Annotated in this window: 52 protein-coding genes, 3 tRNA genes and 1 pseudogene (1 of these 56 running past the window's edge); 36 read left to right on the top strand and 20 right to left on the bottom strand. The window is 43.6% G+C overall.

The window, feature by feature from the left end; genetic code table 11:
• From Xedl_RS13735 to aspA, 8 genes are all read right to left on the bottom strand, one after another.
• Positions 1-745, bottom strand: a 745-nt coding sequence (locus Xedl_RS13735) for a primase-helicase zinc-binding domain-containing protein (protein ID WP_279625361.1), incomplete at its 3' end; no start/stop codon positions are given.
• Positions 746-853: 108 nt separating this feature from the next.
• Positions 854-1060 carry a helix-turn-helix transcriptional regulator gene (locus Xedl_RS13740; protein WP_074024401.1) on the bottom strand — a complete coding sequence of 69 codons (207 nt, stop codon included), beginning with the start codon at positions 1058-1060 and terminating at the stop codon, positions 854-856.
• A gap of 139 nt (positions 1061-1199) precedes the next feature.
• Positions 1200-2471: a tyrosine-type recombinase/integrase gene (locus Xedl_RS13745; protein WP_074024402.1), complete on the bottom strand. Its 1272-nt coding sequence runs from the start codon at positions 2469-2471 to the stop codon at positions 1200-1202.
• Positions 2472-2636: 165 nt separating this feature from the next.
• Positions 2637-2712: transfer RNA gene (locus Xedl_RS13750), tRNA-Phe, on the bottom strand.
• 129 nt (positions 2713-2841) lie between these two features.
• A complete protein-coding gene (dicD, locus tag Xedl_RS13755) occupies positions 2842-3414 on the bottom strand; it encodes a division control transcriptional repressor DicD (protein ID WP_074024403.1) in 573 nt (190 codons plus the stop codon).
• A gap of 24 nt (positions 3415-3438) precedes the next feature.
• Positions 3439-5145, bottom strand: coding sequence for a protein-disulfide reductase DsbD (locus tag Xedl_RS13760; protein WP_074024404.1), 1707 nt, complete (start codon positions 5143-5145; stop codon positions 3439-3441).
• Between the two features lie 208 nt (positions 5146-5353).
• The gene (locus tag Xedl_RS13765) at positions 5354-6655 is read right to left on the bottom strand and encodes an anaerobic C4-dicarboxylate transporter (RefSeq protein WP_074024405.1); all 1302 of its coding nucleotides are present in this window, start codon (positions 6653-6655) and stop codon (positions 5354-5356) included.
• Positions 6656-6794: 139 nt separating this feature from the next.
• The gene (aspA, locus tag Xedl_RS13770) at positions 6795-8219 is read right to left on the bottom strand and encodes an aspartate ammonia-lyase (RefSeq protein ID WP_074024406.1); all 1425 of its coding nucleotides are present in this window, start codon (positions 8217-8219) and stop codon (positions 6795-6797) included.
• A 332-nt stretch (positions 8220-8551) separates the two neighbouring features.
• On the opposite strand from aspA, the gene Xedl_RS13775 reads away from it, so the two are divergent.
• The 4 genes from Xedl_RS13775 (at position 8552) to Xedl_RS13790 (ending at position 11711) form a co-directional block, all read left to right on the top strand.
• A complete protein-coding gene (locus tag Xedl_RS13775; protein WP_074024407.1) occupies positions 8552-9085 on the top strand; it encodes an FxsA family protein in 534 nt (177 codons plus the stop codon).
• 173 nt (positions 9086-9258) lie between these two features.
• Complete coding sequence (locus Xedl_RS13780; protein ID WP_074024408.1) at positions 9259-9552, top strand: co-chaperone GroES; 294 nt, start codon at positions 9259-9261, stop codon at positions 9550-9552.
• 59 nt (positions 9553-9611) lie between these two features.
• The gene (gene groL, locus Xedl_RS13785; protein WP_074024409.1) at positions 9612-11258 is read left to right on the top strand and encodes a chaperonin GroEL; all 1647 of its coding nucleotides are present in this window, start codon (positions 9612-9614) and stop codon (positions 11256-11258) included.
• Positions 11259-11369: 111 nt separating this feature from the next.
• Positions 11370-11711 carry a DUF4156 domain-containing protein gene (locus Xedl_RS13790; protein WP_074024410.1) on the top strand — a complete coding sequence of 114 codons (342 nt, stop codon included), beginning with the start codon at positions 11370-11372 and terminating at the stop codon, positions 11709-11711.
• A gap of 156 nt (positions 11712-11867) precedes the next feature.
• On the opposite strand, the gene epmB is transcribed toward Xedl_RS13790, so the two are convergent.
• Positions 11868-12896 carry an EF-P beta-lysylation protein EpmB gene (gene epmB / locus Xedl_RS13795; RefSeq protein ID WP_074024411.1) on the bottom strand — a complete coding sequence of 343 codons (1029 nt, stop codon included), beginning with the start codon at positions 12894-12896 and terminating at the stop codon, positions 11868-11870.
• 40 nt (positions 12897-12936) lie between these two features.
• Here epmB and efp point away from each other — a divergent pair, with 40 nt between their 5' ends.
• Positions 12937-13503 (top strand): elongation factor P, encoded by a 567-nt coding sequence (efp, locus tag Xedl_RS13800; protein WP_074024412.1) that lies wholly within the window; start codon positions 12937-12939, stop codon positions 13501-13503.
• Between the two features lie 203 nt (positions 13504-13706).
• A complete protein-coding gene (gene sugE / locus Xedl_RS13805) occupies positions 13707-14021 on the top strand; it encodes a quaternary ammonium compound efflux SMR transporter SugE (RefSeq protein ID WP_074024413.1) in 315 nt (104 codons plus the stop codon).
• Positions 14022-14061: 40 nt separating this feature from the next.
• Here sugE and Xedl_RS13810 read toward each other — a convergent pair whose 3' ends face one another.
• Positions 14062-14274, bottom strand: a complete 213-nt coding sequence (locus tag Xedl_RS13810) for a helix-turn-helix domain-containing protein (RefSeq protein ID WP_074024414.1) — start codon at positions 14272-14274, stop codon at positions 14062-14064.
• Between the two features lie 218 nt (positions 14275-14492).
• Between Xedl_RS13810 and Xedl_RS13815 the strand changes: the two genes are divergently transcribed.
• Positions 14493-14663: a helix-turn-helix domain-containing protein gene (locus Xedl_RS13815; RefSeq protein ID WP_339373742.1), complete on the top strand. Its 171-nt coding sequence runs from the start codon at positions 14493-14495 to the stop codon at positions 14661-14663.
• A 217-nt stretch (positions 14664-14880) separates the two neighbouring features.
• On the opposite strand, the gene uriH is transcribed toward Xedl_RS13815, so the two are convergent.
• Positions 14881-15831: a uridine-preferring nucleoside hydrolase UriH gene (uriH, locus tag Xedl_RS13820; RefSeq protein WP_074024416.1), complete on the bottom strand. Its 951-nt coding sequence runs from the start codon at positions 15829-15831 to the stop codon at positions 14881-14883.
• A gap of 452 nt (positions 15832-16283) precedes the next feature.
• Here uriH and Xedl_RS13825 point away from each other — a divergent pair, with 452 nt between their 5' ends.
• From Xedl_RS13825 to Xedl_RS13845, 5 genes are all read left to right on the top strand, one after another.
• A complete protein-coding gene (locus tag Xedl_RS13825; RefSeq protein ID WP_074024453.1) occupies positions 16284-17585 on the top strand; it encodes an NAD(P)/FAD-dependent oxidoreductase in 1302 nt (433 codons plus the stop codon).
• Positions 17586-17631: 46 nt separating this feature from the next.
• Entirely contained in the window at positions 17632-18012 is a 381-nt protein-coding gene (locus tag Xedl_RS13830; protein WP_074024417.1) for a cupin domain-containing protein, read from the top strand.
• A gap of 15 nt (positions 18013-18027) precedes the next feature.
• The gene (locus Xedl_RS13835; RefSeq protein WP_074024418.1) at positions 18028-19521 is read left to right on the top strand and encodes an aldehyde dehydrogenase family protein; all 1494 of its coding nucleotides are present in this window, start codon (positions 18028-18030) and stop codon (positions 19519-19521) included.
• A gap of 224 nt (positions 19522-19745) precedes the next feature.
• Complete coding sequence (phoA, locus tag Xedl_RS13840) at positions 19746-21182, top strand: alkaline phosphatase (protein ID WP_074024419.1); 1437 nt, start codon at positions 19746-19748, stop codon at positions 21180-21182.
• Between the two features lie 161 nt (positions 21183-21343).
• A complete protein-coding gene (locus tag Xedl_RS13845) occupies positions 21344-21577 on the top strand; it encodes a DUF1435 family protein (protein WP_074024420.1) in 234 nt (77 codons plus the stop codon).
• 44 nt (positions 21578-21621) lie between these two features.
• Here the strand turns inward: Xedl_RS13845 and Xedl_RS13850 are convergent.
• The 3 genes from Xedl_RS13850 to rsmC form a co-directional block, all read right to left on the bottom strand.
• Positions 21622-21708: transfer RNA gene (locus Xedl_RS13850), tRNA-Leu, on the bottom strand.
• A 46-nt stretch (positions 21709-21754) separates the two neighbouring features.
• Positions 21755-21841: transfer RNA gene (locus Xedl_RS13855), tRNA-Leu, on the bottom strand.
• Positions 21842-22043: 202 nt separating this feature from the next.
• Positions 22044-23057, bottom strand: coding sequence for a 16S rRNA (guanine(1207)-N(2))-methyltransferase RsmC (rsmC, locus tag Xedl_RS13860; RefSeq protein ID WP_074024421.1), 1014 nt, complete (start codon positions 23055-23057; stop codon positions 22044-22046).
• A gap of 130 nt (positions 23058-23187) precedes the next feature.
• On the opposite strand from rsmC, the gene Xedl_RS13865 reads away from it, so the two are divergent.
• The 17 genes from Xedl_RS13865 to Xedl_RS13945 all read left to right on the top strand — a co-directional run bounded on the left by Xedl_RS13865 (position 23188) and on the right by Xedl_RS13945 (position 41625).
• Positions 23188-23598: a DNA polymerase III subunit psi gene (locus Xedl_RS13865; RefSeq protein ID WP_074024422.1), complete on the top strand. Its 411-nt coding sequence runs from the start codon at positions 23188-23190 to the stop codon at positions 23596-23598.
• Positions 23567-24013 carry a ribosomal protein S18-alanine N-acetyltransferase gene (gene rimI / locus Xedl_RS13870; RefSeq protein WP_074024423.1) on the top strand — a complete coding sequence of 149 codons (447 nt, stop codon included), beginning with the start codon at positions 23567-23569 and terminating at the stop codon, positions 24011-24013. Before Xedl_RS13865 ends, rimI begins: the two co-directional genes overlap by 32 nt.
• A gap of 165 nt (positions 24014-24178) precedes the next feature.
• Complete coding sequence (prfC, locus tag Xedl_RS13875; RefSeq protein ID WP_074024424.1) at positions 24179-25768, top strand: peptide chain release factor 3; 1590 nt, start codon at positions 24179-24181, stop codon at positions 25766-25768.
• A 195-nt stretch (positions 25769-25963) separates the two neighbouring features.
• On the top strand, positions 25964-26326 hold the full coding sequence (locus Xedl_RS13880; RefSeq protein ID WP_074024425.1) for a BON domain-containing protein: 363 nt from the start codon (positions 25964-25966) through the stop codon (positions 26324-26326).
• Positions 26327-26638: 312 nt separating this feature from the next.
• On the top strand, positions 26639-27757 hold the full coding sequence (locus Xedl_RS13885; protein ID WP_074024426.1) for a patatin-like phospholipase family protein: 1119 nt from the start codon (positions 26639-26641) through the stop codon (positions 27755-27757).
• Between the two features lies 1 nt (position 27758).
• Positions 27759-28529: a TatD family hydrolase gene (locus tag Xedl_RS13890; protein ID WP_074024427.1), complete on the top strand. Its 771-nt coding sequence runs from the start codon at positions 27759-27761 to the stop codon at positions 28527-28529.
• Positions 28530-28826: 297 nt separating this feature from the next.
• Entirely contained in the window at positions 28827-30092 is a 1266-nt protein-coding gene (locus tag Xedl_RS13895) for a NupC/NupG family nucleoside CNT transporter (protein WP_208605062.1), read from the top strand.
• Between the two features lie 107 nt (positions 30093-30199).
• A complete protein-coding gene (deoC, locus tag Xedl_RS13900; RefSeq protein ID WP_074024429.1) occupies positions 30200-30979 on the top strand; it encodes a deoxyribose-phosphate aldolase in 780 nt (259 codons plus the stop codon).
• Positions 30980-31063: 84 nt separating this feature from the next.
• On the top strand, positions 31064-32419 hold the full coding sequence (deoA, locus tag Xedl_RS13905) for a thymidine phosphorylase (RefSeq protein ID WP_074024430.1): 1356 nt from the start codon (positions 31064-31066) through the stop codon (positions 32417-32419).
• 77 nt (positions 32420-32496) lie between these two features.
• The gene (gene deoB / locus Xedl_RS13910) at positions 32497-33720 is read left to right on the top strand and encodes a phosphopentomutase (RefSeq protein ID WP_074024431.1); all 1224 of its coding nucleotides are present in this window, start codon (positions 32497-32499) and stop codon (positions 33718-33720) included.
• A gap of 73 nt (positions 33721-33793) precedes the next feature.
• Positions 33794-34510 carry a purine-nucleoside phosphorylase gene (gene deoD, locus Xedl_RS13915; RefSeq protein ID WP_074024432.1) on the top strand — a complete coding sequence of 239 codons (717 nt, stop codon included), beginning with the start codon at positions 33794-33796 and terminating at the stop codon, positions 34508-34510.
• A gap of 727 nt (positions 34511-35237) precedes the next feature.
• Positions 35238-35777 (top strand): fimbrial protein, encoded by a 540-nt coding sequence (locus tag Xedl_RS13920; protein WP_074024433.1) that lies wholly within the window; start codon positions 35238-35240, stop codon positions 35775-35777.
• Positions 35778-36210: 433 nt separating this feature from the next.
• On the top strand, positions 36211-38853 hold the full coding sequence (locus tag Xedl_RS13925) for an outer membrane usher protein (RefSeq protein ID WP_083600341.1): 2643 nt from the start codon (positions 36211-36213) through the stop codon (positions 38851-38853).
• A 129-nt stretch (positions 38854-38982) separates the two neighbouring features.
• A complete protein-coding gene (locus tag Xedl_RS13930) occupies positions 38983-39741 on the top strand; it encodes a fimbria/pilus periplasmic chaperone (RefSeq protein ID WP_074024435.1) in 759 nt (252 codons plus the stop codon).
• Between the two features lie 119 nt (positions 39742-39860).
• Complete coding sequence (locus tag Xedl_RS13935) at positions 39861-40424, top strand: fimbrial protein (RefSeq protein ID WP_074024436.1); 564 nt, start codon at positions 39861-39863, stop codon at positions 40422-40424.
• Positions 40425-40575: 151 nt separating this feature from the next.
• Entirely contained in the window at positions 40576-41331 is a 756-nt protein-coding gene (locus tag Xedl_RS13940) for an MrpH family fimbial adhesin (RefSeq protein ID WP_244149721.1), read from the top strand.
• Positions 41332-41361: 30 nt separating this feature from the next.
• Positions 41362-41625 (top strand): helix-turn-helix domain-containing protein, encoded by a 264-nt coding sequence (locus tag Xedl_RS13945; protein WP_339373744.1) that lies wholly within the window; start codon positions 41362-41364, stop codon positions 41623-41625.
• 104 nt (positions 41626-41729) lie between these two features.
• On the opposite strand, the gene carB is transcribed toward Xedl_RS13945, so the two are convergent.
• The 3 genes from carB to dapB form a co-directional block, all read right to left on the bottom strand.
• Entirely contained in the window at positions 41730-44954 is a 3225-nt protein-coding gene (gene carB / locus Xedl_RS13950; protein ID WP_074024439.1) for a carbamoyl-phosphate synthase large subunit, read from the bottom strand.
• 16 nt (positions 44955-44970) lie between these two features.
• Complete coding sequence (carA, locus tag Xedl_RS13955) at positions 44971-46131, bottom strand: glutamine-hydrolyzing carbamoyl-phosphate synthase small subunit (RefSeq protein ID WP_074024440.1); 1161 nt, start codon at positions 46129-46131, stop codon at positions 44971-44973.
• A 436-nt stretch (positions 46132-46567) separates the two neighbouring features.
• Positions 46568-47389, bottom strand: a complete 822-nt coding sequence (gene dapB, locus Xedl_RS13960; protein ID WP_074024441.1) for a 4-hydroxy-tetrahydrodipicolinate reductase — start codon at positions 47387-47389, stop codon at positions 46568-46570.
• Positions 47390-47825: 436 nt separating this feature from the next.
• Here dapB and Xedl_RS13965 point away from each other — a divergent pair, with 436 nt between their 5' ends.
• On the top strand, positions 47826-48563 hold the full coding sequence (locus Xedl_RS13965; protein WP_074024442.1) for a class I SAM-dependent methyltransferase: 738 nt from the start codon (positions 47826-47828) through the stop codon (positions 48561-48563).
• A gap of 145 nt (positions 48564-48708) precedes the next feature.
• On the opposite strand, the gene Xedl_RS13970 is transcribed toward Xedl_RS13965, so the two are convergent.
• Together Xedl_RS13970 and Xedl_RS33650 are read right to left on the bottom strand one after the other, a co-directional pair.
• Positions 48709-49857 (bottom strand): PfkB family carbohydrate kinase, encoded by a 1149-nt coding sequence (locus tag Xedl_RS13970; RefSeq protein ID WP_074024443.1) that lies wholly within the window; start codon positions 49855-49857, stop codon positions 48709-48711.
• 613 nt (positions 49858-50470) lie between these two features.
• Positions 50471-50815: a transposase gene (locus Xedl_RS33650; protein WP_339373743.1), complete on the bottom strand. Its 345-nt coding sequence runs from the start codon at positions 50813-50815 to the stop codon at positions 50471-50473.
• A gap of 52 nt (positions 50816-50867) precedes the next feature.
• On the opposite strand from Xedl_RS33650, the pseudogene Xedl_RS13980 reads away from it, so the two are divergent.
• The 5 genes and pseudogenes from Xedl_RS13980 to potD all read left to right on the top strand — a co-directional run.
• A pseudogene (locus tag Xedl_RS13980) lies at positions 50868-51482 on the top strand (type I restriction endonuclease subunit R, EcoR124 family); the annotation flags it as partial.
• A 443-nt stretch (positions 51483-51925) separates the two neighbouring features.
• Positions 51926-53041 (top strand): spermidine/putrescine ABC transporter ATP-binding protein PotA, encoded by a 1116-nt coding sequence (gene potA, locus Xedl_RS13985; protein ID WP_074024444.1) that lies wholly within the window; start codon positions 51926-51928, stop codon positions 53039-53041.
• Positions 53025-53885, top strand: a complete 861-nt coding sequence (gene potB, locus Xedl_RS13990) for a spermidine/putrescine ABC transporter permease PotB (RefSeq protein WP_074024445.1) — start codon at positions 53025-53027, stop codon at positions 53883-53885. Before potA ends, potB begins: the two co-directional genes overlap by 17 nt.
• Positions 53882-54661, top strand: a complete 780-nt coding sequence (gene potC / locus Xedl_RS13995) for a spermidine/putrescine ABC transporter permease PotC (protein WP_074024446.1) — start codon at positions 53882-53884, stop codon at positions 54659-54661. The genes potB and potC overlap by 4 nt, the downstream gene beginning before the upstream one ends.
• Before the next feature lie 140 nt (positions 54662-54801).
• On the top strand, positions 54802-55851 hold the full coding sequence (potD, locus tag Xedl_RS14000) for a spermidine/putrescine ABC transporter substrate-binding protein PotD (RefSeq protein ID WP_074024447.1): 1050 nt from the start codon (positions 54802-54804) through the stop codon (positions 55849-55851).
• A 62-nt stretch (positions 55852-55913) separates the two neighbouring features.
• Here the strand turns inward: potD and Xedl_RS14005 are convergent, their stop codons facing one another.
• The gene (locus tag Xedl_RS14005) at positions 55914-56786 is read right to left on the bottom strand and encodes a phosphorothioated DNA-binding restriction endonuclease (RefSeq protein WP_074024448.1); all 873 of its coding nucleotides are present in this window, start codon (positions 56784-56786) and stop codon (positions 55914-55916) included.
• A gap of 612 nt (positions 56787-57398) precedes the next feature.
• On the opposite strand from Xedl_RS14005, the gene Xedl_RS14010 reads away from it, so the two are divergent.
• Positions 57399-57671, top strand: partial view of a 3-oxoacyl-[acyl-carrier-protein] synthase III C-terminal domain-containing protein gene (locus Xedl_RS14010; RefSeq protein WP_074024449.1) — the 5' end (the start) only. Its footprint extends 726 nt past the window's final position; only the first 273 of its 999 coding nucleotides appear in the window; the start codon lies at positions 57399-57401; its stop codon lies off the right edge, out of view.

Here is a 57671-nt window from a genome sequence, read left to right on the forward strand (position 1 = left end):
AATTGCCCTCATCCAGCGCCGCCAGAACAGTGCCTTTATAGAGCTGGTTAACCGTGAGTGCTGTGGCGTAACCTTCGGTGATAATTACCGTCTCCGGATACTCTTCCAGCGCTGACACGGGAATAAACGCCCCTTTTTTCTGGCTGCCGGGGAAGAATTTTTTCTCGCCATTGGGTTTGATGATTTGAGCGCCGGTGACTTTTTTATCCAGAGTTGTCAGTACCAGTACTGTCGAATTATCAAACAGTAGCCGCTGATCAAGATGTTGCAGACCCTTTGCAGCCAGATAAGGCGATTGCCCCACGACAGTTTGTGCCATCAGTGCCGCCACTCTTTCAGCAATCGGTAGTGTTGGATAATGGGTTTCTTTGGCTGGCTTGGGGGCTGGCAAAGGTAGCGCCAGTACATTAGCGACAACTTTTGCCGCCCCAATAACAGAGATCCCTTTGATTCTTGCCACTAAATCCAGTCCATCACCATAGTTTGGGGCGTCACACTGACGGCAATGCCAGTTGCCATGATGGTGATCATCGATAAAGTGAAAACGGTCAGTACCACCGCAGATGGGACAAGCGCCATGTTTACCTTTTGCGGGAATATCAATACCACAGGCAGGTAGCAGATTTTGCCAGGAATACATAGCCGAGGTTTTGACGGTTTGGATCAGATCAAGCGGTTTTTGGCTGCCTGATGTTTTTTGAACTGTAAATTTGGGACGAGTTTGGGTATGCTGTGTATCAGCCATAATTTTTTACCTTACGAATGGTTATTGGTGAAACGCCTCGCAGTGTTGGTAGCACTTCGGGGCGTTGTATTTTTATGTTACGTGTCTTATGTCATCTTCTTTTCTGTGTTATGCCGCTCGCGATTCAGCAATACGCTGGGTAATCCAGTCATCAATCTCTGCTTCAATAAAAGCAACGGAACGTGGGCCAATCTTGACCTGCTGCGGGAATGCACCGTCACTAATTAGTTTGTAGATCCACGCCTTGCTGTAACCCGTCCTGCGCTGTACTTCTGGCAAACGAATCAGGCTTGTTTTCAATGCTGCCACTGTCATGTCACTTCTCCTGTTACCCAGTCCCTGAAATATCATCGTGGACGTTGTTTGATGACAGGCGGATTATTTAAAAAGCAAGATTAAATGAACAGCGTTAATTGTTTTTCTCCCGATGAAAATTAACGGGTTGCAAATTGTATTAGCGGTTTTTCCTGTCACGCAGCGGTTTGGCGAAGTCATACGGTGTAATGGCTTTTTCCCGGTTCGCATCCAGATAATCCGCCCACCACTGCACCATCAGCCGCCGTTCATCCAGATGTTTAGAGGTGTGAATATACGCCGCCCGCACGTTGTTTCGTTCGATATGGCTGAGCTGGCGTTCGATGGCATCATCGCTCCACAGACCGGATTCACCCATTGCACCGCGCGCCATTGTGCGGAAGCCATGCCCGCAGACATCGGTTTGAGTGTCGTAGCCCATCGCCCGTAATGCCTTGTTAACCGTGTTTTCGCTCATAACTTTCGCAGCATCATGATCACTGGGGAATACCACTTCGCAGTTGCCGCTCAGTACGTGCAACTCTTTGAATAACGAGACAGCTTGACGGCTCAGCGGTACGATGTGATCCGTTTTCATTTTCATGCCGCGTTCAGAAAAGCGAACGCCTTTAATGGGTTGCCTTGTGGCGGGAATTTTCCATACCGCGTTTTCAAGGTCGATTTCCTGCCAGCGGGCGAATCTCAACTCACTGGAACGCACAAACGTCAGCAGTGCCAGCTCTACCGCAATCTTGGTCAGCAGGCGACCGCGATAGGCCGATAAACGGCTCAGGAAATCAGGTAAATATTCATGGGGCAGGGCGGGATGGTGGCGAGATTTTGCAGTGGTAAGTGCGCCGGTCATATCATTGGCCGGATTGGTTTCCAAAATATCATTCTGGACGGCATAGCGCATGATGGCAGTGATACGCTGACGCAGCCGCTGGGCGATATCGTGTTTGCCCTGTTCATCAATGGCTTTGACGGGGGCTAAAAGCTGGCTGGTGCGTAACGTGGTAATATCGCGTGTGCCGATATGCGGGAAAATAGACTGCTCAAGGCTGCGCAGCACTTTTTGACGGTGGCTGTCGCTCCAGCGTTTGTTACTGGCGTGCCATGCACGGGCGACTTCTTCAAACGAATTGACTTTGGCGGGCGTTGGGGTGCCTTTCTTTTCGGCTTTGGGATCGATGCCTTGTGCCATCAGCTTTTTGGCTTCATCCCGTCTGGCGCGTGCATCGGCTAATGATACGGCGGGATAGACACCAAATGCCAGACGGTCTTCTTTCTTATCGGTCGGGCGGTAATACTTCATCCGCCAGTATTTTGAGCCGCGTGACGAGACTTCTAAATAAAGACCGCCGCCATCGGCGAGTTTGTAGGTTTTTTCTTTGGGCTTTGCAGTGTCGATTTGCCGGGCGTTTAGTTTCATTATTAAGGGCATCCTTGTAATCGAACGGTAAGTGCCCCGAATTATGCCCTTCGCTGCATCTTGATTGCAACAGACGAAACTAGACCTAAAAATAAGAATTGATGTTGATTTTGCTGGATTTAGCAGGAATTGTTTGACTGGGCTGGACTTCACTGAAATTTGAAGTGGTGCCCGGAGGCGGAATCGAACCACCGACACGGGGATTTTCAATCCCCTGCTCTACCGACTGAGCTATCCGGGCTAACGGGGCGCATTAAACCGTATTCAGCCTAATCCGTCAAACACTTTCTGCAAAAAAAACATAAAAATTGATTGCTTGCTGCATTTTTACGCCATCTTGGTGTAATTATTCAGCTAAGGACACTTTTTATTAACTTAACGCACCATTTTTTCGGCATTTTGCGATGGTTAGAATATCTTGAGCCAGCAGTTTCGCGGTAATCACATCTTCAAGCTTTCGTTTCACCAATAGCTTACTGAGACACCCCTCAAGGATAAGTTCCATCTGTTGGGCGACTTGCTGACTGTCGTCAATATCAAGTTGTTGTAATAATTTTTCCGTGTAATGGAAAGAGTTTTGTTTTTGCAATTCGGCTAATTGGTGAATTGGATGGTCAACGTCAGGAAAAGCGCTGCAAGCAGCAATAAACAGGCAGCCTGGATAATGCTGTTCCTGGACTTTTTTCTGGAGCGCATCGTAGCGTGCCAGTAATTTTTGCTCAGGGCTTAAGGCTTCATCTAACAAGGTTTGGCGCTGCCAGATTTCAATTTGCTGGCCGTGGTAGCGTAGGCAGTCGTAGAGTAGGGCTTCACGATCAGGCCAAAAATGTTTTATATGGTCGGTCTCAATGTCAAAAGGAGTTAAAAGTGTCTCTAGTGTTGCTGACAGGCCATGTTGCTCCAATAAGTTCAGGACATGGCTAAGCATATATTCACGTTGCACGGTGGATCTCCTTCCGGATTGTTTTTATTGTAGATGTTGTAATTGTTGTACATGCTGGTTAAAACGCTGGGCGTTCATAAATCCATTGACTCGCGAACCAGTTAGCTCTTTTCCCTTATCGAAAAACAAGATAGTGGGGAGTCCCAGCACTCGCAGTTTTTGCAATAATTCTTTTTGTTTTGGCGTGTTATTCGTGATATTTGCCTGCAACAAGAGAAATTGATTTAATTGTGCCTGTACTTGTGGATCACTGAAAGTATATTTTTCAAACTCTTTGCAGGCTACACACCAATCAGCATACAGATCTAACATAATCGGTCGATGGTGATTTTCAGCCAGAATTTGACTTAATTCTTGCCAATCAGAGATTTGTTGAAATTGTAAAGTGGCTTTTTGTTGTTCTGATACAGAGTTTCCCCATACCCAATCTTGCAAAGGACGTGAAGCGATGAGTGCTAAAGCCAGCAAGATGACTTGTAAAGTCCGCACCCAGCCGTTTTTACTGTTTAAGGTTAATGCGAACGCCCAACTAAGGAAAGAAACTGCCAATAAACTCCACAATATTATGCCCCATGTGTCACCAAGTACACGTTCTAGCAGGAAGGCTGGCAAGGCCAATATAATAAATCCAAAAGCCTCTTTAACGTATTGCATCCACGGGCCGCTGCGTGGCAGGAGTTTGTGACCAAATAGTGTGACGGCGATAAGCGGTAAGCCCATTCCCAAGGCATAGAGGTACAAGGTCAAGCCGCCGACCAATGTATTACCGCTTTGAGCGATATAAAGCAAAATAGCACTGAGCGGTGCGGTCGTGCAGGGAGAAGCAATTAACCCTGCCAAGGCTCCCATCACAAATACACCAATATAAGAGCCGCTTTGCTGTTGGTTGCTCCAATCCACGAGGCGAGTCTGGAGCGAGGAAGGAAGTTGTAATGTATATAGACCAAACATTGATAAGGCGAGCAAGATAAACAGCGCTGACAGCCCTACGAGAATGTAAGGATTTTGCAGAGCAGCCTGAAATTGTAAGCCAGCCGCCGCGACGACTAAACCAAGTACGGTGTAAGTGAGCGCCATTCCCTGAACGTAACTCATAGCGAGCCAAAAGATCCTTTTTAGGCTTTCAGGACGTTTTTGACCCAAAATAATGCTGGAAATCAGCGGATACATGGGCAGTATGCAGGGAGTGAACGCAATGCCAATGCCAATTAATAACGCCCAGAGTGGCGAAAATGGCACATCATGGGATTCGGATGGTATCGCAGTTTCATTACCTGATAGGGCGGAGGTAGTAACGGCTTGCAATGGTACGTTTAGGGTCTCAGGTGGATAACAATAACCCGCTTCTGCACATCCTTGATATGTGACCTGGAGAGCGCCGTTATTGGTAGCTGACAGAATGGGAATATCAATCCGTGCGGATTGAAAATAGACTTCTGTCTTACCAAAAAACTCATCTTCATGGCCTGCACCTTTAGCGTATGTAATTTTCCCCAATGACACTTCTTGATTGGGAATAATGTTGAATTGTTTTCGATAAAGGTAATAACCAGGTTTGATATCCCAGTTCAGTGTGAGTTTATTTTCTTGTTGCTGAAAATCAAACACGAATGCTTGATCAGCAGGAAGGTAGAGACTTTTCCCCGCTTGCTCAAACAGTGCGCTAGCTTTGTCAGGAGACAGCGCGATGCCACTGAACAATAGAAACAACATAAGAATACGTTTCATCATAAGATAATCTTTGACCTGCCTGTATCGTAAGTTTGATTTGGGAAATTTATTAGAATCTGCACTATAACTGATGACGCTTATAGCAGAAAGTCACTTGTTCAATATTAAGACAATAGTGTTTTTTGACAGGAAAAGATAGGCAAGGAAGGAAGTTTCAGGGGCTGGCATGCCCCTGAAATAATGATGATAAACAATCGAAATTGTAAAGCTACAAGATAATACCACCAAACAGGAAACCGAATGTGACCGCCAATACAACGGCAAGAGTACCTGGAATAAAGAATGGATGATTGAAGACAAAACGCCCGATACGAGTGGTGCCGGTATCATCCATCTGTACAGCGGCAACCAGTGTTGGATAAGTTGGCAGAATAAACAGACCAGACACCGCAGAGAACGAAGCAATCGCTGTTAATGGAGTCACACTCAGTGCCAGAGCCATTGGCATCAATGCCTTAGCTGTTGCTGCTTGTGAATAGAGCAAAGCTGAACAGAAGAAGAAAATGATTGCCAGTAGCCACGGTTGAGCATGAATCAAACTGCCTGCGGTTTCTTTGATCCAATCGAGATTAGCCTGTACAAAAGTATCCCCCAGCCATGCAACCCCTAAAATACAGATACATGCGCTCATGCCGGCTTTGAAAGTGCTTGAGTTCAGGATGGCATCGGTATCGACGGAGCAAATAATAGTGGTGAGGGTAGCGATACTGAGCATGATGATCAAAATCGCATTTGTGGTGTTCATCAGGGGTTTTTCAACCAGGCCGACGCTTGGGCTATTGATAATGGCATAAATGACAACACTCACAACACCTAACAGGAACAACAGAACAGAGCATTTTGCTTTGGGTTTGATTTGAATTTGGCTGGCACCCCGCATTTCTATCAAACCATCTTCAAGGCGTTTTTGGTAAACAGGATCATTCGCCAGTTTGGCATCAAAAAGCCATGAAATAATGAATGACATGAGGATGATGGCGCAAAATGTTGAAGGTAGTAATACCATTAATAGGTGGATATAGCTGATGCCTTGCCCTTCCATAATCGATGCCATATAAACCACCGCCGCAAAAATCGGCGAAGCCGTGATCCCAATCTGGGCAGCAACAACGGCAGTAGAGAGTGGACGGCATGGTTTTATGCCTTGCTCTTTGGCAACCTCTGTAATAACAGGCAATGTTGCCAGTGAGATGTTTCCCGTACCGGCAAATAGCGTCAGAAAATAAGTGACGATCGGCGCAAGGATTGTGATGTATTTGGGATTCTTACGCAGTAATTTTTCAGTTTGCTGAACGAGATAATCTAGTCCCCCAGCCACTTGCATGGCTGATATCGCAGCAATGACGGCCATGATAATTGAAATAACATCAAATGGAATACTGCCTGGTTTAACACCGATGGCGGCGAGGACGAGAACACCGATTCCACCAGCAAAACCAATCCCAATTCCCCCTAGTCGTGCTCCCAAAAAAATGGCCAGCAGAACGATAGCTAATTCTACGGCTAACATGTTAAATACTCCTTCATTTATTTAGTATTATGAAAATCTATGGTTAATAGTTTGTGTTTGCGGAAAATTAAAAAGGCACGCTTCCGGTTGGAATAGCGTGCCTTAATAATTAAGACGAACTCGTTATTATAATCATTAATCAGTCATCAAAACGTTTTGCTTTATAAGTTGGATGTTTTAGGTTCTCAACGGAGAAAATATCATCTAATTCAGTTTCGGTCAGTAAACCGCGTTCAAGCACGACTTCACGGACGCTTTTGCCCGTTTCAGCACAGATCTTGCCCACGATATCGCCATTGTGGTGACCAATAAATGGGTTCAGATAAGTCACGATCCCGATGGAGTTGAATACGAAACTTTCGCAGACTTCTTTATTAGCAGTAATACCGTTGATACATTTTTCAACCAAATTACGGCATGCATTGCTCAGGATAGCTATAGATTCAAACATAGCCTGACCAATTGCAGGTTCCATTACATTAAGCTGTAACTGACCCGCTTCTGCTGCCATAGTGACACAGGTATCGTTACCAATGACTTTGAAGCAAACCTGGTTAACAACTTCTGGCACAACGGGGTTAACTTTCGCTGGCATGATAGAAGAACCTGCCTGCAATTCTGGCAGGTTGATTTCATTCAGGCCAGCACGAGGGCCGGAAGAGAGCAGACGCAAGTCATTACAAATCTTGGACATCTTAACCGCCAGACGCTTCAACGCGCTGTGCACCATGACGTAAGCTCCACAGTCAGAAGTAGCTTCTATCAAATCTTCTGCGGGTTGGCAAGGCAATCCTGTGACTTCGGCCAATTTTTCAACGACCAGTTTTTGGTAACCTGGGGCAGTATTCAGGCCAGTACCGATCGCTGTCGCGCCAAGGTTTACTTCCAGCAGCAGCTCTGCCGTGCGATTGATGTTTTTGATCTCTTCTTTCAATAGCACGGAAAAAGCACGGAATTCTTGACCCAGAGTCATTGGAACCGCATCTTGCAGTTGGGTACGACCCATTTTCAGGATGTCGTCGAATTCAACCCCTTTTTTGTCGAAGCCTTCTTTCAGCAATTCGATGGAATCAATCAAATGCATCAAGGAATTATAAACAGCAATACGGAAGCCAGTAGGATAAGCGTCATTGGTTGATTGGCTTTTGTTCAGGTGATCATTTGGGTTCAGGTACTCATATTGACCTTTTTGATGTCCCATCAACTCCAGGCCGATATTTGCTAACACCTCATTAGTATTCATATTCAATGAGGTACCGGCACCACCCTGAAAGACATCAACAGGGAATTGATCCATACATTTGCTTTTGATGAGAATTTCATCGCATGCTTTGACGATGATGTCTGCCACTTTTCCAGGAATAGTATGGAGTTCTTTGTTTGCCAGTGCCGCGGCTTTTTTCACCATCACCATGCCGCGGATAAATTCAGGCACATTGTTGATGGTACGGTCACTGATATAAAAGTTTTCAATCGCACGCAGAGTGTGAATACCGTAGTAGGCTTCAGCAGGAACTTCTCGTTTACCTAACAGGTCTTCTTCGATACGAATGTTGTTTGACATGAGAACCTTCTTAAAATTGGATACGTTTTTTGACTGTTCTATTACGTGTTTGTTGAAAAATAATGTTGCCGACAACAATTTCCCTGATATTAGACACTTATCATGAAATTGCTGGCGCGATCATATGTGGATTTGTCAAAAATGCCTTGAACCTGGATCACTTTATAGTGCTATTTTATTAATGAAATACCATATGTGTGACTAAGGTCACGATTACGGAGAGAAAAAGTTAAGAGTTCGAAGTATTGAAAATGATCACAATTATCCCCACATGTGTTATCTAACACCATATTATGTGATCTAACCCTCAATAATAATGAAAGGAGAACCACGTGCGTTGGCTCCCGCTTATCTTTATATGCCTTCTGGTTTACATCGAGTCTGTTCTGTTTGTGCGGATTGCCTCTGAAGTTGGGGTCTTGTTGACTCTGTTACTGGTTATTCTTACATCTTGTCTTGGTGTATCCCTTGTGCGTAATCAAGGCATCAAGAATTTTATCTCTATGCAGCAAAAACTCGCAGCCGGTGAGAGTCCTGCGCAAGAGGCTGTAAAAAGCGTTTCTTTGGTTATGGCTGGTTTTTTGCTGATATTGCCCGGTTTTTTCACCGATTTTCTCGGCTTACTGCTGTTATTGTCTCCCGTGCAGAAACTGCTGACAGCGAAGTTATTGCCTCATATTAAGTTTTACCGCCCAAATACTTTTTATGGTTCCGGTAATCATGAGGGCGGTTATGGTCAGAACGGGCAGACTTTTGAGGGGGAATATGAACGCAGGCAAGATGATGCTTCCCATACATTGGATGACCAAAAATCCGCTGAACAAAAGAATTATGGTGAGTCTGGTCATGAACGCAATAAGAAATGATTGCCTGCGTTGACTGAAATTTCAATGAGTAAGAAAAAAGTAAAATATTTTTGTTATCCACCCTTGAAGTCATGATCTCAAGCCCCAATTTGTAGCTTCGTGATACTGGTTCTATTGGGTTCTGGTATCAATCCTCTTACCTGATATGGACTTTATTTATAGGAGATCTATCAATGAAAATTCGTCCATTACATGACCGCGTTATCATCAAGCGTACAGAAGTTGAATCAAAATCTGCTGGCGGTATTGTTTTGACGGGCTCTGCTGCGGGCAAATCTACCCGTGGAGAAGTGTTGGCAGTCGGCAATGGTCGCATCCTCGAAAATGGGGAAGTGAAGGCGCTGGATGTAAAAGTGGGTGATACCGTCATTTTTAATGAAGGTTACGGCGTTAAAACAGAAAAGATCGATAATGAAGAAGTATTGATCATGTCTGAGAGCGACATTCTGGCAATTGTTGAAGCGTAATAGAGAATCTTATTTACGCTTAGATCTTCTTAATTGAATGAATTTAAAGGAAAGATACAATGGCAGCTAAAGACGTAAAATTTGGTAATGATGCTCGCAGCAAAATGCTACGCGGTGTGAATGTACTGGCTGATGCAGTTAAAGTGACCCTGGGCCCTAAAGGCCGCAATGTAATTTTGGATAAATCTTTCGGTGCGCCTGTTATCACTAAAGACGGTGTATCTGTAGCACGTGAAATCGAATTGGAAGACAAATTCGAGAACATGGGTGCTCAGATGGTTAAAGAAGTCGCTTCTAAAGCTAATGATGCGGCAGGCGATGGTACCACCACAGCAACCGTATTGGCTCAAGCTATCGTCACCGAAGGTCTGAAAGCTGTTGCTGCTGGCATGAACCCAATGGATCTGAAACGCGGTATCGATAAAGCAGTTATTTCCGCTGTTGATGAGCTGAAAAAACTGTCCGTACCTTGCTCTGATTCCACTGCTATTGCGCAGGTTGGTACTATCTCTGCAAACTCCGACGAAACCGTAGGTAAACTGATCGCAGAAGCGATGGACAAAGTCGGTAAAGAAGGTGTAATCACCGTTGAAGAAGGTACTGGCCTGGAAGACGAGCTGGACGTTGTTGAAGGTATGCAGTTCGACCGTGGTTACCTGTCTCCTTATTTCATCAACAAACCAGAAGCAGGTTCTGTTGAACTGGAAAACCCATACATCCTGCTGGTTGACAAGAAAATCTCCAACATCCGTGAACTGTTGCCAGTTCTGGAAGGCGTCGCTAAGGCAAGCAAGCCTTTGATGATTATCGCTGAAGATGTTGAAGGTGAAGCACTGGCAACTCTGGTTGTTAACAACATGCGTGGTATCGTGAAAGTTGCTGCGGTTAAAGCACCTGGCTTCGGTGATCGCCGTAAAGCCATGCTGCAAGATATCGCTACCCTGACCAACGGTACTGTTATCTCTGAAGAGATTGGTCTGGAGCTGGAAAAAGCGACTCTGGAAGATCTGGGCCAGGCAAAACGTGTTGTTATCAACAAAGACACCACAACTATCATTGATGGTGTAGGTGAAGAAAGCGCAATTGCTGCACGTGTTACTCAGATCCGTCAGCAAATCGAAGAATCGACTTCTGATTATGACCGTGAAAAACTGCAAGAGCGTGTTGCTAAACTGGCAGGCGGTGTTGCTGTAATCAAAGTAGGCGCAGCAACAGAAGTTGAAATGAAAGAAAAACGCGCTCGCGTTGACGATGCACTGCACGCAACACGTGCGGCAGTAGAAGAAGGTGTTGTTGCTGGTGGCGGTGTTGCTCTGGTTCGTGTTGCCAGCGCGATCTCTGGCCTGACTGCTGATAACGAAGATCAGAACGTCGGTATTCGCGTTGCACTGCGTGCAATGGAAGCGCCAATGCGTCAGATCGTAGACAACGCAGGTGAAGAACCCTCTGTTGTTGTAAACAACGTGAAAGCAGGTAAAGACAACTACGGTTATAACGCTGCAACTGAACAGTACGGCGATATGATCGAAATGGGTATCTTGGATCCAACTAAAGTAACCCGTTCTGCACTGCAATTCGCTGCTTCTATCGCTGGCCTGATGATCACGACCGAAGCCATGGTAACTGAGCTGCCTAAAGATGATAAAGCTGACTTAGGTGCTGCTGGTGGCATGGGCGGTATGGGTGGAATGGGCGGCATGATGTAATGCTGTTCATCCTGATGATGGCATTACCCATCCGTTAGGATAAGCCTTTAAAGGCGAGCAGGGAAAACTTGCTCGCCTTTTTATTTGTTCCTATAACCAATGAGGGAAGTTATGCGAATTAAAATTTTATTTGGTGCGTCAGTATTACTATTGGCAGGGTGCACAACAACTCATCAATTAACCTCTGCTGGCGCTAATGTGCGTTTTGTGGATACACAACCAAATAGTCAATGCCAACGGTTAGGTGAAGTTACGGGAACTCAAAGCAACTGGCTCAATGGTGTTAGCAATGAGAGCAGTTCTATGCGCAGTGCAGCCAATGACTTACGTAATAAAGCGGCTGAAATGGGTGGCAATGTTATTTATGGCATCAATAGTCCATCAGAGGGCTTGCTGGCGAGTTTTGTTCCTCTTGATAGTAAAATGGTTGGTCAGGTCTATAAGTGCCCTTAGTACTAATGGATGGGATTAGTAAAAAATGGTTTGGGCAATGCCCAGAAAGAATGTTTCGGAACTCAAGCGTTACGTATACATTTAGTTTCTGTACATTGCCCAGTTAGAAGGGCTTTAATGGTGATAGCGTTAGCCTAATCAGTAATCGATTGATCACTAGTTTTGAGTTAACCCTAAATCCAGCGGTGTTTTGCTTGGCTCTCCACCAATTTCCCTGGTCAGGCTCGGAACCAGATAACCGGAGACTTTAGTTAATAATTCTCGCATGATGGCTTTTGCCTCTTCATCGTCCACGAGAAAATGGGCGGCACCTTGCACTTTATCCAGAACGTGGATGTAGTAAGGTAGTATGCCTGCATCAAACAGTGCATTACTTAAATTAGCCAAAGTATCTGCATCATTATTGATATCACGTAACATCACACTTTGATTCAGCAGTGTTACTCCGGCTTGTTTTAGTCGCGTCATACTTATGCGGAACGCGTCATCAATTTCATTGGCATGGTTGATATGAGTCACCATGATCACCCGCAAACGAGTTTGTGCTAAACGATTACACAGTGAAAGCGTGATGCGATCAGGGATCACAACCGGCAAACGCGTATGAATACGTAACCGCTTAATGTGTGGAATGGATTCAAGACGACTGATTAACCAGTCCAGTTCATGATCCTTAGCCATTAGCGGATCACCACCAGAGAAGATAATTTCGTCAAGCTCAGGGTGTTGTTCAATATAATCCAGAGCAAGCAACCAATTATTTTTATTGCCTTTATTATCTGAATAAGGGAAATGGCGACGAAAACAATAACGACAATTAACCGCGCAGCCCCCTTTGACTAATAACAAGGCTCGATTGTGATATTTATGCAATAGGCCTGGAACAACACTGCGTTGTTCATCCAACGGATCAGTGGAGAAACCAGGGGATATAACAAACTCTTCCCGTGAGGTCAGGACTTGTAATAGAAGAGGATCATAGGGATCGCCCTTTTTCATCCGTGTTACAAATGCTCTTGGCACACGTAGAGGAAATAAGCGCTTTGCTTCATTGCCTTCTTGTAGCTCCGTATGTGTGTTTAAGGATAATAATTGCAACAACTCATTGGGATCAGTAATAACATCCGCGAGTTGTTGTAGCCAGGCTTCTCTGACAGGGTGAATATGGGTTATAATGTGTGCCATTTTTTGGCTAAGCCATTTTGTTAAAAATTAGAGGATCTCCATGGCTACTTATAGTACCAATGAATTCCGTTCAGGTCTTAAAATCATGTTAGATGGCGAGCCGTGCGCTATTCTTGACAGTGAATTTGTTAAACCAGGTAAAGGACAGGCATTCGCCCGAGTTCGTATTCGTAAACTGATCTCAGGTAAACTGCTGGAAAAAACTTTTAAATCAACAGATTCTGTTGACAGCGCAGATGTCATGGATGTTAGCCTGACTTATTTGTACAACGATGGTGAATTCTGGCACTTCATGAACAACGAAACTTTCGAGCAGTTGGCTGCGGATGAAAAGGCCGTTGGTGACAGTGCAAAATGGCTGATCGATCAGGCAGAATGTATTCTGACTCTGTGGGATGGCCGTCCTATCGCTGTAACTCCACCAAATTTTGTTGAACTGGAAATCGTTGATACCGATCCAGGTCTGAAAGGTGATACTGCGGGTACCGGCGGTAAACCTGCAACCCTGAGCACTGGCGCCGTAGTTAAAGTACCTCTGTTTGTACAGCTCGGCGAAGTGATCAAAGTAGATACTCGTTCTGGTGAATACGTTTCTCGCGTGAAATAATCACGCTTGTTATTCTAAAAAAACCGCAGCCTCTTCGTCTAGAGGTTGCGGTTTTTTTGTTATAACTCGTTGGGTATTGTCATTGCGGCCATCAGATCGGCTAGCTATAATCCAATTTCATTTCTTACCGTTATCCTGGACGACCTGGATAAACGTCATCTCATCGGGGACGGCCCCACTTGTCATCATATAAAGGGAAAGACATGTCTTGGTTGATCCTTCTTATTGCTGGTCTATTGGAAGTCGTGTGGGCGGTGGGTCTGAAATATACCCACAGTTTTTCACGCTGGGTGCCGAGTTTAATTACAATCAGTGCAATGATCATGAGTGTAGGATTGCTAGCCTATGCCATGAAAAATCTACCGGCAGGAACAGCCTATGCAGTGTGGACAGGTATTGGCGCGGTAGGTACGGCGATTTTCGGCATCATGGTGTTGGGGGAATCCGCGAATTTCGCTCGAATATTGAGCCTTGGCCTGATTGTAATGGGTATTATTGGCTTAAAGTTGGCGAGCTGATTTGCTTATAAATAAACCCAGCGTAGTGCTGGGTTTATGATTATTTCTCTTCATAACGAGAAGGCCATATTTCTTCCGGTGTGCGTCCCAGCGCTGCTGCAATAAGACGCTCCCCCTTTGGCCAATGTCGTTGCAATGCATTGGCAAGAGTTGATGACGCCAGCCCTGCTGTTCGCGATACTTCTGACAGTGATGTCCCGCGTTTTTTCAATTCAGCGATGATGTCAGCAGAATGCCAGTCTTTTTTTTCCATCCTTAAGCTCTCCAATTATCGATCATCTTTTCAATTAAAAAGTAAGTGAGTATTCAGTAGACTATAAGTCACACATCATAGCATAACTCTAGCTGAAACGTGACTCATAGTCCGTGGTCGGATAAGTAACATGAATCGATACTTATCGGATGAAAAAATCGAACAACATCAGATCCCTTTTTGGCCAAAGAATTAGGTATCTCAGGAGAGAAGCTGGGATGTCACAGGAGGCTTTTGCCGACAAATGTGGACTGGATCGCACTTATGTTAGTGGTATTGAACGTGGTGTCAGGAACCCTACTTTGGAAATTATTAATGTGATAGCCAATGGATTGCAGATTGAACTCAGTGAGTTATTCGATTTTGGGGTAATACATCCTCCCCGTTAAAACTCATTACCAAGAGAATAATACAGGTTATTAGAAAGATAAATTTCAACAACCCATCTCCTGTTTCTTCATCTTCTTTACTTTCAGTTGCAAAGTTGTAGCTAACAAAGCTGGCTTGATTATCGTTGTTGGTGGGAATCCGGCTAGTTTGACAGAAATTCTTTTAGCTATTGAGGCGGAGGGATAGCCTCAATAGTCAAAGAATAAATTAATAATATCAGTAAGTTGTTTCGCCAATATTTTTCAGGGCATCAATCACTAATTGCCAGAATTTGGCGTGATCCAATTTGACCGCAACTTGCGTATGGCAATCTTCAGGTGGTGGAAAACGGAAATCTGCAACAGTCATTCCAGTTGTTAAGGTTCCCATAAGTTCGATATTCACGGGGACTTTTTGGGTCGTCATAACATCAGGGTCGATCACATAGGCTACAGCACAGGGATCATGCACGGGAGCATAGCTAAATCCTTGATGCTCACGATATCTATCACCGTAAAATTTCAGTGCATCCAAAACGAACTTGGCGGAATGTGTCTTAATCTGGGCGATTGCCGCGATAATTTCAGGTGTTGCTTGCGCTTGGTGAGTGAGATCTAAACCGACCATCGTCAGCGGCCATTTTTCATTAAAAACAATGTGTGCGGCTTCTGGATCGATGACGATATTGAATTCTGCAACTGCGCTTTTATTTCCTTTATGATAACCCCCTCCCATTAATACAACTTCTTTTACACGCTCAACGATTTGCGGTGCTTTGCGTGCAGCCATAGCAATATTTGTCAAACCCGCCGTTGGAACCAAAGTCACACTTTTGGGCGGGTTTTCCATAATCACATCGATAATAAGATCAACTGCATGGCGCTCATCCAGTTTCATATTAGGTTCAGGAAGAATCGGACCATCCAGACCAGTTTCACCGTGGATATCAGGGGCGGTATTGATCTCCCGCACAAGTGGACGGTGACAACCTGCTGCGAAGGGAACGTTATGAATGTTGGCGATGCGTGCAACGCAAAGAGCATTATGGGTGACTTTATTCAAGGTCTGATTACCAACAACGGTCGTCACAGCCAGCAGTTCAATATTGGGGTTACCGTGGGCAAGTAAGAGAGCAATGGCATCATCATGCCCAGGATCGCAATCAAGGATGATTTTCTTGGGTAGCATATTTATTCCTTTCCAGTGATTATACCCTTCATTTTTCAAGTTGCTGTTTTGTCAGTCACAACTCGAAGCCTATTAGGTACATATGTAAATATTTACTATTAGGATAATTTACTAACAGAAAAATTCCCTCCAATCTCATCACAAAACGGAAATCAAAAAATTACAATTTATTAATAAATAACCTAATAATTGTGATTTGGTTAACATGAAAACAACAAATGATTTGAGCATTTCAAGTGCATATGATTCATATATATAGCAGACATGAAATGCATGAATGTCTATTTTTATAAATTTATTAACTTATTAGTAAATTGCTCTTTATTGTTTTGTTAATACACCTGAATAACTAATGTTCAAAAAATGTGATAAACACCCTCTGAAAAAAGCAGTAACAAGGTAATTAGCTGTATATACCATCAGGGGATAAGCAGATGCTCATGGGGTATAACATGAATAATAAACTTGATTCATTAACATATTATACGGCGACAAAAAAATATGATCTTCGTTTTCCAATGCTGACAGAAGATCTGGATGTTGATGTAGTTATTATTGGCGGAGGTTTTTCCGGTATCAATACAGCATTAGAGCTGGCAGAAAAAGGCATTACCAATATTGCTATTTTGGAAGGCCGAACGTTGGGATATGGCGGTACAGGCCGTAATGGTGGTCAGGTGATGACGGGCATTGGTCATGATTTGGATAAGATCAAACGCCACGTAGGTAAAAAAGGTCTGGAAACTATATTTAAAATCAGCAGTTTGGGAGCAGAAATTATTCGTGACCGAATTGCCAAATATGATATTCAGGCTGACTTTTGCCAGGGGTATGCCTATCTTGGCTGGAATTCTCGACATGATAAGACCTTGCAAGGTTGGTTACAGGAATTTCGTTCGGCTTCCCCTGACACAGAAATTGAGCTTTATACTGGCGCAGATGTTAAAAAAGTCATTGGCTCAGACCGTTATACCAGTGCGTTAAAACACATGGGAGGCGGGCATGTTCACTCGCTCAACTTGCTACTTGGAGAAGCCAAGGCTGCCACTGAGTATGGCGTCAGAATTTTCGAAAACAGCCAGGTTGTGAGCGTAGAATATGGTCCCAGAGTTACAGTACGCACAGTAACAGGATCGGTTCGTGCCAGTAAGATGCTGTGGGCATGTAATGGCTTTTTGGATGGACTCGAACCGACTATTTATAGAAAAACGATCAACACCTATGCTTTTCAATTGATGACAGAAAAGCTGTCGGATGATTTGATTGATAAGATCAGCCCAATTAGAGGGGCATACAGTGATATTAGCCCAGTCATTGATTACTACCGTGTTACCAAAGAAAATCGCCTGTTATATGGCAGTGCGACACATTTTATAGAGTATATTCCTGCCGATTTAAAAGCATGGAACCGCAATCTCATGCTCAAAACTTTCCCTTACTTGAAAGATGTGAAGATAGAACTGGCATGGGGCGGGCCATTATGTTGCAGCGCTAATCTGTTCCCGCAAATTGGCTCTCTGCCTCAGCATAAAAATGTGTTCTATGTTCAAGGCTATTCAGGTTTTGGTGTCACACCGAGCCACATCATCTGCAAAATTCTGGCTGAGGGAATGAGCGAAGGCTCAGAGCGTTATTCGCTACTTAGTTCGATTCCACACCTCAATATTATCGGGAAAGAAAAACTGAGAAATGTACTGCTCTCTGTCGGTAAGACCTGGCACCAAACTTCCGGTTATTGGAAAGGGCGTCGTTAGTTTTTCTTTTTACATTTTTGGAACGTAACAGTTAAAGGTAAACATCATGATAAAGCCATTATTGTTAGATAAAGCACTTCCTGAATTACTGCCAATTGGCAGTGTCACTAATCTTGGTTCTATTGTGGTAGAAGGGGAGCCGCAGGCGAGTGTAGCCATGATCCACGGAGAACCATCGGATAATCTGACATGTGGTATTTTTGCCTGTACTAAGGGCAAATTTAAAATGACCTATCCCTTCGATGAGATGGCAACAGTGCATGAAGGTTCAGTGAAACTGACCGATGTCAAAACTGGGGTGATGGTTGAATATCATAAAGGCGATTCGTGGTTTGCGGCAAAAGGGAGTGAAATATTGTGGGAAATCACCAGTGAACGTTTCGTCAAACATTATATGGCTTGTATAAATGGGCCATTGTCTGACTAGACAGGGGAAAAAATAATGAGTGAAATTAATTTGCTGGAGTCCGTTACCACTTTTTTGCAGCGTTCTCATGGTCATTATATTAATGGAGCCTCTGTCGCTGGTCAGGAAAATGAAATTTTCTCTATCGTTAACCCAGCTTCTGGTGAAGTAATCGCTACGGTCAATCAAGGTGGAGATACCGAAGTTCATCAGGCAATGCAGGCGGCATCAGCCGCTTTTCACGGTGTGTGGGCACAGACATCTCCTCTGGAACGGGGAAATTGCCTGAATCGGTTGGCTGATCTATTACAAAAAAATAGTGAGGAGTTAGCACAACTGGAAAGTGTATGCTCCGGTAAACCGATCCAATTATCCCGTATGCTGGATGTGGGAGCATCAGCCGATTATTTACGCTATTTTGCCGGATGGTCGACCAAAATCACGGGGGAAACCCTGAATGTTTCATTGCCATCGTTTAAAGGAGAAAAATATTCGGCATTCACGCGCCGTGAGCCTATTGGTGTTGTAGTTGGTATTATCCCGTGGAATTTTTCCATCATGATTGCGATCTGGAAATTGGGAGCCGCATTGGCCTGTGGTTGTACGATTGTGCTTAAACCCAGTGAATATACCCCCTTAACCATGCTTCGTGTGGCCGAATTGGCAAAAGAAGCGGGTATCCCAGATAGTGTGATCAATATCGTCAATGGTTCAGGCGCCCGCGTTGGATCTTCTCTCATTAATCATCCTCAATGCGCTAAAGTCACTTTTACAGGCTCGGTTCCAACAGGAATGAGTGTGGGGAAATTGGCTATGGAGCAAGGACTAAAGCGCACAACGCTGGAGCTTGGCGGTAAAAACGCAGCGGCTTTTCTGTCTGATATGACAGTTGAAAAGATCGTTGATGGCATACTGGAGGCGGGATATGTGTATCAAGGGCAAATTTGTGCAGCCGCGGAGCGCTTTTATATTCCATCCGTTCACATGGATGCGGTTTTGGCGTTACTTTCTGAACGCTTATCTGCGATGAAAATTGGCTCTCCCCTTGATGAATCGACGGAAATGGGGCCTTTGGCAAATAAAGAACATTACGAAAAAATTCTGTCTATGTTTGAGACAGCGCGTCAGGAAGGCAATGAAATTGTCCACGGAGGCTATGCTTTGGAGGGGGCGGGATTCTTTGTCGCACCCACAGTGATTAGAGCCAATCGTGTTGAAGACACACTCATGAACGAGGAGACATTCGGGCCGATTGGTACTTTCCTCAGTTATGATGATGAGGAAGAGCTAATGACTATGATGAATGCAACGCCATTTGGTCTGTCTGCCAGCCTATGGACGAATGATATGAGCAAGGCGATGCGTATGACTTCTCGCATTGAAGCAGGAATGTTATGGATCAACATGCATACGTTTGTCGATCCTGCTGTTCCGTTTGGGGGCATGAAGTCTTCAGGAATGGGGCGTGAGTTTGGCAGCGCATTTATTGAACATTACACGGAGCTGAAATCGGTCATGATGCGTTATTGATGGGGGCGTTAACTCACCAATGGAATAGGGAATTATATTGATAGAGCGCTACTTGGCCTTTGTTTGCTGACGCGCTCATTTTTTTCTTCTTGCCTTGCAGAAAAAATCGTTGTCATAAGAATGTCACCATAGGTTCAAATAATTGTCATGTGACATATCTATTATCCGGGCAACTCAACATGATGATTTTTTTATTCTATTCATCCGATTGCAAGGAAAATCCTATGTCGTGTAATTATGAAAAAAATCTGCTTGCTGCGGTGGTTGCTGTATTGATGTCAGGAGTTACAGTGCCTGTATGGGCTGTTGGCGATCCAAATCACATTATGGCGCAACAGCGTGCAGCCCAAGGCGATATTACCGAATTTGGTGGTGCCCGCCGTCTCACCCAAGATCAAACTGAAGCGCTTAAGGCTGCATTGAACAAAAACAAAGCCAAAAATGTGATCTTGTTTATCGGCGACGGTATGGGGGATTCTGAAATTACCATTGCCCGTAATTATGCCGAAGGCGCAGGTGGATTCTTTAAAGGGATAGATGCCTTGCCATTCACGGGGCAATATACCCACTACTCATTAGACAAGAAGACAAAGAAACCCAACTATGTTACAGATTCAGCGGCTTCTGCCACGGCCTGGGCAACAGGAGTAAAAACCTATAATGGGGCGTTGGGAATCGATGTCTTTGGCAACCCTCATCAATCTCTTTTGGCGCTGGCTAAAAAGAACGGCAAGGCAACGGGAAATATCACCACGGCCGAAATTCAGGATGCAACACCAGCGGCTTTATACGCCCATATTACGCATCGTAACTGCTACGGCCCTAAAGAAACTTCAAAGTATTGCACCACAGATGCTCTGGAAAATGGAGGTAAAGGATCTATTACTGAACAATTGCTGACCGCACGTGCGGATGTCACCTTGGGAGGTGGTGCAAAATCGTTTACCCAGCAATCGAGATCGGGCGCCAATAAAGGGAAGACATTGCAGCAACAGGCATTGGAGCAGGGATACCAATGGGTAACGGATGCGAAGTCATTGTCAGCCGTCAAAGATGCCAATCAACAACAACCCTTGTTGGGCTTATTCCATGATGGAAATATGGATGTCATCTGGGAAGGGCCAAAAGCGGTTTATCACGGTAATATCAATGAAAAGCCAGTGAAATGTGCAGTGAATGCTAAATTAGATCCTAACGCACCTACATTGGAGCAAATGACAGAAAAGGCGATTGATTTACTGAAAAAGAATAAAAATGGCTTTTTCCTGCAAGTGGAAAGTGCTTCGATTGATAAACAGGATCATAATGCCAACCCTTGTGCACAAATTGGTGAAACAGTAGCCTTGGATAAGGCTGTACAAGCTGGCCTTAAATTTGCCAAAGAACATGGTGATACTCTGGTGATTGTGACTGCCGATCATGCGCATGCTAGCCAACTCATTGAGCCTAGTGTCAAATCCCCTGGCTTGACTCGATCGCTGATTACAAAAGATGGCGCAGTCATGACCGTAAACTATGGTAATTCGGAAGGGGATAGACAGGAACATACCGGTACACAGCTACGTGTTGCCGCTTATGGCCCACACGCAGCCAATGTTGTCGGTTTGACTGATCAGACCGATCTGTTCTTTACCATACGTGATGCCATGTCGCTAAAATAATCATATCTTGCTTATAATCCCTATCATTGACTTTCAACTTGTAATTAATTCGCTACCATATAGGGTATTGAGAATCATTATTGTTATAGTGGGTGGCTGATTATGTTTAGCACAAAGTGGAAGTTAAAGCTGTTTTTTACCAAAGCATGATGGGATAAGGTATGACGGGATTCTGGGGATTACTGTTATCCAGTTTGATCGCATCGGTAGTTATTGTATCAGTGCTGGAAATAGTCGGTGCAGGAATAGAACAATTTAAGTTTGTCATTCAAGGCGCCATGCTGCTGACACTTGTTCTGTTACTACATCGTAATGCACGTCATTTTCTATTGATACCTGCTGGCATTGCCATTATATGCAGCCTGTTTGCTTGCTTGCGCTATCTGGGACATTAAGGAAGATTGAGGAAACAACGAGAAAGAGAAGAAAAATGTAACAGTGGTGCGAAGGGGGGGACTTGAACCCCCACGTCCGTAAGGACACTAACACCTGAAGCTAGCGCGTCTACCAATTCCGCCACCCTCGCAGGTACTGCCATTTATCTGGTTTGTTTAATTGATAGCTATCTGATTTGGTGCGAAGGGGGGGACTTGAACCCCCACGTCCGTAAGGACACTAACACCTGAAGCTAGCGCGTCTACCAATTCCGCCACCCTCGCGTTAATCAGATACTATTACTTAAACGACTATCACTTAAGCGAATAGCATGGAGGCGCATTCTAGAGATTTTATGGCTGGCGTCAATCATTATTTAGGGAGAAAACGCGTGATTGGTGTAAAAATCAGCATGTCGATGTCAACAAATATTACCTGCCCGTTAAATTAGGGCAGGCAACAGAGGAATTGCGTTTTCTGCCTCAATTATCTCTTAGTCGCTTGGTATACTTTGAATTTACCTGTTTGCGCAATGACTTTATGGCCACCAAAGGTCTTATCCAGCAGATTAGGATAAGGTAAGAAAGCGTTTGCAACGATCCGCAATTTACCGCCGGATTTCAGATAGTTTGGTGCCATACGGATCATATCTTCAGCCGCCGCCAAATTGGTTTTCAGGCCATCATGGAAAGGGGGATTAGAAATGATCCAGTCAAATTTTTCTTCAATGGCAGAATACACATTACTTGTGACTACATTGCCTTTCAGCTTATTGGCTTGCAAGGTCGCCTTACTCGATACGATAGCGGCAGCATTGACATCACTTAATGTCAGGGATAAGTCAGGGTTCTTTTTACCCAATACAGTAGCCAATACGCCGGCACCACAAGCCATATCCAGCAGGCTACCAGAGAGAGGGGCATCGAAAGTAGAAAGCAGCAGACGACTGCCGATATCCAAATCATCCTGGCTAAATACGCCGGGCAGTGTATTGACGGTGACATCTTCCACCTGATAACTGTTCCACCAATTGTTTTGGTCAAACTGAACCTGGTTTTTCAATTGACCGTAAAACAGGCTGCAACGACGTGCTGTATCAATTTTACCGAAAGTAGCGATGCCTTCCATTAACTTATCAATACTGCGTACACCACTACGGTTTTCACCCACAATAAAGATATCAGTACCGGATGGCAGGATAGAAAATAGATTGCGTAGTTGAAAACGCGCTTCTTGTTTGCTTTTTGGCCAGTAATAAATCAGCGTATCACATTCTCTGATAAATGCGCTGTCCGCTACAAGGCCAAACCAGGCATTATCACCAAGCTGACGGATCAGGGATTGCCAGTGGTGATATTGGTTAGTATGCACATGCACACTTGCAGCTTCAATTTCCGTTGCCAGGTTATCCTGAAGATCACCGGCAAAGAGCAGATGACGAGAGCGAAATTGTTCATGATGGCGCAGGATAACTTCGCTGGCCGGGGTTAATACTGACATCTATGTATAGCTCCTTATAAATCTTTATCTGAATATCAGAGGGCGGTACTGGCAAGCTGGTTGGCGCCGGGATAAGCCCTCTGATAATATATTACCTGTTATTTTTTTACGGCAGATGGAATAAAACACGATGACAAAGCGTGACAGATTACTTTCCCGCCTGGGGATCACCCAATGGGTTTTGCGTAGCCCGATGGCTTTGCAAGGCGAATTATCTGTCCTCATCCCTGATTCAACCCGTCTATTGATCATTAGTCATGATCACATTGACTTAAGTCATTCATTGTTTGCTGATGTTTTTACAGCCATGGGGATCGATGCCTCATCGGTATATTGCATCACGACCAAAGATGTTGAGCTACTTTCGGAATCAATCCACTGCCCAAGCTGGCTGTTGGGGATTGATATTACCTTACCAGTACAAGGGATTTCTTTGAGAAGCCCAGCATTAAATGACTTATCTCTTGATGGGAATGCAAAACGCGCTCTTTGGCAACAAATTTACCATTATGAAGAATATTTCTCTATTAACTCCCGTTGATCTTCCCGCAGCATTTCAAATAGAACAAGCCAGTCATGCGTTTGCGTGGAGTGAAAAAACCTTTTACTCCAATCAGGGAGAACGTTATCTCAACTATAAGATAACGCAGAATGACCAGATGATCGGTTTTGCGATAACACAGTATGTTATGGATGAAGCAACACTATTTAATATTGCTATTCATCCTGAATATCAATCGCGGGGATATGGCAGGGCATTACTGACGCATCTCATTAACCTATTACCTGAAAAACAGATCAATACATTGTGGCTTGAAGTCCGACGTTCTAATCAGGCTGCTATTCGTTTGTACGAAGATATGGGCTTCAATGAAGTTTCTATCCGTAAGAATTATTACCCGACTGCGGCAGGAGGTAAGGAAGATGCCATTATTATGGCATTGCCGTTGTTTTAAGTTGATTTGAGTAATAAGTCTAAAAATCACTGATTGTTTATAAATCCAAGTTCAGCCAAAATAAGCGCCAATCACGATTAACACGACGGATTTGCCAGTGGAGCGCCATCAGGGGGCGCTTTCCAAGTGATATCAATCCGCCTACGAACCAGAAGATTCTAATTGATGTCAAACTCCTCATTTCAGCAGGAAGTCGCGAAACGGCGCACTTTTGCAATCATTTCCCACCCGGATGCGGGTAAAACAACCATTACCGAAAAAGTATTACTGTTCGGACAGGCGATCCAGAAAGCGGGAACGGTCAAAGGACGGGGTTCTAACCAACACGCCAAATCAGACTGGATGGAGATGGAAAAACAGCGTGGTATTTCCATTACCACTTCCGTGATGCAGTTTCCGTATGCTGATTGTCTGGTTAATTTACTGGATACCCCAGGACACGAAGACTTCTCAGAAGATACTTACCGTACCTTGACTGCCGTTGACTGCTGTTTGATGGTCATCGATGCCGCGAAAGGGGTTGAGGATCGTACCCGTAAGTTGATGGAAGTCACTCGTCTGCGTGATACGCCGATCCTGACATTCATGAACAAGCTCGACCGTGATATTCGTGATCCAATGGAACTCATGGATGAAGTGGAAAATGAGCTGAATATTGCCTGTAGCCCAATCACATGGCCAATCGGCTGTGGTAAATACTTTAAAGGCGTCTATCACCTTTACCTTGATGAAACTTACCTGTACCAATCAGGCCAGGGGCATACCATTCAGGAAGTTCGTGTTATCAAAGGAGTGGACAACCCTGAGCTGGATGCGGCAGTGGGTGAAGATCTGGCGAATCAATTGCGCGAAGAGCTGGAACTTGTCAAAGGGGCATCCCATGAATTCGATCAGGAAGCCTTTTTACAGGGAGAATTAACCCCCGTCTTCTTCGGTACTGCTTTGGGTAACTTTGGCGTTGATCATATGCTGGATGGCCTGGTGAAATGGGCGCCAACCCCAATGCCTCGTCAGACTGATGCGCGTGAAGTGGCTGCCAGTGAAGAAAAATTCACCGGTTTTGTTTTCAAAATTCAGGCTAATATGGATCCGAAACACCGTGACCGTGTGGCATTTTTGCGCGTTGTTTCTGGTAAATATGAAAAAGGCATGAAACTGCGTCAGATTCGCATTAAGAAAGATGTGGTCATTTCTGATGCACTGACCTTTATGGCAGGAGATCGTTCTCATGTCGAACACGCTTATCCAGGGGATATTATTGGTCTGCATAATCATGGCACCATTCAGATTGGCGATACTTTTACCCAGGGTGAGGAGTTGAAGTTTACTGGCATCCCTAACTTTGCACCTGAATTGTTCCGCCGTATTCGTCTGCGCGATCCGTTGAAGCAGAAACAGTTGCTGAAAGGTCTGGTGCAATTGTCAGAAGAAGGCGCTGTACAGGTATTCCGTCCGCTGTCCAATAATGATTTGATCGTCGGGGCGGTAGGTGTGCTTCAGTTCGACGTAGTTGTTGCCCGTTTGAAGAGTGAATACAACGTTGAAGCGCTGTATGAACCGGTTAACGTTTCTACGGCTCGCTGGGTAGAGTGCAGCGATGCGAAGAAATTGGAAGAGTTCAAGCGCAAAAATGAGCAGAACCTGGCTCTCGATGGGGGGAATAACTTAACTTACATTGCACCAACAATGGTTAATTTAAACTTGACCAGTGAGCGCTATCCTGATGTTTCCTTCCGTAAAACACGGGAACATTAATATCTTTTCGGGGCCAGCTATTCTGTTGGCCCTTATTATTTATTCTATATATCTCCTCTGCTATTTATGCCAATAAAAGAATAATTCTCTGGATTAACGAAAATATACGTTATTTTTTGTAAATCTCATTTTATCACCATTGCCTAATTGACATACTGTTTTGGTATTCAGGCTGAAGTTAAAAAAGGTGGTAGGATGAAAAAATTTACATATTCACTACTGGCTGTTGTTTTAGGCTCGGCATTGGTCAGTGGTAGTGCTCTGGCAGCGGATCTTTCTGTAGGAAAAACGTTGGAGAATACAGGGCAACAAATCGATAACTCCTTGCAAAAAGCAGATGCTTATTTAGACGATAGTGCCATTACAGCAAAAGTGAAAGAAAAATTGCTGAAACATAAGGGGATAAATAGTCATGACATTTCGGTGAAAACGGAAAAAGGCGTTGTCCATCTTTCCGGTTTTGTCAAAAACAAACATCAAGCGGCAAAGATAATTAAGATTGTTCATGGAATAAAAGGGATTAAATCAGTAAAAAGCACAATAGAGATTAAGAAATAATCTTAGTTTGAAAAAAGCGTAGGTTGAACAATAACAGATATTTTGAATAGAGTGGCTGATAATAGCCACTCTTTCTGCTTTTTTTCCTCAGATAATATCACTGTTAAGTGGCGAGATTATTCATAGGAATGCTGTTCGCTGGCGGCATTCAGATAGTTTGCTATTTTTATATCAATTTAACTATTGATGCTCTCTTTTTTCAATTTTTATAAAAATGTTAAAAGCAAGTTGTTTGGATAACGATATACTGATAGATATTCGGCTAATGTGCTATGGCTTGGTGCTGCTATTGACTTTCAGAGGGAGAGAGGAGTGGGGAAACATATTTCAATAACATTGGGTAATATCGAACCTTTAGCTTATAAATCACAAATCAAACCTGGGAAAATTGCTCTCGTTTGTGAAGGTGGTGGTCAGCGAGGTATTTTTACCGCCGGTGTTTTGGATGAATTTCTCCGTCTTGGCTTTAATCCGTTTGAACTGTTCCTTGGGACATCAGCGGGAGCGCAAAACCTTTCTGCCTATATTTGTGGTCAGAGGGGATATGCACGCAAGGTAATCAACCGTTATACAACCGACCCCGCTTTTTTTAATCCATTGCGCTTTGTGCGCGGTGGGCATTTGATCGATTTAGATTGGTATATTGATACCGTATCTGAGCAGTTACCCCTCAATTTTTCTGTTGCAATGCGTCAGTTTGATGCTGGACGTGAATTCTACATGTGCGCCTGTCGCTCGGATAATTTTGAGCCGAATTACCTGCATCCAGATGACAAAAATTGGATGGATATTGTCAAGGCCTCAAGCGCCATTCCAGGGTTTTATCGTAATGGCGTTACTCTTGGTGATGTCGTTTATCAAGATGGTGGTATTTGTGATGCGATCCCAGTGCAGGAGGCCTATCGCCGTGGGGCAGATACTATAGTTGTGATCCGCACAGTGCCTTCACAGCTTTACTATACACCCCAGTGGCTCAAACGCATGGAGCGCTGGTTAGAGGCCAGTAGCTTGCAAAGAATGGTCAAGATGCTCAACCTCCATGCACAGAGTTACCGCCGGACACAGAAATTTATCGAAAACCCACCGGATGATGTGCAAGTTTTTGAAATTTATCCACCAGCTCCCTTGGCTACAATGGCTTTGGGCAGTCGGCTTAGTGCGTTAAATCAAGATTATCATTTAGGACGGCGTTGCGGACGATATTTTCTGGCAACAATTGGACATACTTTTGTTGAAGGCAAATTTGGGAATGCAGAACTTAATAGCTATGGGGTACTCCGTACAGGGTTAAGTTCTGAACACCACTGTTTTCGGCGAAACCATTTCCTAAACCGCGGCAATCATTGCTCACCAGAGGGTTCCCCTGCGTCTGAGGGGGTGGAGCATGTGCAAACGACAAGGACTCTCATGATGGATAACCTGGATAATTAACATGTTTATTGATACACATTGTCATTTTGATTTTCCCCCTTTTGTTGGTGATGAAATAGCGAGCCTGCAACAAGCCAGACAAATGGGCGTGGAAAAAATTATTATCCCCACGGTAAGTCAAATGAATTTCCAGAGAGTTTCTGCGTTGGCTAAGGCTTATTCTCCAATTTATGCCGCATTTGGTTTACATCCACTCTATATTGCTGACCACCAAGAGATTCATTTGGATGCGTTGGAGCAAACACTACAGGAAAAAGAGGCCAAGTGCGTTGCAGTAGGCGAAATTGGCCTTGATCTTTATATGCCAGATCCGCAGTTTGAAAAGCAGAAAAGCATGTTAGAAGCGCAGCTAAAACTCGCTAAGCAATATGATCTACCGGTGATCCTCCATTCCAGAAAAAGCCATGATCAATTGGCGGCAATATTGAGAATACATAAGTTGCCACGAGCAGGGGTTATTCATGGTTTTGCGGGGAGTTTATCCCAAGCTCAAGTTTTTATTCGCCTGGGGTTTTACATTGGTGTTGGCGGAACAATTACCTATGACAGGGCGCACAAGACACGTAACACCATTTCACAATTACCCCTGTCATCGTTGGTATTAGAAACGGACGCACCTGATATGCCGTTATCAGGATTTCAGGGGCAGCCAAATCGGCCAGAAAGAGTTGCACAGGTTTTTTCCGTATTGTGTGAGTTGCGCCGAGAGCCGTCAGATGAAATTGCCAATCAAATTTACCAAAATAGTATGGCGCTATTTGCATTGCGTTGATTCATAACATATTAATAATGCTTAACTTATATTCCTTGCCTATTTATCCTGTTTTTCACCTTTTTCTCCGTTAAATTATCTAATCCCACCGAAATTAGATGGCTTTATGTGATGGATGTCTCATTTTTAGTTTTTATATTACTTTTTGCAGTAGTAATTTGTGATGTTAGTTGCTTGTTCCTTTTTAGTCCTAGGTATAATCGCTTCGCACACAATGTCAGTAGGAACTTATCGAATAACTGACATATTTTCTTATTATTTATTCAGTGAACAGGGATTCTTCCAATGCAACTCCTTATGAGCCTGATCGGGATGGTAGTGCTGGTTTTTATCGCAGTACTTTTTTCCAGTAATTATCGAGCTATTAAAATCCGCACTGTCCTGGGCGCCTTTCTGATTCAGGTTGTTATTGGGGCATTTGTACTTTATGTACCAGCCGGTAAAGACATTCTAGAGGGAATGTCCGCAGGTGTTTCCAACGTGATTGGATATGGCCAAAAAGGGACAGATTTTATTTTTGGCGGACTGGTTTCCGACAAAATGTTTGAATTGTTTGGCGGGGGCGGCTTTATCTTTGCCCTGCGTGTTCTGCCCGTGATTGTTTTCTTCTCATCCCTTATTGCAGTGCTGTATTACATGGGCATTATGCAACTCATCATTAAAATATTAGGTGGTGGATTGCAGAAAATACTGGGAACATCACGCACTGAATCTTTGTCTGCGACTGCGAATATTTTCGTAGGTCAAACCGAAGCTCCTCTGGTTGTGCGTCCATATATTGCGACCATGACCCAGTCTGAGTTGTTTGCCGTCATGTGTGGTGGTCTGGCTTCTGTTGCGGGTTCAGTTCTGGCGGGCTATGCATCTATGGGCGTTCCATTGGAATACCTGATTGCAGCTTCATTTATGGCCGCACCAGGAGGTTTGCTGTTTGCGAAATTGATCGTGCCGGAAACAGAAAATACCCATGATACGGCTGATGCCATGTCGTTGATTGCAGCGGAAGAGCGCCCTGCAAACGTGATTGATGCTGCGGCATCGGGTGCGGCATCGGGTATGCAGTTGGCCTTGAATGTTGGCGCAATGCTGCTGGCATTCACTGCGTTGATTGCGTTGCTGAACGGTATCTTAGGCGGTATCGGCGGCTGGTTTGATTATCCTCAATTATCGATGGAACTGATTTTGGGTTGGGTCTTTGCACCAATCGCCTACCTGATCGGTATTCCGTGGAATGAAGCAACAATTGCAGGCTCTTTTATCGGGCAGAAATTAGTGGTCAACGAGTTCGTAGCATTTATGAACTTTGGTGAATACCTGAAAGCAGACGATGTCGTTCAGGCAGCAGGTCTGCAAGTGCTTTCTGACCATACTAAAGCAATTATCTCTTTTGCCCTGTGTGGTTTTGCTAACTTGTCTTCTGTTGCGATCCTGTTGGGCGGCTTAGGTGGTATGGCGCCAAACCGTCGCGGTGATATTGCCCGTTTCGGCTTGAAAGCTGTATTGGCGGGTTCACTCTCTAACTTGATGAGTGCAACAATTGCCGGATTCTTCCTCTCGTTGTAAGACGCAGGAAGTCTATATTAAATTGAATGCAGGTGAGATTTCTCACCTGCTTTTGTTTAAGTCTGTTGTCTGATTCAGTGACGATAATAATACCGTTGGAGAGTTTTATGACCGATTTAACTGCTACCGCTCAGCGTGCGCTGGGTTTGATGGATTTAACTACACTTAATGATGATGATACGGATGAGAAAGTAACAACACTTTGTCGTCAGGCAAACAGTCCCGCCGGACCGACGGCCGCTATCTGTATCTACCCACGTTTTATCCCTGTGGCACGTAAGGTATTGCGCGAACAGGGAACCCCTGATATTCGCATTGCCACGGTGACTAACTTCCCGCATGGCAATGATAATATCGACATTGCACTGGCTGAAACTCGTGCTGCCATAGCTTATGGTGCTGATGAAGTGGATGTTGTGTTCCCTTATCGTGCCTTGATGGCGGGTAATGAGCAGATTGGTTTTAACTTGGTCACAGCCTGTAAAACGGTCTGTGCTGAATCAGGCGTCTGGCTAAAAGTCATTATTGAAACGGGTGAATTAAAAACAGCAGCTTTGATTCGCAAGGCATCGGAAATTGCAATTAAGGCTGGAGCGGATTTCATCAAAACCTCAACCGGTAAGGTTCCTGTTAATGCAACGCTGGAAAGTGCCGAAATTATGTTGAGCGTGATCCGTGATATGGGCGTAGGTGATCGCGTTGGTTTTAAACCAGCAGGCGGTGTGCGTACTAGCGAAGAAGCGGCACAATATTTGGCGTTGGCAGAACGTATTATGGGAGACAAATGGGTTGATTCCCGTCATTTTCGTTTCGGTGCGTCCAGTTTGTTGGGTAGTTTGCTGACGACTCTTGGACATCAGAGCCAAAAGCAGAGTAGTGGTTATTGAGATCAATAATGACTGATTGCACACACGCTAAGATAGGGTGCATTACTGCCATTCTTTTCAGATAATCATGATTGGGAGGTAGCTTTGTTTCTGGCACAGGAAATTATCCGCAAAAAACGTGATGGTCATTCATTGAATGAAGAAGAGATCCGCTTCTTTATTAACGGTGTCCGCGATAATACGGTTTCCGAAGGGCAGATCGCTGCACTGGCAATGACTATCTATTTCCATGACATGACGATGGAGGAGCGGGTCGCACTGACATTAGCGATGCGTGATTCTGGGACGGTTTTAGACTGGAAGCAATTGAATTTACCCGGCCCGATTGTCGATAAACACTCGACGGGCGGCGTAGGGGATGTTACTTCCCTGATGCTTGGCCCAATGGTGGCGGCTTGCGGGGGATATGTGCCAATGATATCGGGTCGTGGCTTGGGGCATACCGGAGGAACGCTGGATAAATTAGCATCCATTCCCGGCTTTGATATTTTCCCTGATGAGCACCGTTTCCGCGATATTATTCGCGATGTCGGTATTGCCATTATCGGGCAAACAAGTTTGCTGGCACCTGCGGATAAACGCTTTTATGCGACACGTGATATTACGGCAACTGTTGACTCTATTCCTTTGATCACTGCCTCCATCTTGGGTAAAAAACTGGCCGAAGGGCTGGATGCTTTGGTCATGGATGTGAAAGTGGGTTCAGGGGCATTTATGCCGACCTACGAACAATCAGAACAACTGGCCGAAGCTATCGTTGAAGTCGCCAATAGTGCGGGGTGCAAAACCACGGCACTATTGACGGATATGAATCAAGTTTTGGCATCCAGCGCGGGTAATGCTTTGGAAGTGCGTGAAGCCGTCCAATTCTTGACGGGGGAATACCGTAACCCTCGGTTATTTGAAGTTACCATGGCATTATCTGCTGAAATGCTGGTTTCTGGTAATTTGGCTATCGATCGTGGCGATGCATACCGTAAGCTACAGGCAGCACTGGACAGTGGCAGCGCGGCGGAAACATTTGGTCGCATGGTGGCAGCACAGAAAGGGCCAACTGATTTTGTCGAAAATTACACTCGCTACCTCCCAACGGCGAAATTTGTCAGGCCAGTATTGGCTGGCGAGGTGTTAGCTGAACAGAGATTAGCGGGAAAAAATTGCATCGTTGCAAAAATGGATACCAGAGCCTTAGGCATGTCTGTTGTTGCACTGGGCGGAGGACGTCGTAAGGCGACAGATCCGATTAATTACAGTGTGGGGCTGAGTGATATCGTTGCGCTGGGCACAAAAGTGAACGCGGATACTCCCTTAGCAATCGTTCATGCCAATAGCGAGAGTGCCTGGTATGAAGCCGCCGAAGCAGTACGTAAGGCGCTTGTCTTTAAGGAAAGCGAGACACAAGCCACCACACCTATGGTTTATCGTTATATCCGTGGATAAATCATACAAGCATTTAAATTGATTTTAATAGCTGGCAGTTTCCGCATTGATAGCGTGAATTGACGCAGGAGAAAATTATGAAACGTACATTCATCATGGTATTGGATTCCTTTGGTATCGGTGCAACGGCTGATGCTGAAAAGTTTGGTGATAAGGGATCTAACACTTTGGGTCATATTGCAGAACGTTGTGCCCGTGGTGAGGCGGATATTGGCCGCAAGGGGGCACTACATTTGCCAAACCTGAGCCGTCTGGGATTGGGCAAGGCAGCGGAAGGATCTTGCGGAACGTTCCCGATTGGCCTGGATAAAGATGCCGAAATTATCGGCGCTTATGGTTACGCGAGCGAACTTTCTTCTGGTAAAGACACGCCGTCAGGACATTGGGAAATTGCCGGCGTTCCGGTTCTGTTTGACTGGGGTTATTTCCATGACGAAGAAAACAGCTTCCCGCAGGAATTGCTGGATAAACTGGTCGAACGGGCAAATCTGCCTGGTTATCTGGGTAACTGTCACTCTTCTGGCACCGTTATTTTGGACAAGTTGGGTGAGGAGCATATGAAAAGCGGTAAACCGATTTTCTATACCTCTGCGGATTCTGTCTTCCAGATTGCTTGCCATGAAGAGACGTTTGGCTTGGATCGTCTGTATGAGCTGTGTGAAATTGCTCGTGAAGAGTTGAATATTGGCGAATATAACATTGGCCGCGTTATTGCCCGTCCCTTTGTGGGTGATAAAGCCGGGAATTTCCAGCGTACTGGCAACCGTCATGATTTAGCCGTTGAGCCACCAGCCCCAACTGTCCTGAAAAAACTACTTGATGAAAAGCAAGGTGAAGTGGTTTCCATTGGCAAAATTGCAGATATCTACGCGAATGTAGGGATCACCAAAAAGGTCAAGGCAACAGGCATTGATGCCTTGTTTGATGCTTCGCTGATTGAAATGGAGCAAGCGGGAGATAACACCATCGTATTTACCAACTTTGTGGATTTTGATTCTTCCTATGGTCACCGCCGTGATGTCGCCGGTTACGCGGCAGCACTGGAGCTGTTTGACCGTCGTTTACCAGAAATGCTGAAATTGGTTAAAGAAGATGACATTCTGATCTTGACCGCTGACCACGGTTGTGACCCAACTTGGGCGGGAACAGATCACACCCGTGAACATGTTCCGGTTCTGGTTTACGGACCTAAAGTTAAACCAGGTTCACTAGGACATCGTGAAACGTTCGCCGACATGGGGCAGACAGTAGCAAAATACTTCGATCTGACACCAATGGATTACGGCAAAGCGATGTTTTAGTTTTTGGCGGAGATCTTAGGGACTCCCTATTTTCATCTATTTTGATACGTAATAAAAACAAGGAAATAAATTTATGGCTACCCCACATATTAATGCTGAGATGGGCGATTTTGCTGATGTTGTTTTGATGCCTGGTGACCCACTGCGTGCAAAATACATTGCGGAAACTTTCTTGGAAGATGCTCGTCAGGTTAACGATGTCCGCGGCATGCTGGGTTTCACCGGTACTTACAAAGGCCGCCGCATCTCTGTTATGGGGCATGGAATGGGTATCCCATCTTGCTCTATCTATGCCAAAGAGCTGATCACTGAATTTGGTGTTAAAAAAATCATTCGCATCGGTTCCTGTGGTGCGGTTAGCGAAGACGTTAAAATCCGTGATGTTGTGATCGGTATGGGGGCATGTACTGATTCCAAAGTAAACCGCCTGCGTTTTAAAGATCACGACTTCGCTGCTATTGCTGACTTTGATCTGGTTCGTAATGCCGTTGATGCAGCGAAGGCGAAGAATATCACCACACGTGTTGGCAATATCTTCTCCGCGGATCTGTTCTATACACCAGATCCTCAAATGTTCGACGTAATGGAAAAATACGGCATTCTGGGTGTTGAAATGGAAGCCGCGGGTATTTACGGTGTTGCTGCTGAATTTGGCGCAAAAGCGTTGGCGATTTGTACTGTTTCTGACCATATCCGTACGGGTGAACAAACCACCGCTGAAGAGCGGCAAAATACATTTAATGACATGATCGAGATTGCGCTTGAATCCATTTTGCTGGGTGACAATTAAAAAAGCGTCAATAGTTTTAGCATTTTATTAAAAAATTATAAGCCCTTTCCGTTATTGGAGAGGGCTTTTGTTTATAAATCACACGCCAAATTATATCTATTATTAAGAATAGGCTTTAGTCGTTTATTTAATGAATGCTTTCTTTTTTTTTCTAATTTGATTAGAAAATGAATAAAAAATAATAAACTTAATATAACCTGAATAATCTTTTTAAGAAATATTTTCAATTGATAATTAGTTTGATAATCATATTTTTTGGATAAATATCCTGTTTTTATATTGAACGGCCAGATAATCATGACAATAAAAACTAAATGTTATGATTATGTCTGGATAATAAAATTCACCTCCCTTTCAGACAGATAAAATAGAGCAATAAAACAACACCAATTAAGATGCTAAATTACTAAACATTGTTCGATATAATTTAGGGGAATAACCCAAAATTGGAAAATAATCAGTAAAATATACTACTCATTATGCGTACTTTTTGGGAAAAATTCATATTTCATATGATGTTAAGGAGCATAAGTAGATTTATCGACTGAAATTTGACTTAAGGTTTATTATGTAGAATGATATTGCCGGTTTGGTTTATTTTGACAGGTTATGATCTACGTCAAAAAACTAAATAATCATTTGCCTAAGTGTCAGAATTTAATTTCTGTGCTTCGGCTTCCCTTTGGTTATTAATATCTACTTTTCGATTAAAGGAATAAGTTAAATTATGAAACTGAACAAATTAGCGATGGTTGTAGGTTTTGGTGTGGCTTTAGCTGCTGGCACTGCAAGTGCGACTAACCAAGGTAGTGGTACAGTTAAATTCAAAGGCTCTATCATTGATGCACCTTGCTCAATCAAAAACACCAATGTTGAAGTTGATCTGGGTGCCGTTTCCAGTCACGTTCTGAAAGATGGCGGCCGTTCAGCTTCCAAATCTTTCAAAATTGAGTTAGAAGGTTGTACTACTGAGACTCAAAAAAGCGTGAAAACCACCTTTACTGGCGCAGAAGCGAGTGAGAAAGGTTTACTGGCTATCGAAGGTACAGCACAAGGTGCAGCAATTGCAATCACTAACCACGGAAACAAAGTGATTCCTTTGGGAACAGAATCAGACGCAATGTCTCTGCATGATGGCAACAACGATCTGAACTTCGCGGCACATCTGAAAGGTTTGACAGTAGTAGGAGAAGACGGTAAGAGCACTGAAGAAGTGAAACCAGGTGATTTCACTGCTATCGCAAACTTTACTTTAAACTACCTATAATATTGCAAGCTATCTGATAATTTTTATTGCTTGAATATCAGGAAATTCACTTTAATTGTTAACCTTGACTTTCCTGATAATATATTTAGGGTATTTCTGGGATATAACGTGTCAGTAAGGTATGACTACAATATTCTGTAACCCGATATTTTTTATTGATGTAAATCAATATTATTACTTATTGAGTAAAACAGATTGTGTCATTAACAAAGCTATCCCTATAGAAGTAAATTGAAATACCCTTTTTTATTTAACTAACCTCAGTATCGGTCAGGCTCCTCAATTTAGATCGATGAACTTTAATGACGCCATGTATGAGGTAAGAACTCTTGTGCGCTTACAGACTTGGTTATGTCTGACAGGCGGCTAATTTCAAACTGGATGATTAACGATTCATTGTTCAGAGGATGCTATGGTTTTGTTTTCAGATTCTATGAGTCATGATTTTTTATCTAAAAATAGAAAAATAATCAGTAATAAAAAGACAAGCAGTAATAGAAATAGTGTGATTAATCAAAAAAGAATAGCTAATAAAATAAAAACAAGGCACTTACTGTTTGGCATTAATCCTCTTTTTACTCTTATCCTGTTTGCATTGTCTGGTATTCAGGTTGCTCATTCCAGATCATCAGTCGAATTCAATATTGGTGCACTGGATATCAATGAACGTACCAATATTGATTTGGATAAATTTGCCCGTGCAGGTTATATCATGCCGGGTAATTATATGATGAGTGTGCGGATGAATCAGCATGAACTTCCGGATACCTATTCTATCGATTTTATTGCGCCACCTGATGAGCCAAAAGGTAGTGAAGCCTGTATATCTCCTGAATTGGTGAAACAAATCGCTCTGAAACAACAGTGGGTAGAAAAATTAGGCTGGCAGAATGAGGGTAAATGCCTTGATCTTAATACGTTGCCAGGTATGTCAGCCAGAGGTGACCTCGCCACTTATACGCTTTATTTGATCATACCTAAAATTTATCTGGAATATGACTTACCAGACTGGGATCCCCCTGCTCGTTGGGATAATGGGATAGCCGGATTACTGTTTGATTATAACGTTAACGCCCAAACCTCTAAACCCGTTCACGGTAGTAATAACCAACAGATAAGTGCCATCGGAACAGCAGGGATGAATGTCGGGGAGTGGCGTTTTCGGGCTGACTGGCAGGCCAGATATAACCGTTTCAAAAACCAGGATGGTGATAAATGGGAGGATTCTGAGGGCAGAGAACGTCATTGGGATTGGAGTCGTTACTATGTATATCGTGCTATCCCTCGTCTGGAAGCGAAATTGACATTGGGTGAGGATTACCTCAATTCCAGTATTTTCGATAGTTTCCGCTATACGGGCGTCAGCGTAGTGACTGATGAAAATATGTTGCCACCGAATTTACGTGGATATGCGCCTGAAGTCACAGGTGTAGCACGGACTAATGCCAAGGTGACGGTTAAGCAACAGGGGAGAGTGCTGTATGAAACTCAGGTCGCTTCTGGTCCATTCCGTATTCAGGATCTTAGTGATGCAGTAGTCGGAACACTGGACGTCAGAGTCGAAGAGCAAGACGGTGGTGTGCAAGAGTTTCAGGTCAATACTGCGACGATCCCTTATCTGACCCGCCCCGGACGAGTACAGTATAAATTTGTGGGTGGTCAATCCACGAATGATAAGCATCGTCGCGAAGGGCCTGCGTTCGGCTTAGGCGAATTCTCGTGGGGAATTAACAACGGTTGGTCGTTGTATGGTGGTCTCTTAGCTGCGGGAGATTATAACGCTTTATCACTGGGGATCGGCCGTGACTTGATGATGTTTGGGGCATTATCGTTTGATATGACAGAATCGAGGGCAAGATTACCAGGAGAAAACAAAACCCTGACAGGGGGATCTTATCGTCTTAGTTATTCGAAACGTTTTGATCGATATAACAGTCAGGTGACGTTTGCCGGATATCGTTTCTCCGAGCGCAATTTCATGAATATGGGGCAGTATATCGATCGTCGCTATCGCAACACTTTTTCCAATAGCGGCAAAGAGATGTATACCATTACCTTCAACAAGCAATTTACAGATATTGGTTTAAATGCCTACCTTAACTATAGCCATCAAACTTACTGGAATCGGCCAACAAACGATCGCTATAACCTTTCCTTATCCAAGTATTTTGATATTGGGCGTTATAAAAATATTAGCGTCAATCTGTCAGCCTATCGTAACAATTTTGACAATAAAAAAGATGATGGCATGTATCTGAATCTTTCCATTCCGTGGGGAGAAAGTGGCACTGTCAGCTACAATGGATTAGTTAATCGTCAGGGCAATGCACATACAGTGGGTTATTTTGATCGTATTGATGATCGCAATAACTATCGTATTTCAATGGGGACGAGTATCGGTGGCAGGGCGTCAGTTGACGGCTATTACAACCATTATGGCGACCAGACATTACTCACTGCCAGTGCCAGTTATCGGGATGGTGGCAATACTACGGCAGCCCTTGGCCTGCAAGGTGGCGTAACGGTAACGGCAAAAGGGGCTGCCCTGCACCGTACTAATATGCCTGGTGCAACTCGCCTGATGGTAGATACAGAAGGGGTTAGCAATGTGCCTATTCGCGGATTTGGTTCAGCGGTACATACCAACTACTTTGGCAAAGCCGTACTGGCCGATGTGAATAACTACTATCGCAACAGAGCAAATATTGACTTAGATAACTTACCTGATGATGTAGAGGCACTGCGTTCTGTTCAGCAGGCAACCTTAACGGAAGGTGCGATTGGTTATCGTAAATTCCAAGTGATATCAGGAATTAAGGCGATGACAGTCATCCGGTTACCTGACGGTTCATTCCCACCTTTTGGTGCTTCTGTCTTGAATTCTGCTCAGCGTGAAATCGGGATTGTCAGTGATGATGGATATGCTTATCTGAGTGGAATAAATCAGGGGGAAAAACTGCAAGTACATTGGGATGGACAAGCTCAGTGCGAGATTACAGTGCCAGATGAAATGACGTCAGAGTCTTTAACTTCACTTTTGCTACCTTGCCAGTTTTTAACAGGTGATGATAAGTAAATTGTAATAAAACGATCCAAAAAATCGTTATTTAATAGAGTATTATGTTTATTCGATCTGAAAAATGCGGCGATTAGCCAGTGCAGCAATATAAACATGGGTCTCTTTTGAGCTTGAGCAAATGACACTATGAAACTGAAAAATATTCTAATGATAACCGCTATGACGGTAAGTAGTTTGATGCCAATTCATCAGGCAACGGCCGCGATAGCGTTAGATCGCACGCGTGTGATTTTTAATGGCAATACCAAATCCGTCAGTCTGAACATTGAAAATCAGCATCTCGATTTGCCTTATTTGGCACAGGCATGGATTGAAGATGATAAGGGAAATAAGATCAATAGCCCGATTGTGGTTGTTCCACCGGTACAACGTGTTGAGGCTGGGGCGAAGAGCCAGGTTAAAATTCAAACACTGCCGGCGATAGCCCAATTACCACAAGATAGGGAAAGTCTGTTCTATTTCAACATACGTGAAATTCCACCACGCAGTGAAAAATCAAACGTGCTGCAAATCGCTTTGCAGACTCGCGTCAAATTGTTTTATCGCCCGGAAGCCGTGATTGCACGCCGTATTGATCTTGATAATCCCTGGCAGGAAAAACTTACCCTAACCCGTGAAGGCAATCAATACGTGGTGAATAACCCAACACCTTATTACATCACTATTTCAGAAGCCTCGAATAAGGTGAACGGTAAAAGTGTGGCGGGATTTGAACCTCTTATGTTGGCACCCAGAAGCAGTGAAAAACTGGGAGGCACCACTAACTCATTAGGTAATACACCAGTACTGACCTATGTCAATGATTATGGTGGACGCCCACAGTTAACATTCAATTGTAGTGGCAATACTTGCGCAGTGACAAAAGTTGTGACTGATGGAAACTAATTAAGTTGCATTGATGGCGCTCCGTCAACCCAGGTGTTGACGGGGCATCAACACAGAATTAGCCGAAATACGATGCGTTTTTTTCGGTAATTAGTTGGATAAATGTAGGGTAAATAATAATGAATCCGTTAAGCATCAGATTATCCAGATATGTATTGCCGATGCTGTTTCTTTTCGGCATGGGTAGCCAGCAAAGTGCCTATGCACGGGATAATCTGCGTCAGGATGTCAGAATTACGCTAACTGTACTTGCTCCCACTTGCTCGATTGAGACAAAAGATCAAAACATAGAAGTGGATTTTGGAAATATTCTTAACAGCGATCTTTATCTGAAACATCGTACCAAGAGCAAGCCATTTTATCTGAACTTAAAGGATTGTGATCCTCAGATGATAAAACGTCTAAGGATAAAATTCTTGGGAGAGGTGAGCCAAGAGCTACCGGGATTATTGGCAGTGAGATCTAACGATCGTCTTCATGGCATTGCTATTGGTATGGAAAAAATGGATGGTACGCCGATGCCATTTAATAAAACCAGTGCATTCCCATTATTAGCTAATAGCAGAGATAACAAGATTACATTCCAGGCGTATGTACAAGCTACTCCCCGCGTTATTCGAGAGAAAAAGATAGGTGTTGGTCCATTTACGGCAATCGCGACTTTTGAAGTTAATTACGACTAGTCATGCTGACTGGTTTTTCATCCACGATCTTTAGTCAGAGTTTGATGTTATTGGAAAATAAGTTATGCGCCATATTAAAAAATCGTTGTTGAAGCTAGCAGCTCTGTTGTTTTTGGTCAGTGCCACACATGCTTATGGTGGGGCTTATGTTATGCCGGTTAATACGATCCCATCAGGTGATCAGGCGATTACAACTATGGAAATCATTGCATGGACAGAGGAAGAAGGGATACCCAATCCTTGCTATGAAAGGAGTCCATGCTATGTTGGCCCAGATGTTCAATATAGGGGCGAGTGGAAAAAGCCAGGAATGCATGGCTCCTGTAGAGAGGCAGATGTGTGCCTGAATGATGCTCATCAATACCCGACAACCGCTGACGTTATGCGAGCTTATAAACAAAAATTTGGCATTCCTCTACGGGTAACGTTTACCATCATGAGCACAAATGCGGATTGTATTGGTCTGTTTTATACAACTGATATAAAAGAGGGATATGGTTGGGCTGAACAATTTCCAAATTCTACCTGTAATAAAATGCCGCCTCCAAATCAAAGTTGTGAAATCTATTTACCTTCTGAAATTGCTTATGGGGAATTAACTGCAACAGAAATAAATAATGCAACCCGCTCAATTAACGGTAAATTTAAATGTTCTGCTTATAGTAACGCAATTATATTGCATGCCAAATCAACTGATAATGAAGACAAGGTTTACCTCGATTCCAATAAACAAATGTATTCAACGCTGCAAATTAATGGAAAAAATGCGGCAGGCGGCGTGAGGGTCACTACACAAAGGCCGAATGAATACACACCTTTCAAACTGACGTCAGTATTGCACACACTAACTCCCCCGAAAGCCGGAAAATATGAAGGTACTGCAATAGTTTATTTAACTTATTTATAAATTGAGAGTGGTAATATTATGCAAGTCAGTATGCTGGTAGGAAAAAGAATCCAAATGAAAAGAAAAGAAATTGGAGTGACAGCAGCAGAGCTGGCAGACAAAATTGGAGTTAGCCATCAGCAATTGTCACGTTATGAACGCGGAACCAATAAAATCAGCCTGGAGCACTTGGTTGCTATTTCTATCGCCCTGCAAACGCCGGCAAATTGGTTTTTAGAGGATTGTTTTACTCCCCCTAAGGTTCATATGAATAATCAATATACTTGTGTAGCAGAAACAATTCTGGGTTTATAACATTGAGTTTAATTGATAGTAGCCATTCCAATTCAGGAATGGCTTTGTTTTTTTACCGCCAAAAAATGGCGGTATCTTATTTGGTAGCGTTATTTTAGGTGTATTTATTTGGCGATCTTAGCATGCATTTCTTGTACAGAAATAACCTGCTCAGTAGGATCAGCACTCAGTGCCATCGTCGTTGCAAAGCCACCGTTCAGGGTTGTGTCATAGTGCACTTTATATTGCAGTGCGCTGCGACGCAGCAGTTTTGAATCTTCAATCGCCTGGCGACCCGCAGTGGTATTAACGATATAGTCGTATTCACCATTTTTGATCCTGTCCTGAATATGCGGGCGTCCTTCATGAACTTTATTCACCAAACGTGGGTTGATCCCTGCTTCACCCAATACAATGGCTGTACCATGCGTCGCATCCAGTTCAAAGCCGTGTTTAAGTAATTTAGCGGCCAAATCGACAACACGTTCTTTATCACCTTCGCGTACAGACAGTAGTGCCCGGCCTTGTTTGCGCAGGGTGGAATTACTGCCTAACATCGCTTTTGAAAACGCCTCAGCAAAAGTACGGCCAACCCCCATAACTTCACCGGTAGAACGCATTTCTGGTCCCAGAATTGGGTCAACACCTGGGAATTTATTAAATGGCAGTACCACTTCTTTCACGGAGTAGTAAGGTGGAATGATCTCTTCAATTGTACCTTGCTCAAGCAGAGACTGGCCTGCCATCACCCGTGCCGCTATTTTTGCCAGCGGCATACCCGTTGCTTTGGAAACAAATGGAACGGTACGTGCTGCGCGTGGGTTCACTTCAATCAGGTAAACTTCGTTGTCTTTCACCGCAAACTGCACGTTCATCAGACCGCGGACACGCAGTTCAAAGGCCAGTTTTTCAACTTGCTGGCGCATCACATCCTGAATTTCTTTGCTCAAGGTATAAGCTGGCAAAGAACAAGCTGAGTCACCGGAGTGAACACCCGCTTGCTCGATATGTTCCATAATGCCGCCGATCAGGACACGTTCACCATCACAGATAGCATCCACATCAACTTCAACAGCGTCATCAAGGAAACGATCCAGCAGGACTGGCGCATCATTGGATACGCTAACCGCAGTCTGGAAGTAACGGCGCAAGTCTGGCTCGTCGTATACGATTTCCATTGCCCGTCCGCCCAGCACATAAGAGGGACGAACGACCAGCGGATAACCAATCTCATTACCTTTTTCAACCGCCTGCTCGATAGTGGAGACTGTCGCATTGGCGGGTTGTTTCAGGCCAAGGCGATTAACGGCTTGCTGGAAACGCTCACGGTCTTCTGCACGGTCAATAGCATCAGGGCTGGTGCCGATAACAGGAACACCCGCCGCTTCCAGTTCACGAGCCAGTTTCAATGGCGTCTGGCCGCCATACTGAACGATAACGCCTTTTGGTTGTTCAATACGCACGATTTCCAGTACGTCTTCCAATGTGACAGGTTCAAAGTACAGGCGATCGGAAGTGTCATAATCGGTCGAAACTGTTTCTGGATTACAGTTCACCATGATGGTCTCAAAACCATCTTCACGCAGAGCCAGAGCAGCATGTACGCAGCAATAATCGAACTCAATGCCTTGCCCGATGCGGTTCGGGCCTCCGCCCAATACCATGATTTTCGGTTTTTCATTGTTCGGGTTGGCTTCACATTCGTCTTCGTATGTGGAGTACATGTAAGCGGTATCGGTAGCAAACTCTGCCGCACAGGTATCAACACGCTTATAAACTGGGTATAAGTTGTAGTCATAGCGTAGCTTACGGAGCTCTTTATCCGAGACTCCCACCAGTTTCGCCAGACGCGCATCAGCAAAACCTTTGCGTTTCAGATGGCGCAAGAAATCAGCGGTCAAACCGTTAATACCCTGTTCTGCAACTTGTTCTTCCAGACGAATCAACTCTTCAATTTGTACCAAGAACCAGCGGTCGATATTGGTCAGGTTGAAGATCCCATCAACGGACATACCCGCGCGGAAAGCGTCAGCGATATACCAAATACGTTCAGCACCGGCATCTTTCAATTCACTGCGGATTTTGGTCAGGGATTGCGGATCATCCAGATTAACTGTCGCATCAAATCCGGTCGCGCCGACTTCCAGACCGCGCAGAGCTTTCTGCATAGACTCCTGGAAAGTACGGCCAATTGCCATCACTTCACCAACAGATTTCATCTGAGTGGTTAGGCGGTCATTGCTGCCGGCAAATTTCTCAAAGTTGAAGCGCGGGATTTTCGTCACAACATAATCGATGGAAGGCTCGAAAGACGCAGGGGTGAGTCCGCCCGTGATGTCGTTCATCAATTCATCAAGGGTATAACCGACCGCCAGTTTTGCGGCGATTTTTGCGATTGGGAAACCTGTTGCCTTGGAAGCCAGTGCTGACGAACGGGAGACTCGTGGGTTCATTTCAATGACGATCAGACGGCCATTTTTCGGGTTTACTGCAAACTGAACGTTTGAACCACCAGTTTCTACTCCAATTTCACGCAATACCGCCATCGAAGCGTTACGCATGATTTGGTATTCTTTGTCGGTCAGGGTCTGTGCTGGTGCGACGGTGATGGAGTCACCAGTATGGATACCCATTGGATCGAAGTTTTCAATGGAGCAGATGATAATGCAGTTATCGTTTTTATCCCGCACTACTTCCATCTCATACTCTTTCCAGCCAATCAGGGATTCATCGATCAGCAATTCATTGGTTGGAGAGAGGTCTAAGCCGCGTTCGCAGATTTCTTCAAACTCTTCACGGTTGTAGGCGATACCGCCACCGCTTCCGCCCATAGTAAAAGAAGGGCGGATAATGCAAGGGAAACCGACGTCTTCGGCTACCGCCAGCGCTTCTTCCATCGTGTGGGCAATGCCAGAACGAGCGGTGTCCAGGCCGATTTTCTTCATCGCCTTGTCAAAACGCTGGCGATCTTCTGCTTTATCAATGGCATCAGCGGTCGCACCAATCATAGTGACGCCAAATTCTTTCAGTACGCCCTGGCGCTCCAGTTCCAATGCACAGTTTAGTGCCGTTTGCCCACCCATTGTTGGCAGGATGGCATCAGGGCGTTCTTTTTCAATGATTTTGCGCACGACTTCCCAATGGATCGGCTCGATATAAGTTGCATCAGCCATTTCAGGATCGGTCATTATCGTTGCTGGGTTCGAGTTTACCAGAATGACGCGATAACCTTCTTCCCGCAGCGCTTTACAAGCCTGTGCGCCGGAATAGTCAAATTCACAAGCCTGACCGATAACAATTGGGCCAGCACCTAAGATCAGGATACTTTTAATATCAGTACGTTTTGCCATTTTTTTCTTCTCCTGATTATTTGGTGTTCTGAACGTTTGTCAGGCGATATTGCTCAATTAACTCGATAAAATGATCGAACAGCGAAGCGGCTTCATGTGGGCCAGGGCTAGCTTCCGGGTGCCCCTGAAAACTGAATGCTGGCTTGTCAGTGCGATGAATACCTTGCAATGTGCCATCAAAAAGGGATTTATGCGTTACACGCAGATTGGCTGGCAGTGAGCTTTCATCAACCGCAAAACCGTGGTTCTGTGCCGTGATCATGACAACATTGCGATCCAAATCTTTAACAGGATGGTTTCCACCATGATGACCAAACTTCATTTTCACCGTTTTTGCACCACTGGCCAACGCCAGCAATTGATGCCCCAGGCAGATGCCAAAGACCGGAATTTCGGTATCCAGGAAGGTTTTGATTGCTTCGATAGCATAGTCGCATGGCTCTGGGTCACCCGGTCCATTGGACAGGAAAATGCCATCCGGTGCCATTTTCAGCACTTCATCGGCGGGGGTTTGTGCCGGTACAACGGTAACGCGGCAGCCGCGATCTACCAGCATACGCAGGATATTGCGCTTCACTCCAAAATCATAGGCCACAATGTGGTAAGGCAATGCTTGCTCTTCGCGAGCTTCGGGTAGTCCATCCGCTAATGTCCAGCTTCCTTGTACCCATTGGTAAGATTGGGTTGTCGTGACTTCTTTTGCCAAATCCATGCCTTTCAGGCCAGGAAATGCTTTTGCTTTTTCCAGTGCAATTTGAGCATCCGTTTCATGACCGGCAATGATACAGCCGTTTTGTGCCCCTTTTTCTCTTAACAGGCGGGTCAGTTTACGGGTATCGATATCCGCGATAGCAACGATATTATGACGTTTCAGGTAATCAGACAGGTTTTCTTCGCTGCGGAAATTACTGGTCACTAAGGGTAAATCACGAATAACTAAGCCTTGGGCTTGAATGGCGGGGGATTCTTCATCAGCGGCATTGATGCCGACATTACCAATATGGGGATAAGTAAGAGTAACAATTTGGCGGGAATAGGAAGGGTCGGTAAGTATTTCTTGATATCCGGTCATTGAAGTATTGAAGACCACTTCCCCAACAGCCACACCCTCAGCACCAATGGCGCGACCGTGAAATTGGGTTCCATCTTCCAGAACCAATATAGCTGACTTAATCAAAACGCCCTCCAAGATGAATAATGAGTCGCATCCAATGCATATTAATTCAGAGTTAATCCTTAAAATCAATGCCAATCATGATTTTTGTCAAAATTTTGGCAAATTGCGCGCATTCTAATGATGAGAAGGGGGGTTGTCTACAAAAAATGGCATTTTTATTGGCTTTTTTACAACTTTTGGTCTGAATTTCAGTAAATGTAGCTGAAAAATGTAAGGAAAGGGGGAGTGAATAAACGATTATGTGAGAGAAAACTTAATAACAGAAAAAATAGAGGGCTTTTTTCGTGCTTATGGGAAAAAGACAACAAAAAGACTAAATATTATTACAGAAATAGCAGTTAATTGGGGTATTTAATTATGGATTGTCCGAATTTCATTATTACGCAATTTTTTTTAAAATAATTGCGTAATAACATATAGTTATAATATTTTAAAATTAAATTTTATCAAGATTTAGCACGTCTTTCATATCATAAAGACCTCTATTTTTTCCTGTTAGCCATATTGCTGCCTTAATGGCGCCATTAGCAAAGGTCATTCGGCTTGAAGCCTTGTGGCTTATCTCTACACGTTCACCAATATCGGCAAAGATCGCGGTATGCTCTCCCACAATATCACCTGCTCGTATAGTGGCAAATCCGATGCTTTTAGGATCTCGCTCTCCTGTATGGCCTTCACGGGCATAAACTGCGCAGTTTTTGAGATCGCGACCCAATGTCTTAGCGATGGATTCACCCATTGCCAATGCTGTTCCTGATGGAGCATCTACCTTATGGCGATGGTGAGCTTCAATAATCTCGATGTCGGTATATTCCCCCATCACTGCGGCAGCTTTTTCCAGCAATTTTAGTAGCAGATTGACGCCGACACTAAAATTCGCGGCAAAAACAATGGAGATCTCACGGGAGGCTTCTGCAATGGCTTGTTTACCGGCATCATCAAAACCTGTTGTACCGATAACCATTGATTTGTGATATTGCCGACAAATGGAGAGGTAGGCCAATGTGCCTTCAGGACGAGTAAAATCAACCAATACATCAAAGTGTTCAATGACCTGATGCAGGTCATCATTGATAATCACGCCGTTTTTACCAATCCCAGCCAGCTCTCCAGCATCGGTTCCCACCAATGATGAGCCGGAACGTTCTAAGGCTGCACCAAGCGTAACCCCCTCCAACAACTGGACTGCCTGAATAAGGTGGCGTCCCATGCGCCCGCCAGCGCCCACGATAGCAACACGAATATCTGCATCAGCCATAAAACCCTCTCTGTAAATCATTTTTAATTGAGGTAACCAAGGAAAGTTCTACAGCTTAACTGGCAAGAACTGGCTGCGCCAGACTTATAGTTTGGTAATAAGAAAAACAGGGATGATGTTGGAAATTATAAAAAAAATTAAACTGGAAAAATCGTATGAAAAACGTTTATGTATTAAATAGTTAGATTGAGCGTTAAAAGGATTGCCATAAACTCCATAATCATCCGTACAATAAAATCGAATATTAAAGGGTGATAAGAGGATGCCCCAATGCTCTTGAATATAGCAATATCTGGTTATTCTTGATTTAATTCAAACAGATTGTTTATCGTGTAAAATTAATCATGTTACAAAAATAATTATACCTAATTATTTCATGATACTTTATCTTTATAAAATAGTACCCTTATTCTATTTTTTATCAGGAGCCATAATAATGGAAGAGCAAGCAAGCTATGATTTAATTGGAGAGCATTACGAACAGTTTTCCAATACGGTAGCCCAACGACAGTCTGAGCTTCGGGATATACTCAACATGGTCGGTGAGATACAAGGAAAGTCAGTTCTGGATCTAGCTTGCGGGTATGGTTATTTTGGGCGGGAATTGCACCAGCGCGGGGCTTCAAAAGTGGTTGGCGTTGATATTTCTGCAAAAATGATTGAACTCGCTAAAATCAAGTCAAAACTGTATGGTGATAATATTGAGTTTCATGTACAAAATGTATGTGAAATGAAATTAGATGAAAAATTTGATATTGTTATCGCCGCTTTTTTATTCCACTATGCAGAATCCACAGAAGAACTGGAAACGATGTTTCAAGCAGCGGCTGAGCATTTAAAACCTTCCGGCAAATTAATTGCTTATATGGCATCACCTGATTATCGGTTAGAAAGCGGAAACTGTGAGAATTATGGTTTTAAGATTTTGAGCGAAGAGCCGTGGAAAAATGGCTTCCGTCACCAGGCCGAATTTCTGTCAACCCCCCCAAGCCCTTTCACGTTTTATCGTTGGAGTCGTGAGAGCTATGAAAAAGCACTTAAAAAAGCAGGATTCGATCATTTCCGCTGGCAAAAACCAACGGTCTTAGACAACGATTTAGTGCGTTATCCTCAAGGTTTTTGGGATAATTACCTACAAAATTGTGTCCATACCGGACTTGTTTGCCAGTTTTAAGCTCACTCCCCATTCCTTTCGCATTACGATTGAATTTAATTCAATCGGATATAAACATTGACATGAATGGGCATTGAAAAAAATGCCGGGTCCAGCCCGGCTCTAGCCACAATACTAACATTCTACTTTTTTATTTTTATGATATTTATTGGTTTTTCATCATTGTTATTGGATCTAATAGCAGTAATTTATCAACAGCAAATGGAGATAGGGTTAGTGAATGTGTTAATTCAGTAGACAGGACAAGTGCAGCACAGCGTTGGGCAAAATATACACTTTCCTTAAAATCCATACCTGCTAACGCGCAATGAACTAATCCTGCCATCATTGCATCACCGGAGCCCGTGTTATTGACAATATCAACAGGCAATGCCGGAGAGTGGCCAGATATATAATCTAACTCACTGTAGTAAACACCGTCAGCTCCCATACTTAAAACTACCCGCTGTACTCCTTGCTCATGAAACCATGATGTGACCAGCTTAACCTCTTTTATTGAGTTAATTTTAATGCCACTGATTTTTTCTGCTTCCAGCCGATTGGGTCTGATAGTATGAATATATGTTAGCCAGTTACGTACTATGCCCGCCTTATATGACGAAACAGGATTAACAAATATGGGCACATTACCTGAGTTTTTAAATAACCATTCCAGAGTATCCTCTCTCAAATTGCAGTCGATACTCAGTATGCCTGCTCGCTCAATGAGAGCTTTAGATTTATTGAGTAACTCAGGCGTGAGTTTTTTCAAAATATCCATATCACTCACGGAGGTATACGGTTCACCATGACTATCAACTATCGAATGATAAATCGAAGTTCTTTCATCATGGAGTTTATGAGAATGGCTAAGGTCAACACCGGCTAACCGGGTTTCTCTAAACAGTCTTTTTCCATATGAATCATCACCAAAAATAGAAATTAAATAACTATCATTCTTTAACGTAGCAATGTTATGCGCCACATTTCGGGCAACACCACCTAGCGTATATTTTGTTTTCCCTGGGTTGGAATCTTTCTTTAATAATTCAGTCGAAGCGAAGCTGGTAATATCCATATTGGAAGCCCCTACCGTTACGGCATAATTTCCACTGGAGAAAATGTATCCTTTTCCTTTTATATGCCCTTTTTTTTGTAGGTTAAGGATATATCCTGCGACGCTTGAACGACTAATGCCAATAATATCAGCGATTTCTTTTTGGGCGAGAAAAGGATTTTTCCTGAGAAGTTGTAATATTCTAAACTCCAGATTATCCATTTTTCTCATATCATACCCTTTGTTGTTTTTAAACATAGTTGTTTTTATTCCATTGATTAATGACAGTAAAGCGTATTTTTATATATTATGCTGGTAGTGAGAAAGCGATCGAAAACTCAATGATATGTTGTTTATCGTTAAAAATGTGATTTTACTCTTAAATTTTCACCTGAAAAATAACCAATTAACGGAATTTTAAAATACTTAGTGTGGTAACCATATTTTATTCTGCTTTCTTTCCATAAAAAACAATTGGTTGCATAATAATTGCATTATTCTTAACATTTGTCTTTTCTTCCACTTTAATTTTATTTTGCAAATGAAATGAGAATTCGCAATTACATTGAAATGTGATATTCAACACACTTTCACCAATGTGGAATATAAACCTAACGATTTTATTGCGATGTGATATTTTTAAATTGAATAAGATTTTTATTATACCGTTAATTTTTTTTGATTATGTTGTTATTATTGGTGTTTTTAATTGTTAATTAAATGAAGTGTTTATTTTCATCATAAAAACCAATATTTTTTTATATTTAACTAACTTTTTTATTCAGGGCAAGATCACAAACATTTTTAATTAACTTATTAATCAGGTGGTTAAATACCTATATTTTTATCATGCCGCATAACGAATTTTAGGCTAGTGGAAAAAACGGGCAACATGCGCCTTTCTTTTCTGGTGCTTCCTTAGATGGCTTTTGACCTTTCCGGCTAATTCCTGCTGACTTTTTGCCGGTGAGGAATGACGAAGGGCACTTTTTAGGTCATCATTGAGATACTCATCGGGATTCAATTCCGGTGAATACGTCGGTAAATAAAACACCGCAATCCGGTTCTGATCCTTTTCTAACCAGCTCGTCACTGTTTTGGCATGATGCACCCGTAAGTTATCCAGAATTAAATAGACCTTGCGACCCTCTTCTTTTATTAAGCGTTGAAAAAATTGGAGCAATTTTCGGGCGGTCATCGTTTCCCTGTATAACATGAATCTCACACTGCCCCGATTGTTGATGGCGGATATCGCTGCGATGCAAGCGATTGAGATGCCAACTGAGCGTACTATTCAAGATTATCGCTCAACCTATAATGATACGCGTGATTGGTTACGCCGTGAAAAGTCATCTAACGAGAAAGATAAATCTACTATTGACTGGGATGATGTCGTCTTTGAAGTGGACTTACTCAAATCACAGGAAATTAATTTAGATTACATTCTTGAGTTGGTTTTTGAAAACAATAAAAAGAATAAAAATAAGGCAGAACTAATTGATGAAGTTCGCCGTTTAATTCGTTCCAGCCTTGGTAATCGAGCAAAAGAAAGTCTACTTGTTGATTTCATTAATCAAACTAACTTGGACGAAATTATTGACAAGGCCAGTATCATTGATGAGTTTTTCAAATTTGCTCAAGCTGAACAAAAGCGTGAAGCAGAGGAGTTAATCAGCTCAGAAAAATTAAATGAAGATGCGGCTAAGCGCTATATTACGGCATCATTAAAACGAGAATATGCCAGTGAAAATGGTACAGAGCTAAACTCAACGCTACCTAAGTTAAGTCCACTTAACCCGGAATACAGAACGAAAAAGCAGGCTGTTTTCCAGAAAATTGCTGCATTTGTTGAGAAGTTTAAGGGGGTAGGTGGGCAAATATAGGTGTGAGCTAATATACAACAGTCGATCTACTACTAGCTATTATAAGCCACTGACTAACCATCTAGACACCTTGATGTTTAGATGGCTAGCTGGCTAAGTGTTAATGATGATAGGGTTTGCTTTGGATATTTGCCTGAATTTATTGAAAAAATAATATTTTCCCAATTCAAAAATATTCAACATGAAACTATTTCCATTCGGTAAAATTCGGAGCAAAATAGGGTTCGTTGTTATTATTCATAAAATAGTCATAAAAAATGACATATTGTCATTGTTTCAGCTTTCAATTTGGGCTTACTGCGTTTATGATGCGCGCTTCGTATTTTCAACCGGCGCCACTGGCTTTGAGCTTTAGCGGAGAAATGATGTCTCCTGCTAGCTAACACAGTCTTTTCCCGTGGCGGTTCTATCTGCATTATTCCAAGGGATAGATGATAGCATAAATGACTGAGAACACCTCTCTGACACCACTCGTTGAATTGAAAGCCTTGAGTAAGGGCTTCGACGGTAAACAAGTTATTTCACAGCTCGATCTGACCATCAATGATGGCGAGTTCCTGACCATTCTTGGGCCATCCGGTTGTGGCAAGACCACCGTACTCCGCCTGATTGCCGGGCTGGAAGATGCAAATAGCGGCCAAATTTTATTGGAAGGGCAGGATATTACTGATATTCCCGCCGAACACCGTCATGTTAATACGGTTTTCCAAAGTTATGCCCTATTCCCTCATATGACCGTATTTGAAAATGTCGCTTTTGGACTTCGGATGCAGAAAACACCGGAAAAAGAGATTGCTCCGCGTGTTGAGGAAGCATTGCGCATGGTTCAGCTTGAAGCGTTTGCCCTGCGTAAACCTACCCAGCTTTCCGGCGGCCAACAGCAACGTGTGGCGATTGCCCGCGCGGTTGTCAATAAACCGAAAGTCTTGCTGCTGGATGAATCGCTGTCCGCACTCGACTACAAGTTGCGCAAGCAGATGCAAAATGAGCTAAAGGCGCTCCAGCGTAAGCTCGGTATCACCTTTATCTTCGTGACTCACGATCAGGAAGAAGCTCTGGTCATGTCTGACCGCATCGTGGTGATGCGTGACGGACGCATTGAACAGGATGGCTCTCCACGTGAGATTTACGAAGAGCCGAAAAATCTGTTTGTTGCCCGCTTTATCGGCGAAATCAACATCTTTGATGCTCAAGTGTTACATCGTATTGATGAGCAGCGGATACGCGCCAATGTCGAAGGTCACGAGTGCGATATTTTCACGTCTTTGCCAGTGACGGTAGGGCAAACGTTGAAAGTGTTGCTGCGTCCGGAAGACCTGCGCGTGGAAGAGATCAACAACGGTGAGCAGGTATCGGGTTTGATTGGTTATGTTCGCGAGCGTAACTACAAGGGGATGACATTGGATTCCGTGGTCGAAATGGAAAATGGCAAGATGGTCATGGTAAGCGAATTCTTCAACGAAGATGATCCTGATGTTGACCATTCCCTGAACCAGAAGATTGCCGTCACTTGGGTAGAAAGCTGGGAGGTTGTGCTGGTCGATGAAGAAGACGCGTAAACTATTCCAGAATATCGTCATTACGGGCATCGTATCCTGGCTGATGCTGTTCGTCTTTTTGCCGAACTTGATGATCATCGGAACCAGCTTCCTGACCCGTGATGATGCCAATTTAGTGCAGATGATATTCTCACTGGATAACTATACCCGATTATTCGATCCGCTGTATGCCGAAGTGTTGCTGCATTCGCTGAATATGGCGATTGTCGCGACGCTCTGTTGTCTGGTGATTGGCTATCCATTCGCTTTTTTCTTGGCTCGTATGTCGCAGAAATTGCGTCCCCTGATGTTATTCCTGCTGATCGTACCATTCTGGACGAATTCGTTAATCCGTATTTATGGTTTGAAGATGTTCCTCAGTACCCGCGGGTATTTGAATGATTTTCTGATGTGGGTGGGGATTATCGATAAGCCGTTGCGCATCATGTATACCCCTGAGGCGGTTATACTGGGTCTGGTTTACATCTTATTACCGTTTATGGTGATGCCGCTCTATTCCAGTATTGAGAAGCTGGATAAATCCTGTCTGGAAGCGGCGCGCGATTTGGGCGCGGGGAAATTGCAAACCTTTATCCGCATCATTGTGCCACTGACTATGCCGGGTATTATCGCCGGTTGTTTACTGGTATTGCTGCCAGCGATGGGACTGTTCTACGTAGCTGACTTGATGGGCGGGGCGAAGAACCTGCTGATCGGTAACGTGATTAAGAGCCAATTCCTCAATATCCGCGACTGGCCGTTTGGCGCGGCGACCAGCATCTGTTTAACGCTGGTAATGGGGTTGATGTTATTGGTTTATTATCGTGCGGCTAAGTTGCTGAACAAGAAGGTAGAACTGGAATGATCGGACGCCTGTTGCGCGGTGGTTTCATGACCATCGTTTATGCTTACCTGTATATCCCGATTATTATTCTGCTGGTAAGCTCGTTTAACCAATCACGCTTTGGTATTCGCTGGCAGGGTTTTACCACCGAATGGTATAGCCTGCTGTTCACCAATGATAGCCTGCTTCAAGCGGCAGGCCATTCCCTGACGATGGCGGTAACTTCTGCCACGTTTGCCACCTTAATTGGCTCCCTGACGGCAGTCGCCTTGTATCGTTACTCATTCCGTGGCAAAAAGTTTGTTGGCGGTATGCTGTTTGTTGTAATGATGTCGCCAGATATCGTGATGGCGATTTCATTACTGGTGCTATTTATGCTACTTGGTGTCTCATTGGGATTCTGGTCACTACTGTTTTCGCACATCACCTTCTGTTTGCCGTTTGTGGTGATAACGGTTTACTCCCGCCTGAAAGACTTCGATGTCAAAATGCTGGAAGCGGCGCGTGATTTGGGGGCGGGTGAATTGACTATCCTGCGAAAAATCATCCTGCCGCTGGCGATGCCGGCGGTTATGGCAGGTTGGTTACTGAGTTTTACCCTATCGATGGATGATGTGGTTGTTTCTTCATTTGTGACGGGGCCAAGCTATGAAATTTTGCCACTTAAGATCTATTCAATGGTAAAAGTGGGAATTTCGCCGGAAGTGAACGCATTGGCAACGATTTTATTACTTATGTCGTTGGTTTTGGTGCTGATTAGCCAATTTGTGATGCGTGATCGCACAGGTAAGTCTTAATCTTCTTTTAAGCACCAATCTACAACGTAACAACTGGCTTTACCCCACAAAATGTGGCTTTTATAATAGCCGTTTTTTGGGGGGTAGGTTCACGCGGAACCTATACGATACTAACGCACTCACTGCGTGGAAAACATGATATGAAAAAGTGGTTTTATCTTTTGGCCGCTGGGATGATGGCATTAAACATTGGCTCTGTAAATGCCGCTGATGATGATGGCAAAACGCTGTATTTCTACAACTGGACTGAATACGTTCCGCCTGGTTTGCTCAACCAGTTCACCAAAGAAACTGGGATTAAGGTGATTTATTCCACCTATGAATCCAATGAGAGCATGTACACCAAGCTGAAAACCTATAAAGACGGTGCTTATGATTTAGTGGTTCCATCCACTTACTTTGTCTCAAAGATGAGTAAAGAAGGAATGTTGCAAAAAATCGACACCAGCAAATTGAGCAACTTCCGTAATCTTGATCCTAACCTACTGCATAAGTCTTTTGACCCGAATAACGATTACTCTATCCCTTATATTTGGGGCGCCACGGCGATTGGCGTCAATAAAGATAATATTGATCCCAACTCCCTCTTTTCTTGGGCTGACCTCTGGAAACCAGAGTACAAAAGCAGCTTAGTCCTGACTGACGATGCGCGTGAAGTTTTCCAGATGGCGCTGCTGAAATTAGGATATTCCGGCAATACCACTGATCCGAAAGAGATTGAAGCCGCTTATCAGGAACTAAGAAAACTGATGCCCAATGTACTGGCATTTAACTCTGACAACCCAGCCAACCCATTTATGGAAGGCGAGGCGGATATCGGTATGATGTGGAACGGCTCTGCTTATGTTGCGCGTCAGGCGGGTACACCGGTTGAGATTATCTGGCCGAAAGAAGGCGGAATTTTCTGGATGGATAGCCTGGCTATACCAGCGAATGCCAAGAATGTCGATGGTGCGATGAAATTGATCGATTTCTTGTTGCGCCCTGAAATTGCGGCACAGGTTGCCAAGAAAATTGGTTACCCAACGCCGAATCTGGAAGCGAAAAAATTACTGCCAAAATCCATGACAGAAGACAAGACTTTGTACCCAGATGAAGCCGTAGTCAAGAAAGGCGAATGGCAGAGTGATGTTGGCAATGCCAATATTCTGTACGAAGAGTATTTCCAAAAATTGAAAGCAAGTCAGTGACCTAAAATCAGGTTGAATTGTTAGGGGAAGCTTTGGTTTCCCCTTTTTCAAATAGTTGCAGACTATTCTTTAAAAACTTGATTGCGATGCCAGGCGATGAAACTTTCCAGCGGATAATAATCTTTATTCTGGGGAAGTAATATTGACTGTTTTGCGAAATTCCAAAAAAGTTGCTTCACCATCAATCCACCATTAACACTTTCTGAAACCAGTAAATTCATATTATTGTCAATACTGATTGATCCCATATCGAATGCGGAATGGTGCAGTGAACAAAGGGCAAGCCCATTGTTTACGGTACAAGGTCCGCCGTATTGTTTCCATTTGATATGTGCAGCTTCCAGGCCAACGGGAGTACTGTCATGTCGCAGATTGTAACCACATATCGCACATTCATAGTTATAGGCGCGCAGTATCTGCCGGCGAAAATGGGGATCACGCATTTTGCGGATATCACTTAAAGAGAAATCCAATTGATTAGCAAGCAGCTCCTGTATGCTGTCAGGGAAATGCTCACTCAGGATTTGTTGTGCCAGTTTATCGATGACAGCGGGTTTTTGGCGTAATAACTGGTAGCTTTGTTGGTCGAAACCACCTTTGACGCCAAATTCAATCAATTCACGTTTTGGCGGCTCCTTACTCCCTTTTTGTGGTGTACAGAGTTCGGTATTTTGCAATTCCCAAAACCCGTCGCCACGTAAGCGCCAGAAGGGTAAAGGGGGATAATGGGTTTTGCGTTTTGGGCCAAAGTTATTGAGGAGATCCAGCAATGGTTGGTGGATCTCCTCCCCATAGTCAAACAGTCGTTCATGGCCTTTCTGATATTGGGAAAGTACATACAGTAACAATAACGGCTTATGTGGTGCACGTTGATCACCCTTGCGCCATACCGAAAGGTTAGAGATTGTGACTTGAAGTTCTTTGATTGCAGACATGTAAGTTGTTTGATTAATGGGTATGGTATTGCGATCATGCTCGCAAAAGTGATGATAGGCAAGGTGTTGACTTCAATTAGCAGAATTATTCTTCTGAATAAATACTTCTTATTCAGAAGAATAAACTCGGTATTTTTGCTTTTAAAATATATATATGTTGCTAATTTTATATTTTACTTTTATTTAAAAATAATAAAAATATTGGGCTAATGCTTATTCAAAATCTTAGGATGACTATATTTATATAATTTACTTTTGAAACAAAAACTAAAAATGACTATTTCTCATTAATTATATCAAGTGTGTTTATTTGTCAATTTACATTGACTTTTATTTTACATATAGACAACAAACGCCATAATTAAATCTCATAATATATTTTCCACATTAAAAAAATTTCATGATATTGAAATGATGAATTGAGAAAACTTTTTATTTTTCATATAACTGCGTTGAGTGTTTCAAATTAATAATATGATGTATCATAAATATATACTTCCTGTTTAATCGTCTATCTGATAAATAATCATTTATTCTCACCCTATTCAGAATTAACTTCATATTCTGACAACGAATTAAAACAAAAAATTAACACTTGGAAGCAATAAAAAAATGAAAAATTCACATGAATTGATCCCATTAAAGATCATTGCGTCTGGCGTTGCTTTACCAGAAAACAAAGTGTATTCCACCGATTTAGATTTAAGATTAAACAAACCGAAAGGTTTTGTAGAAAGACACTCAGGAATAGAATATCGCTACCATTCTGATTATCAAGCATCACAGGCTAAATTAGCCGCAGATGCATTGCATAATACTTTAGAAACACACCAAATCTCGCCAGATTCAATTGATCTGCTGATTTCAGCTTCTGCTATCCCGATT

It is taken from the genome of Xenorhabdus eapokensis (genome assembly GCF_001908105.1).

Excerpts from the sequence above, each read along its gene's own strand:
- Xedl_RS13740 (WP_074024401.1), bottom strand. The coding sequence starts at position 1,060 with ATGACAGTGGCAGCATTGAAAACAAGCCTGATTCGTTTGCCAGAAGTA.
- Xedl_RS13745 (WP_074024402.1), bottom strand. The coding sequence starts at position 2,471 with ATGAAACTAAACGCCCGGCAAATCGACACTGCAAAGCCCAAAGAAAAA.
- Xedl_RS13760 (WP_074024404.1), bottom strand. The coding sequence starts at position 5,145 with ATGATGAAACGTATTCTTATGTTGTTTCTATTGTTCAGTGGCATCGCG.
- Xedl_RS13765 (WP_074024405.1), bottom strand. The coding sequence starts at position 6,655 with ATGTTAGCCGTAGAATTAGCTATCGTTCTGCTGGCCATTTTTTTGGGA.
- aspA (WP_074024406.1), bottom strand. The coding sequence starts at position 8,219 with ATGTCAAACAACATTCGTATCGAAGAAGACCTGTTAGGTAAACGAGAA.
- Xedl_RS13780 (WP_074024408.1), top strand. The coding sequence starts at position 9,259 with ATGAAAATTCGTCCATTACATGACCGCGTTATCATCAAGCGTACAGAA.
- groL (WP_074024409.1), top strand. The coding sequence starts at position 9,612 with ATGGCAGCTAAAGACGTAAAATTTGGTAATGATGCTCGCAGCAAAATG.
- Xedl_RS13790 (WP_074024410.1), top strand. The coding sequence starts at position 11,370 with ATGCGAATTAAAATTTTATTTGGTGCGTCAGTATTACTATTGGCAGGG.
- epmB (WP_074024411.1), bottom strand. The coding sequence starts at position 12,896 with ATGGCACACATTATAACCCATATTCACCCTGTCAGAGAAGCCTGGCTA.
- efp (WP_074024412.1), top strand. The coding sequence starts at position 12,937 with ATGGCTACTTATAGTACCAATGAATTCCGTTCAGGTCTTAAAATCATG.
- sugE (WP_074024413.1), top strand. The coding sequence starts at position 13,707 with ATGTCTTGGTTGATCCTTCTTATTGCTGGTCTATTGGAAGTCGTGTGG.
- Xedl_RS13810 (WP_074024414.1), bottom strand. The coding sequence starts at position 14,274 with ATGGAAAAAAAAGACTGGCATTCTGCTGACATCATCGCTGAATTGAAA.
- Xedl_RS13815 (WP_339373742.1), top strand. The coding sequence starts at position 14,493 with ATGTCACAGGAGGCTTTTGCCGACAAATGTGGACTGGATCGCACTTAT.
- uriH (WP_074024416.1), bottom strand. The coding sequence starts at position 15,831 with ATGCTACCCAAGAAAATCATCCTTGATTGCGATCCTGGGCATGATGAT.
- Xedl_RS13825 (WP_074024453.1), top strand. The coding sequence starts at position 16,284 with ATGAATAATAAACTTGATTCATTAACATATTATACGGCGACAAAAAAA.
- Xedl_RS13830 (WP_074024417.1), top strand. The coding sequence starts at position 17,632 with ATGATAAAGCCATTATTGTTAGATAAAGCACTTCCTGAATTACTGCCA.
- Xedl_RS13835 (WP_074024418.1), top strand. The coding sequence starts at position 18,028 with ATGAGTGAAATTAATTTGCTGGAGTCCGTTACCACTTTTTTGCAGCGT.
- phoA (WP_074024419.1), top strand. The coding sequence starts at position 19,746 with ATGTCGTGTAATTATGAAAAAAATCTGCTTGCTGCGGTGGTTGCTGTA.
- Xedl_RS13845 (WP_074024420.1), top strand. The coding sequence starts at position 21,344 with ATGACGGGATTCTGGGGATTACTGTTATCCAGTTTGATCGCATCGGTA.
- rsmC (WP_074024421.1), bottom strand. The coding sequence starts at position 23,057 with ATGTCAGTATTAACCCCGGCCAGCGAAGTTATCCTGCGCCATCATGAA.
- Xedl_RS13865 (WP_074024422.1), top strand. The coding sequence starts at position 23,188 with ATGACAAAGCGTGACAGATTACTTTCCCGCCTGGGGATCACCCAATGG.
- rimI (WP_074024423.1), top strand. The coding sequence starts at position 23,567 with ATGAAGAATATTTCTCTATTAACTCCCGTTGATCTTCCCGCAGCATTT.
- prfC (WP_074024424.1), top strand. The coding sequence starts at position 24,179 with ATGTCAAACTCCTCATTTCAGCAGGAAGTCGCGAAACGGCGCACTTTT.
- Xedl_RS13880 (WP_074024425.1), top strand. The coding sequence starts at position 25,964 with ATGAAAAAATTTACATATTCACTACTGGCTGTTGTTTTAGGCTCGGCA.
- Xedl_RS13890 (WP_074024427.1), top strand. The coding sequence starts at position 27,759 with ATGTTTATTGATACACATTGTCATTTTGATTTTCCCCCTTTTGTTGGT.
- Xedl_RS13895 (WP_208605062.1), top strand. The coding sequence starts at position 28,827 with ATGAGCCTGATCGGGATGGTAGTGCTGGTTTTTATCGCAGTACTTTTT.
- deoC (WP_074024429.1), top strand. The coding sequence starts at position 30,200 with ATGACCGATTTAACTGCTACCGCTCAGCGTGCGCTGGGTTTGATGGAT.
- deoB (WP_074024431.1), top strand. The coding sequence starts at position 32,497 with ATGAAACGTACATTCATCATGGTATTGGATTCCTTTGGTATCGGTGCA.
- deoD (WP_074024432.1), top strand. The coding sequence starts at position 33,794 with ATGGCTACCCCACATATTAATGCTGAGATGGGCGATTTTGCTGATGTT.
- Xedl_RS13920 (WP_074024433.1), top strand. The coding sequence starts at position 35,238 with ATGAAACTGAACAAATTAGCGATGGTTGTAGGTTTTGGTGTGGCTTTA.
- Xedl_RS13925 (WP_083600341.1), top strand. The coding sequence starts at position 36,211 with ATGAGTCATGATTTTTTATCTAAAAATAGAAAAATAATCAGTAATAAA.
- Xedl_RS13930 (WP_074024435.1), top strand. The coding sequence starts at position 38,983 with ATGAAACTGAAAAATATTCTAATGATAACCGCTATGACGGTAAGTAGT.
- Xedl_RS13935 (WP_074024436.1), top strand. The coding sequence starts at position 39,861 with ATGAATCCGTTAAGCATCAGATTATCCAGATATGTATTGCCGATGCTG.
- Xedl_RS13940 (WP_244149721.1), top strand. The coding sequence starts at position 40,576 with ATGCCGGTTAATACGATCCCATCAGGTGATCAGGCGATTACAACTATG.
- Xedl_RS13945 (WP_339373744.1), top strand. The coding sequence starts at position 41,362 with ATGCTGGTAGGAAAAAGAATCCAAATGAAAAGAAAAGAAATTGGAGTG.
- carB (WP_074024439.1), bottom strand. The coding sequence starts at position 44,954 with ATGGCAAAACGTACTGATATTAAAAGTATCCTGATCTTAGGTGCTGGC.
- dapB (WP_074024441.1), bottom strand. The coding sequence starts at position 47,389 with ATGGCTGATGCAGATATTCGTGTTGCTATCGTGGGCGCTGGCGGGCGC.
- Xedl_RS13965 (WP_074024442.1), top strand. The coding sequence starts at position 47,826 with ATGGAAGAGCAAGCAAGCTATGATTTAATTGGAGAGCATTACGAACAG.
- Xedl_RS13970 (WP_074024443.1), bottom strand. The coding sequence starts at position 49,857 with ATGTTTAAAAACAACAAAGGGTATGATATGAGAAAAATGGATAATCTG.
- Xedl_RS33650 (WP_339373743.1), bottom strand. The coding sequence starts at position 50,815 with ATGTTATACAGGGAAACGATGACCGCCCGAAAATTGCTCCAATTTTTT.
- potA (WP_074024444.1), top strand. The coding sequence starts at position 51,926 with ATGACTGAGAACACCTCTCTGACACCACTCGTTGAATTGAAAGCCTTG.
- potB (WP_074024445.1), top strand. The coding sequence starts at position 53,025 with ATGAAGAAGACGCGTAAACTATTCCAGAATATCGTCATTACGGGCATC.
- potC (WP_074024446.1), top strand. The coding sequence starts at position 53,882 with ATGATCGGACGCCTGTTGCGCGGTGGTTTCATGACCATCGTTTATGCT.
- potD (WP_074024447.1), top strand. The coding sequence starts at position 54,802 with ATGAAAAAGTGGTTTTATCTTTTGGCCGCTGGGATGATGGCATTAAAC.
- Xedl_RS14005 (WP_074024448.1), bottom strand. The coding sequence starts at position 56,786 with ATGTCTGCAATCAAAGAACTTCAAGTCACAATCTCTAACCTTTCGGTA.